Genomic DNA, 57,671 nt, shown 5'->3' with positions numbered 1-57,671 from the left:
TCGCTGGCGTAACGTTGGCGTACCGGGTGAAGCTGAGTTCAAAAATAAAGGTGTAGCATACTGCCCACACTGTGACGGTCCATTATTCACTGGAAAAGACGTAGCAGTTATCGGCGGAGGTAACTCTGGTATTGAAGCAGCTATCGACTTAGCAGGTATTGTTAAGCACGTAACTGTTCTTGAATTCATGCCAGAATTAAAAGCTGATGCTGTATTACAAGAGCGTCTTAACAGCTTACCAAACGTAACTGTTCTGAAAAACGTTCAAACGAAAGAAATTACTGGTACTGATAAAGTAAACGGTATTTCTTACATCGATCGTGAAACTGAAGAAGTTCATCACGTTGAATTACAAGGTGTATTCGTACAAATCGGTCTTGTGCCAAACACAGACTGGTTAGGCGAAACAGTTGAACGCGCTCGCGGTGAAATCGTAACAGACAAGCACGGCGCTACAAACGTACCAGGAGTGTTTGCTGCAGGTGACTGTACAAATAATCCGTACAAACAAATCATCATCTCTATGGGTTCAGGTGCAAACGCAGCTTTAGGTGCATTTGATTACTTAATTCGTAACTAATAAAAAAACAGGTGCCTTAGCACCTGTTTTTTTTACCTTAATGTATAAACTAAAAACCTCTCATTCCCATTCTTCTCATAAGCACCTGGCAATCTAACTTCTTTCTTCAGCTCAAACGCAGTCTGATTTTCTAAGAAGAAAATATAGTCCTCAGAAGGATAATATAAAATAATATCCACTTCTCTCCCCGTTTCTTCTACCGAAAGCAAAATGTTATTTACTACATTCATAAACACTTGTACAGAAAATGGATTAAAAAAATAAAACCTATTATCATGCGGATCAATCTCATATTCCTGCGCTAAACAACATTGGAACTGGATTTTCCCCTTACTGTTTCGTGTCTTTCGTGCATAACGATCTCGATTATCCATCGCTTCTTTATAAAACTCTTCATTCATTTCAATTCCAACTGCTGATGCACCACATTTATGATGCATATAAAAGTTTAATCTTCCTTTTCCGCACCCAAAGTCTACAATTCGGTCGCTACTTCGTATTTCATATTGATTCAGTAACTCATCTAATCCGCTATAGGGCGTCGGTTCATAGCGGTGATAATGCATAGACTTGTTAAACCCCTTTTGCTCACCGACTGTTTTTATATGTAAAACTGCATCGTAATATTGTTCGTTCATTCGTTTTCTCCTATTAAAAAATGGTACTTATTATTATACACCATGTACTGGAGATTCATTTTTAATCAAATTAATAGGTACGTGAAATTATATTAACGATTTTCTTAATATATCTATCGTAACTTCAAATATATCAACGATTTTTCAAATATATCGATTTACCGACAATCCACGACAAAAAAACAGGAGCTCTCTAGCCCCTGTCTTCTAACACTTTCAATACAGTTTGTTTCAATATTTCTACTCCATCCATAATACAACTATGATCAAACCTCATATACGGATGGTGTAATCCAGGTTGTAGGTCTGCTCCTAGTCCAAGCATGACAGCTTTTAAATGTGGTCTTTTCACTGTGTAATAATGGAAATCATCGCTTCCTGTCGTATAGAGAGGTCCCGTACATCTCTCTTCCCCATACACTTCGATAATACCTTTACGCATAAAGCGCTCTGCTTCTTCGGAAACCTCTGCTCCTGGTGCAAGATCCATCCATTCATATGAAGTTTTCGACCCCATCGATGCAGCTGATTCTATTACATGCTCAATCTTTTCCTTTAATTCTTCTAATAGTATATTACTCTCTGCTCTTACATCTAAACTGAAATGACCATTTCCCGGAATGATATTTAAATTATCGCCACCAGCTTGGCATCTCGTCATTTTTACTGAATAGGAACTTTGCGGTGGCAACCAAATATTTTTCAAACCGATATTAATCATGGAAATGACATCAATTGCATTCACACCTTGGTGTGGTCTCGCCCCGTGTGCATCCTCCCCATGAATCATCCCCTCTAAAAATCCAGCTGCTCCATGGCGAATAGATGAGGCTCCTTGTTTCAAAGATAGTTCTTCAATCGGTCTTAGATGGACACCAAATAAGAAATCAGCATCATCTACAGCACCTTTCTCCACCATCTTCAAAGCACCATTACCCTTCTCTTCTGCCGGCTGAAAAATAAACCTAACCGTACCACTTTTCCATCTCATATTTTTCAATTGTAAAATAACTCCCATTACAATGGTCATATGAGCATCATGACCACATGAATGGTTCGCTTTAAATTCTCCATCTACTTCTTGCCAAAGTGCATCCATATCAGCACGAATCGCAATAACTGGATTCCCGCCTCCAATCTCAGCAATTACACCTGGACAATCATCAAATGTTCTATATGAAATTCCTTCTTCTTTTAAAAAGTCAGTAATATACGCTGTCGTTTCATATTCTTTCCAACTTACTTCAGGGTTTTCGTGTAAATGCTGAAAAATCTCCGTTAAGCGCTCTTGTAGTTCTAATGTTTTCAACGTTCCAGTCTCCTTCCCAAATTATAAACCATCAGGTTAATTATACTTATGAAAAACAGATGTTTTTATGAACATATTGAATTTTAAGAAAAAAGTCAATTGTTTATTTTTAAATACGATCGACAACTCACTTCATAACGATAGAACATTCCTTATTTTCTGTTTTTATGTTGACGCTTACATAAACTTTTAGTTATCATAACCTAATAAACGTCTATTTTACGACAATTCTAAAAATACAAACAAACATACGTAACAAGGAGGAACTTTATGAAAAAAGAAATACCTTTTGGAATAGCGATTATCCCTATTATCATTACCGTTGCAGTTATGATGGTTACAATTGTTGTATTAAAACAAAGCCCTCACGTTCCACTTATTATCGGTACAACCGTTGCTTCTATTGTCGCTTGGCGTTACGGTTACAAATGGAATGATCTTGAAGAAGCAATGTATAAAGGGATTCGTCTTGCATTACCCGCTATCGTCATTATTATTCTTGTTGGCTTAACAATTGGTGCTTGGATTGGCGGTGGAATTGTCGCAACGATGATTTATTACGGTTTAAAACTTTTAACTCCATCACTATTTTTAGTTTCCATTACTGTCATTTGTTCTATCGTTGCATTAGCGATTGGTAGCTCTTGGTCTACAATGGGTACAATTGGTGTTGCTGGAATGGGAATTGGCCTAAGTATGGGAATTCCAGCTCCAATGGTTGCTGGTGCCATTATTTCAGGCTCTTATTTTGGCGATAAAATGTCACCGCTTTCAGATACAACTAACTTAGCCGCAGGATTAACAAATACAGATTTATTCGCACACATTCGTCATATGTTATTTACTACAGTTCCCGGTTTAATTATTACTCTTATCGTATACGCGGTCTTAGGAAGAAGCTTCGGCGCTAACAATATTGATGCGAAGAGCATCGATCAAACGTTACAAGTATTGCAACAAAACTTTGTTATCTCACCTTTCCTACTCATTATACCCGTAGCCGTTATGGTATTGGTCGCTAAAAAGGTTCCTGCCATACCAGCCATTCTCGTCGGTATTATTTTAGGATTCTTATCACAAGTCTTTATTCAAGGTGGTTCTGTCTCAGCATCTGTCGGTGCACTCCAAGCTGGATTTGTTATAGACACTGGAAACAAGCTAGTAGACGAACTATTTAACCGCGGTGGCTTAGATTCGATGATGAATACAGTCTCTATGACAATTGTCGCTATGACTTTCGGAGGAGTATTAGAACATACAGGTATTCTTCGCTCAATTGTAAATCAAATTTTAAAGTTAGCGAAATCAGCAAAAGGGCTTATCGCTTCTACTATCGCATCTTGTTTTGCAACAAACCTTACTTGCTCTGAACAATATATTTCAATTGTTGTCCCTTCAAGAATGTACGCAAATGCATACACAGAAAAAGGACTACATTCAAAAAACTTATCCAGAGCATTAGAAGATGGCGGAACATTAACTTCTGTCTTCGTTCCTTGGAATACGTGCGGTGTATTTATTCTCGCTACACTTGGCGTAGGTGCATTTGAATATGCTCCTTATGCTATTTTGAATTTCATCGTACCTATTATCTCAATCATTTATGGTATAACAGGTTTCACAATTGTAAAACTATCAGACATTGAAAAAGCAGAACTGCTAAAGAAACAAAAAGCTCAACTAGAAGCTTAAAAATAGCGGTAAATTCAGTTCATATAGTGCGCGAGGTCGCCCTTGTTGATAGGGCATTTCCTCGCCGCAAATATGAGCATACCCGTAATCAACTAATTTCTTTAACAACCTTTCTGTCGATCTTCGAGTCACTTGTAAGTACTCAGAAAGGTCAGCTGCTGTAAATTTCAATGACGGATGCGATTGACTAAATTGAATAATTTTTGACAAGTTGGCCGGACTAAGCTTCGTTTCCTTCGCTATTTTCATTAGTTCCGGATTATCATTTTTCAAACTTTGTACTCTCTGTTCTCTCGGGAATGGACCAAACAAATCTTTATCACTTGTTAGTATATAAAAACAACGATCTATTGGATTATTCTTTGCAAAACTTTGAGCAATTTTTGCATTTTGCTCCGCTTCTTTCACGGTTTTTCCATAACCAAATCCAATAGCTATCGTTCCTTCTACACTCGCAAACAAGTTATCTATCGCATTTGTTTTAATAATTGATTCGATATCACCACGAGTTGTATACAAAATGCATGTCATTTCATCCACTTGTTTAAATGAACCACGTAGTTCTTTTGAAATGACATCTAGTTTTTCAAGCAAACTCGTTCGTAATTCTAAGGACGAAATAATACAAGTACCAACAGTAGCTGAATAGCTTTTTGCTAACTCAGCTTTTATTTTTGCATCTTTTAGCCCATGTATAATGGATTGTGTTGGATCAATCATACGCTCTGAAGGAACACCCATTTTTTGAAGCTCGTCGTAAACAGCGTGAATACTAGTTAAAGCTAAATGAGCTTCTCCAGATTGATATTTAGCTACATGAAAATCGATAACTCTATTTATTTCATCTTTACTCCACAGCATATTTTCATAATCCAACACTTGCGGACTTTCTTTTATACCGATATCATGGAACACATTTGTAATAAACGAGCGGTCTACTAAATCGATGGAAATGTTATGTGGTTGAATACTTTGATGATACATGATAGAAAGAATGGAAGATGCGACAGTTGTCTCGTCTTGCTGTAAGTATGTACTTGGAATTCGTAATTGTTCTCTTACTTCTTTTGCCATATAATAAGGTAAAGCACCTGAGAAAAAGATGACATCACAAGGCTTTAGACACTTTAATAGTTCAGAAGATTCTGCCGGATGAAGGTAAATATAGGAATCAATTTCTATTCCTTCTAATTTTTGAGCAATAGGAAAAAGGTTATCCATAAACTCCTTTGAACCGACAACTGCAATTTTTATCATCATTTTCTCTAACTCCTTATCATTAATTAACGACTATTTAACGTCAACTATATCAAATGTATAAAACTATTGTAAAACAGGAAGGAGTTTCTATTCAATGAAAATTACAGCTATTCATCTTTACGCAATTCGTTTACCGCTTCGCAGTCCGTTTGTTATTAGTTATGGCTCTTATTCTGATATGCCCTCTATTATCGTCAAAATGGAAACAGATGAAGGTATTATCGGTTACGGTGAAGGCGTTGCTGATGATCACGTCACAGGTGAATCATGGGAAAGTACTTTCCATACTTTAAAACATACGCTAACCCCTGCTCTAATCGGGAAAAATCCAATGAATATCGAAAAAATACACGACATGATGGACAATACAATTTACGGTGTTCCAACAGCGAAAGCCGCAATTGATATTGCTTGTTTTGATATAATGGGCAAAAAACTAAATCAACCTGTATATCAATTAATTGGTGGGCGCTATCATGAAGAATTCCCTGTCACTCACGTTTTAAGTATTGCCGATCCTGAAGATATGGCTGAAGAAGCTGCTTCTATGATTCAAAAAGGTTACCAATCTTTCAAAATGAAAGTTGGTACGAATGTAAAAGAAGATGTGAAACGTATTGAAGCTGTACGAGAACGTGTAGGAAATGACATCGCTATTCGCATTGATGTAAACCAAGGCTGGAAAAATAGCGCGAACACATTAACAGCACTGCGTTCATTAGGACATTTAAACATTGACTGGATTGAACAACCTGTTATCGCGGACGATATTGATGCCATGGCTCATATTCGTTCTAAAACAGATCTCCCGCTTATGATTGATGAAGGACTAAAAAGTTCTCGTGAAATGCGCCAAATTATTAAATTAGAAGCTGCCGATAAAGTGAATATAAAACTAATGAAATGCGGCGGCATATATCCAGCTGTAAAGCTCGCTCATCAAGCTGAAATGGCCGGCATTGAATGCCAAGTGGGATCAATGGTCGAATCCTCTGTTGCCTCTTCCGCAGGATTCCATGTCGCTTTCTCAAAGAAAATCATTACGAGCGTAGAGCTAACAGGACCATTAAAATTCACGAAAGACATTGGAAACTTACATTACGATGTACCATTCATTCGCTTAAACGAAAAGCCGGGACTCGGCATTGAAATAAACGAAGATACACTACAAGAACTAACCGTCTTTCAAGACGTTGTACGCTAAAGGAGGACTATCATATGACGGTTCTATACGAAGGAACATTAAAACAAAATAACGAATCATTTCACGTTACATTACTATCACTAGAGCACATCGAACAAATTTTATCACTACAAAACATTGTAGTTGAAGCACTAGAAGATAAAAATCGTTTACAACCACTCTCACAAGAAGAATTTCAATACATTCTAAAAGGAAACGGCATGATGATCGGTGCTTTTATCGAAAACGAACTCATCGCATTTCGCGCTCTACTCGTCCCGCCTATCGATGATGAACATTTAGGGCTTGATATTGGTTTGCCAGAAAGTGAACTACACCGCGTCATCTATCAAGAAATCTCAAACGTTCATCCGAACTGCCGAGGAAATGGTATGCAAAAAATATTAGCAAACGTCATCATGGACGAATTGCAAAAAGAAGATAGCAAATATGATTATGTATGCTGCACCGTTGCTCCTTTTAACATCCCGAGTTTGAAGGATAAATTTGCGCAAGGGATGGAGATTGCTGTGTTGAAGGAAAAGTATGGTGGTAGTCTGCGGTATGTTTTTGTGAAGAAATTGCGCGGAGATAATGAAAGAGATTGGACGGATATTCAAAGTATTCTAATGAGTGATGCTAGTGGACAGCAGGCTTTGCTTTTGGAGGGGTATCGTGGGTATGAGATGGAGAAAACAGCAGATACTTTCATTGTGAAGTTTGGGCGATAATCTATATACTCGAAAAAAGGAGATGTCTGCTGTGACCTCTTCTCTTTTCGATTTGTTGAACAATCCTGTAGTAAATGAAATTATATCAACGATTTTTCGAATATATCTATCATAACTTACAATATATCAACGATTTTTCGAATATATCTATCAAAACTCACAATATATCAACGATTTTTAAAATATATCTATCAAAACTCACAATATATCAACGATTCAACAAGAAATATCGATTTACAGACAAAAATCGATATCCCTTCCTAAACCGTCATCTTCCAACTAGATAACGCTAACCAATTCTCCATTTCTTTATAATCAGGCATTATCTTCCCGACAAGACGCCAGAAAGATCGATCATGATTTAAATGAACCATATGACACATTTCATGAACAACTACATAGTCAATTACTCGCTGTGGTGCCATTGCTAGCTTCCAATTGAATGTTAGTTGTAAATTCGAATCGCAAGTACCCCAAGTACGACTACTATCTGTAATACGAATAGAACGTGGTTTTGTTTTGAAATTACTTTGATGCGCTTTAATACTCTTCTCTACTAAAGATTTACACTGCTTATAGTAAAATCGTTTTAAAGCTTGCTGTATTTTCTCATCCTTTAGCTCTTTTACATAAATATGTAACTTATCCCCTTCAAAAATCGCATTGTCTTGCTCAATGCTTGCATCTTGGGAAATCTGTATCGGATACGTATTCCCTAAATACAAAAAGCCCTCTCCTTGATCATAATCCTTTTCCTGTGGTCCATGCGCTCGCTCCGCCATTTCCTTACGAGTTGTCTGAATCCAATCCCACTTCTCCTCTAGCAACTGGACTAAGTATTCAACAGGTGTCCCTTTCGGAGCCTGCACTTCCACATTTCCATACGAATCTACAAAAAGACGCACGGACTTTTTCTTCTTATAAGTTATATGAAAATTAATTGTCTCACCTAAATATGTATGTACCATTTCATCACCTAGCGTATTATTTTACAAATAAAAAAGAGTAGGATACAAACGTCCTACTCTACCTATTATATCATTTACTGCTTTAACGAACTCATTATCCTCTATACTTTACACCTAATCCCTTAATGAAATTCCTTGCGTATCTATCGCCGCACTCTTTGTAATTTTTATGACCTTTTTTTCTTAATAGAGCGCCTAACTCTCCTTTTGTTACCGTAACGCCTACGCTATCTAATATATCAAGTACATCCTCACTCGTTAAAGATAGTGCGATTTTCATTTTCTTTAGAAGAAGGTTATTGGCACTCTCCTTACTCTGTACAGGTGCAGGCTGCCCTGGTTTCGGATCTTGCTTTCCTCTTTTTAAAGTAATAAATCCATTGAAAAATGCCTCTAACATCATCATATCGCATGTTTTTACGTACTCATCTTCGATTACATCCGCATCTTCAGCTTCATGCTGAGGAGCTCTCTTTATTTTTGTAAGCATATCAACTACGTCTTCTTTCGTTACTTCCATCCCGCCGAGTTTAAAGATTTCCACCATATCTATATCTCTTATATCTAAAGCGTATCGTACTCTTTTTAATATATCGTTGTTGCTCATTGCCATTGGGTTTCCTCCTGAAATGTTGATTATTTATTCAGCAGTTAAAGTTTATCCTATAACGTGCTTTAAATTATCATGTTTAAATCTAACCTTTTAGTTATTGTCCGCTAAATTAATACTTTAACATTTTAAAGATATGTTTTATAGTCTTACCCGAACTTTTCTCTATCATTGTATCTACAGAGCTCTTACGTGTTTTTTATATGCCTTTAAAAAGATTTCTCTCTTAACATTAACTAAAAGAAAAAAACAGTGCTTTGATTTCTCAAATACACTGTTCTTTTCCAGCTCTACGCTTATTTTCAACTCACTCATGTCATACACTACATATGAAATGATTTAACTGCTTAAAAGTTAAACCGTCTCACTATCCTGAGCAACACCAACACTATCCTCAAACTTATCCAACAAAGCACGCACCTCATTGGTCGATTTCGTACTCATCAATTGATTTCTCAATTCCGCAGCTCCTGGGAAGCCCTTCACATAAATTTTGAAGAAGCGGTGAAGTCCTGTGATTGAGCGTGGCAGTACTTCTGCATATTGATCTTGAAGATCAAGTTGTAGTCTTAAAAGATCTAGATGTTCTTTACTGCTATGCTCTCTTGGCTCTTTTTCAAAAGCAAATGGATTTTTGAAGATTCCTCGTCCGATCATTACGCCATCAATGCCGTATTTTTCAGCAAGTTCCAGTCCCATTTTACGATCAAGGATGTCTCCATTGATTGTTATTAACGTATTTGGTGCGATACGGTCACGTAATTTTTTAATTTCCGGAATTAGTTCCCAATGCGCATCTACTTGGCTCATTTCTTCTCTTGTGCGTAAATGAATAGAAAGGTTCGCAATATCTTGTTTGAAAATGTGCGTTAACCAATCTTCCCACTCGCTTAACTCTTTAAAGCCAAGTCTTGTTTTTACGCTGACAGGTAGTCCGCCCGCTTTTGCTGCTTGGATAAGTTCTGCTGCAACGTCTGGACGTAGAATAAGACCACTACCTTTTCCTCTTGATGCTACATTCGGTACAGGGCAGCCCATATTAATATCAATGCCTTTAAATCCTAACTCTGCCATACCAATACTCATTTGACGGAAATATTCAGGATTATCTCCCCAAATATGTGCCACCATTGGCTGTTCATCTTCTGTAAAAATTAAACGACCACGTACACTTTTCATACCTTCTGGATGACAATAGCTATCTGAGTTTGTGAACTCTGTAAAGAATACATCTGGACGACCAGCCTCACTTACTACGTGACGGAAAACAACGTCTGTCACATCTTCCATTGGTGCAAGTACGAAAAATGGTCGTGGTAATTCACGCCAAAAATTATCTATCATTTCAAATTCAAATCCTCTCACTATGAATACAATTTCAAAATCTCAATTTATAATTTGTGAAAATCAGCAATATTTATTTTAACTAAAATCGCTTATGAATGGTATTTTTGTAAACCAAAAAGCAGATGGTATAGATTTTCCTATATCAACTGCTTTCCTATTATACTAACTTAAGCCAAGTCACACACTCCACATGAGTCGTATGCGGGAACATATCAACAGGCTGTACTTCCTGTGTTTTATATCCGCCTTCTTCTAGTACTTTTAAGTCACGTGCTAATGTTGCTGGGTTACACGATACGTATACGACGCGGTTTGGCTTCATGTCGATGATTGTGTTTAGTAATGCTTCGTCACAGCCTTTACGCGGTGGATCTACGACCATTGTGTCGGCGATTACGCCTTCTTTGTACCATTTTGGAATGACTACTTCTGCTTCTCCTACGCCAAATTCAGCGTTTGTCATGTTGTTTAGTGCTGCGTTTCGGTTTGCGTCTTCGATTGCTTCTGGGACGATTTCAACGCCGTACACTTTTTTCGCTTTTTGCGCTAGGAATAACGAGATTGATCCGATTCCGCAATAGGCATCGATTACTGTTTCGTTACCATTTAATTTTGCGTATTCTAACGTTTTATCGTATAGCACTTTCGTTTGTTCTGGGTTTACTTGATAGAATGAACGTGCTGAAATCGCAAATTTAATGTCACCGATAAAGTCATAAATATATTCTGATCCGTACAGTACTGTCGTTTTATCTCCGAAAATTACGTTTGTACGCTTCGTATTTACGTTTTGAACGATTGATTTTACTTCTGGGAATTTCGCTGCAATTTCTTCAATGATTGCTTTTTTGTTCGGCAATTCTGCTGTACGTGTAATGAAGACAAGCATAATTTCCCCTGTTACTTGTCCGTAACGAGCCATTACGTGACGAAGTGTTCCTTTGTTACGCTCTTCGTTGTACGCAGTGATACCGTGCTTTTCACAAATACGTTTTACTTCTTGAATTAATGTATCGTTTTCTTCTGCCTGAATTAAGCATGATTCCATATTAATGATGTCATGCGTTCCTTGGCGATAAAAACCAGCTACAAGCCCACCTTCACGTTCTCCGATTGGTACTTGTGCTTTATTGCGGTATACCCACGGGTTCTTCATGCCAAGTACAGGATGAACAGGAACATCACCTAGTCCTCCGATACGCTGCATAACGTCACGTACTTGTTTTTCTTTCGCTTGTAATTGTCCTTCATAAGTTAAGTGCTGAAGCTGACAACCGCCGCACTGATTATATACTGGGCATTCAGCATCTTTACGATATGGACTTTCTGTATGAAGCTTCATTAAACGACCAAATGCAAAGTTTTTCTTCACTTTAATAATTTTAATTTGCGCTTCTTCACCTGGTAATCCGTTTTTAACGAAAATAGGATAGCCCTTTACTTTCGCAACACCGGCACCATCATGTGTTAAATCTTCAAATACTACATCTATAAACTCGTTTTTCTCAACTGGTGGCGTCATTTTAGTACTCATTTTCCGACCTCTCTTTTTCATAACACTGCGTTACATTTTATCATACTTATATGGTCTTTTTCTATTGGAAGAAAAAAAGCTATTGACGATACTTCTCTGTTAATGTTACGCTACTACTAATTTAATACGGACGATGTTACCTCATATATACTTGATAATATGGATCGAGAGTTTCTACCCGGCAACCTTAAATCGCTGGACTATGGGGAAAACTAATGAATATTAGCCTATGCGTAAAAAAGGACTCATATTGATTAGCTTTCTCTCATAGATGAAAGTGAATCCATATGGGTCTTTTTTTATTTTTATTTTTCTAAAAGGTCAGACATCTTACGTATGACATAAAACCTCGTTCTTTTATTTTTAGTAATATAACGAACGTTTTATGTACAAACTTTATACGAACTTCTGAAAGGGGCAACTACATGCAATATGTAATGAGCATTATCGGTATTCTTGCCGTGTTAGGTTTATGTTTTGCTTTGTCAAACAACAAAAGTAAAATCAACTTCCGTGCAATTGCAATTATGATTGGTTTCCAAATTTTAATCGGTTGGTTTATGTTTGCTACAAAGATTGGTCAACAAATCATTATTTTCATTAGTAAAGTTTTCAACAAACTAATTAAACTTGGTACGACAGGTGTCGATTTTCTCTTTAATGGAATTCACAGAGATTTTGTCTTTTTCTTAAACGTATTATTAATTATCGTATTTTTCTCAGCACTACTTTCAATCTTTAGTTATTTAGGTGTTTTACCATTCATCGTTCGTGTTGTCGGCGGTGCAATTTCAAAAATTACTGGTTTGCCGCGCGTTGAGTCATTCCACGCAGTAAACTCTGTATTCTTCGGTTCAAGTGAAGCGTTAATCGTCATTAAAAACGATTTACAGCATTTCAATAAAAATCGTATGTTTATCATTTGTTGTTCTGCGATGAGCTCCGTTTCTGCTTCTGTTACAGCATCATACGTAATGATGTTAGATGCAAAATACGTACTAGCAGCTCTTCCGCTAAACTTATTCTCAAGCTTAATCGTTTGTTCGTTATTAACACCAGTTGATACGAAAAAAGAAGATGAAGTGATTCAAAAATTTGATAGAACTCTATTCGGAGACAGCTTTATCGGCGCAATGATTAACGGTGCGCTTGATGGTTTAAAAGTAGCTGGTATCGTTGCCGCATTAATGATCGCCTTTATCGGTGTGATGGAAGTTGTAAACTACGTAATTAGTGCAGCTTCAGGCGCAATGGGACATGCTGTTACTTTACAACAAATCTTCGGTTACGTACTTTCTCCATTCGCATTCTTAATGGGTATTCCAACTCAAGATATTATCCCAGCTGGTGGTATTATGGGTACGAAGATTGTTTTAAACGAGTTTGTAGCAATCCTTGATTTAAAAGACACAGCTACAACATTAGCTCCACGTACAGTTGGAATCGTTACAGTATTCTTAATTAGCTTCGCAAGTATTAGCCAAATTGGTGCAATCGTTGGTACAATCCGTGCCCTTTCTGAAAAACAAGGAAGCGTTGTTTCTAAATTTGGTTGGAAAATGCTATTTGCATCAACACTTGCTTCTATTTTATCTGCAACAATCGCTGGATTGTTTATTTAATAAAAAATCACCTTACTTTAACGAGTAAGGTGATTTTTTTGATTCTTTATGAAATCGAGTGAAATTCAACTGCTTCTTCTGTATTGATAATCCTATCTTTATATATACCTTTTATTGAAATGTAAATGATAGATTTGTTTATGTTTTTTAACTTTCCTAATGAAAAATGATAAAGTAATCCATCGCTTTTTAAAGTCCACATCTTCCCACTCCATGGACCAGTAGCTTTTTGTTCATTCGACGCCTTTATTTCACCTTCATATTCGCATTCTCCTAAAGGAGTTTTAATTATATTCTTCTCTGTATCAATTCGAATATTTTTAATTAGCTTCAAATTTTCATCAGAGAGAATTTGAATTTCATGATCTTTCTGTTTAAAAAAGAGTTTTCCGTCTTTGGTATTTACATATTCTGCATTATTCATTTTATCTATCATAAAATCATATTCTTCTTTTGTAATACCTAAGTTTTGATGATAAGGAAACGTTTTTTTCGGTATAATTTCTTCTTCGGCATACTTCAAATACCAATCTAAATTATTTGTAATACTATCGCTCATTTTATTTCCTATTTTCTCTAATTTCTCTTTTATCTCATAAGGAAATTCTAGTGTCATAATATCCGCCGTCACTTCCGCATTCATAAGATGCGATGGAATATACTCTTCCACACTATTCGCTTTACTCACTTCACTTTGGCAACCAACTATAAATAGTGATATGAAAAAGATATATATTATTTTTTTATATTTCATTTCTATTCTCCACTCCATACATTATTCTTACTTAGTTTTATAGCGGTTTTTATTATAGTATAAAATCTTTATATTTTAATAAAATCCATATCTGTATGCAAAATTGCATATCAATAAGTCTTCTTCTTACTTTAAAATTAGCTTAAATTACTTTCCAAATTATACAAATAACAAGCTTAAAATGTTATAATTTTCAAAAAACATTGGAGGATATTATGAAAGCCCACGCAATTTTCGATTTCTTACATTTACTAGTCTTAACGCTGAAAAGCTATTATGTATGGGGAATGCCTATCTATGTCTTCATTATTCCTCTTATCTTTGTAGTTGGTTATATCATTATTAATTCTAATAAGAAACAAAAAAATACATCTATTCAAAGTCACTAATCTATTACCTTAATAGCCTCCTAAAAATCATATTCCCCTCATTTTCTTCAAATGATATGATGAACAAGGGTATATCCCCACCACTCTTATAGCGGTGGGGATTTTAATGTCAATATGCAACATACTACACAATAGAAGGTGATTTTCATGAAAAAATACGCAGCAATTGCTTTATGTACGTCTGCCATTCTAGCAGGCTGCAATACTAGCAATGTAAGCCAAGAACCTAAAAAAGAGAAAAAGGTTCAAGAAGTAGCTAAACAAAAAGAGACTGTACAAGAACAAGGTAAAATTTCTTATACTCCCATCACATACGAATCTACAGACACTACTATTCATATGACAGATATAAAAGATAATTTAACTGAAGTACAATATAAAATTTGGCGCACAGCTGATGGCAAGGAAAGTGCTAAATCTTTTTCTTCTAAAGAAAAAGAGAAGCAATTCACAATTCCTTTTGATATAAAGGAATTTGAAGGAAAACGCGGTGAGTTCCAAATTGAAGCAACAGGAATGAAAGAAGATGGGAAAACAATCCCGCTTACGAAATCTACTATTACTTTCGAACAAAAGGTTCCTGTTCTTATGTATCACGCAATTGATGATTATCATGGTCAAGGTATTAAAGACTTATTCGTACCACCAGCTAACTTTGAAGCACAAATGAAACATTTAAAGGACAATGGTTATACGCTGTTAACGTTTGAACGCTGGGGCGATATAAATAAAGTAAATAAGCCGATTTTCGTTACATTTGATGACGGTATGAAAAATAATATGAATGCATTTCGCGTTTTACAAAAGCTAAAAGATGATACTTTTAAACCGGCAGCAACAGAATATATGATTGTTGATAACGTTGATGTAGAAGGAGCATTGTCTACTTCTGAAATAAAAGAAATGGTTGATTCCGGCATTTTCTCGGTGCAATCTCATACTGCAACACATGCAGACTTACCGAAAATTACAAACTATGAGGAAGAGTTAAAAGGTTCAAAAGAAAAACTAGAAAAAATAACAGGTAAGCCTGTTATCGCGATTGCTTATCCATTCGGTCATGTAGATGATAAGGTTGTTACAGAAACGAAGAAGTATTATCAATTTGCGACGACGACAAAGCCTGGGCAATTCATTACGAAGGGTGAACCTGATGAATTGTTAAAGATGAAGCGCGTTCGTATACACCATACAACGACTATAGAGCAGTTTGCTTCTTCAATTAAGTAAATATAAGGGCTCAATACATTTTGAGCTCTCTTTTTACTTTATATTTATATATATTTTTAGAATTTTCTTGTATTATATATAGTAAGAAATCTTTCAAATTAAAGGAGATTATACATATGTCATTTGAACAAACGTTAGAGAAATATGCTGCTCTTGCAGTTAATGTTGGTGTTAATATTCAACCTGGACAAACTTTATCAATTAGTGCACCTCTTGAAGCTGTACAATTTGTACGCCTCGTTACAGAAAAAGCATATAAATCTGGTGCAAAACACGTATATGTAGATTGGAATGATGAGACGTTAACACGCTTAAAGTTCGATCTAGCTCCTGAAGAAGCTTTCGCTGAATTTCCATCTTGGAAAGCACATGCTCGTGAAGAATTAGCAAAAGAAGGCGCTGCATTTATGTCTATCTATGCAGAAAACCCTGATTTATTAAAAGGTGTAGAAGCATCGCGTATTGCAACAGCTCATAAAGTAGCTGGAGAAGCAATGAAAGTATACCGTGATTACGTACAAGCAGATAAAGTAAGTTGGTGTGTCATTTCTGTTCCTACGAAAGAATGGGCTGCGAAAGTATTCCCTGACGTAGCGCCAGAAGAACAAGAAGCAAAGTTATGGGATGCTATTTTCAAAGCTACTCGTGCTGATTTAGAAAATCCTGTAGAAGCATGGAAAGAACATGATGAAACATTACATACAAAAGTGGATTACTTAAACGAAAAGCATTATAAAGCTCTTCACTATACAGGTCCTGGAACAGATTTAACAATCGAACTTCCAGAAAAACATGTATGGGCTGGTGCTGGTAGCTTAAATGAAAAGAACGTACCATTTATGGCTAATATTCCAACTGAAGAAGTATTTACAATGCCACTTAAAACAGGTGTAAACGGCCAAGTTTCTAGTACAAAACCGTTAGTATTTGCAGGTAATATTATCGATAATTTCACGTTAACATTTGAAAACGGGCGTATCGTAGACTATAAAGCTGAAGCTGGTGAAGAAGCTTTAAAACATTTAGTAGAAACAGATGAAGGTTCTCACTTCTTAGGAGAAGTAGCTTTAGTACCTCATGACTCACCAATTTCAAACACAAATGTTTTATTCTACAATACACTATTTGACGAAAATGCATCTTGCCACCTTGCAATCGGAAATGCTTATGCATTTAACTTAGTTGGCGGAAAAACAATGTCTAAAGAAGAACTTGCTGAAAACGGCGCAAACGCTAGTATCACACACAACGACTTCATGATTGGATCAGCTGAGCTTGATATTGACGGTATTACTGCTGATGGCAGACATGAGCCTATCTTCCGTAAAGGTAACTGGGCGTTTTAAATTTATTACCATAAAGAAACACATTGGATAATCCAATGTGTTTCTTTATTTATTTGGTTTCAATTCAAATTTTATCGTTCTATTTTCATGCGTAAACTCCGGTCTATATGTAGCGATATACGTATTTTCTTTCGCTACGTCAAATAGCATGATATCTTGAATTTTTTCATCTGGTGCTAACTTTTTACTAATAAAGCTATCAGGGTTATTATATTCTTTAAATCTTGTACCTTTCTTATCGGTAATCTCAAATTCATAAAATGCAAAAGGTATTTCCTTTTTACTATTATTTTCCACTTTGAAAATAACCCCCAAAATCTCTTCTTTCTTTTTATCCTCATCATAATCCGGATATCCTAATTCAACTGAATCGATAGTTACTTGCAAACCATCTACGTCTACTGTCTCCCCTATTTTATACACTTTATCTTGAACATCTTCTTGTTTACTTTCATTACTATCTTTAGTCTCAGTGCAAGCACTTAAACTAAAAGCTATGCCAAAAATTAAAACAATTTGACTCACCTTTTTTAACATACTCTTTCCTCCACATAAGACAATATTTCATATGTATCATAACAAAACGCTTTACTCTTTCTTGTCATATTTTGTCGTATTAATTGCTAACTGCACAAATAGAAAAAAGCTATCTTCTACAAAAGATAGCTTTCATGATGCCGATGAAACCTTAAGCCCAATGACACCCAAAACAATAAAGAGAATACAAAATGCTTGGAATAAGCTAATATGCTCTTTAAAAAAGTACACACTAATGATTGTAATAAGTAACGTTCCAACGCCAGACCAAATGGCATAAGCAATACTTAAATGAATCTTTTTAACGACGATAGCAAACACGCTGAAACAAATTCCATAAAATACGAAAATAAGTACACTTGGAACGAGCTTTGTTAAACCATTTGATAGTTTCATCGCAATTGTTCCAGCCACTTCAAAAATAATTGTAACAAGTAATAATAGCCAATATACCATACTAGAATCTCCTTCTCTGTTACCTTATAGAGATTCTAGTATACTACTTATAGTCCTAATGAAATATATTTAATTTCTAAATATTCCTCGATGCCGAAATGGCCTCCTTCACGGCCGATACCACTTTCTTTAAATCCACCGAATGGTGCTTGTGCAACTGATGGAAGACCATCGTTTAGACCAATAATACCGTACTCTAGCGCTTCACTAATTTGGAATGCTTGGCTAATGTCTTTCGTGAAAATATACGCAGCTAAACCGTATGGTGTATTATTTGCACGTTCAATTACTTCATCAACTGTTTTAAATTTCGCAACTGGTGCCACTGGCCCAAATGTTTCTTCATTCATACAAAGCATCGTATCATTTGCCAACCCAATTACAGTCGGTTGAATGAAATGTCCCTCTAACTCTGCGACCTTTTGACCACCATATAAAACTGTTCCACCTTTTTGAATAGCATCTTCAATATGTTCTTGTACTTTTGAAACTGCATTCTCATCAATAAGTGGCCCGACAGTCGTTCCGTCACCGAAACCGTCTCCTACTTTCAACTGCCCTACTGCCTTTTGGAACTTCTCTACAAATACTTCGTATACTTCTTCTTGAACGAATACTCGGTTTGTACATATACACGTTTGTCCTGCATTACGGAATTTCGAACCAATCACCGCTTCTACTGCTTTATCTAAATCTGCATCATTCATTACGATAAACGGAGCGTGTCCCCCTAACTCAAGCGAAACTTTTTTCATCGTTTGCGCCGCACTAGCCATTAACTCTTTCCCGATTTCCGTTGACCCTGTAAAGGACACTTTTCGAACGCGACCATCTTCCATCCATGTATCAGCAATTGCTTTTGCACTACCTGTTACGATATTGATTACGCCCTTTGGAATATCTGCTTCATGGGCTAATTCAGCTAATTTCAATGCAGTTAATGGCGTTTGACTTGCTGGTTTCACAACGGCTGTACAGCCTGCTGCAAGCGCTGGGGCTACCTTTCTCGTAATCATAGCAGCTGGGAAGTTCCAAGGTGTAATAGCTGCCATAACGCCAACTGGTTGCTTCATAACTAAAATGCGCTTATTCGGATGAGAAGCAGGAATCATTTCACCGTATACGCGTTTCCCCTCTTCTGCATACCATTCAACAAAACTGTTTGCATAATTTACTTCACCAAGCGCTTCTGCAAACGGCTTTCCTTGTTCCTTCGTCATAATCGCTGCGATCTCTTCTTTATTTTCATCAATAAGCGTAAACCACTTTTTTAACTTCGTGGCACGATCTGCTGCCGTTAACTTAGACCACGTTTTAAAAGCTTCATGTGCAGCATCAACAGCTTGCTTTGCCTCTGTTACTCCGCCTTTTGGTACAGTTGCAAATATTTCCTTCGTCGCAGGATTATTTACTTCAATTTGTTCTTGTAGTGTAATCCACTCACCATTTATATACATCGCCTTTTTATCTATACTTACGAAAGTCGCCTTTTTATCCAATGTTTTCTTCCCCCTCTATGAACTTCTTAATTTTCCTAGTAGCAGCAGATTGACTAATTTGCAAAAACTCAGCCACTTTATAACTTGATCCATACGTTTTATACGCTTTAAGAATAATATTTCTCTCTACCTCTTCCAGCATTTTATAAAGGCTTTGCCCCGATTGTTCAACTGCAGCCTCTTGCATAGAGAGTGGCAAATCCTCTACCGTTACAACATCATCGACAGTAATAACAATTCTCTCAATTACATTCTCTATCTCTCTATTGTTTCCTTCCCACGGATATCCGACAAACATTTGTAATGTACCCGGTGCTAGTTTCACATCACGTCCGTACTTTTTATTAAAGTGCTGCAAGTAATGATAAATAAGCGGTAAAATATCTTCTGTTCTTTCCCTAAGCGGGGGAATTGCAATTGGAATGACATTCAGACGATAGTATAAATCTTTCCGAAATGTTCCTTGTTTCACCATCTCGCTTAAATCTCTATTTGTTGCCGCCACAATTCGAACATCTACTTTTTTTAATTCTCTTCCGCCTATAGGACGAAATGTTTTTTCTTGCAATACTTGCAAAAGCTTCGCTTGAATTTCAAGCGGCATTTCACCGATTTCATCTAAAAAAAGAGTTCCTTTATGCGCGGATTCTAATAGTCCCTTTTTCCCTTCACGATTCGCACCTGTAAAAGATCCACCTGAATATCCAAAAAGCTCCGATTCAATTAAATTAGTTGGTAATGCCGCACAATTAATTTCATAGAAACTTTCATGCTTACGGTGACTCACTTCATGTAAATAGCGTACTAATCGACTTTTTCCTACTCCAGTCTCGCCTAAAACGAGAACAGTACTATCCACTACAGATACTTTTTTGATTGTATCGACTATTTTTTGCATAGCTAGACTTTTAAAAATAAGTCCTTCATGCTCATATGTTTCTCTTAATTCTTTTTTATATGTTTTTAGCTGATTATCCATTTCCTCTACCTTTTGACGTAATTGATAGAGTTCAGTAAGGTCGCGAGAATAACTAATCACTCTTCTTAAATTTCCCTCATCATCAAAAACAGGCCTTGTACGAACGTGTAAATACTCTCCTGATTTTGTAGTTTGAACGAGTTCAATTGGCCTCTTTTTTCCAATCACTTCTAATGTCGCTGATGGATAAAAGATTCCATCCTTTTGTAGTTCTTTTACATGCTTACCAACTAACTCTTCTGCAGCTAGTTGGTAGTGCCTTTCACATGTACTATTTACACGTACAACGATCCCTTGCTCATCTGTAACAAAAATTTCGTCAAACGCATATTCAAATACATCTTTTAAATCCATTAACACTCGTTCCTTTTCTGCAACCATCCTAGCCACCCCTAACTTCAAATCCATCGATCCACTTCACTATCTTTATTATAAAGTGAATTTTCTGCATTTAATATAGAGTCAGCTAGAATGTTTGCTATTTATACTTCAGTTTTTAAACGCGAGCGATGTTCGTTTGCTCATAACAAGCTTGCAATGATTCTTCAATTATTGTTAAACCTTCTTCAAGTTGCTCATCTGTAATAACTAAAGGCATTAACACACGGATAACATTTCCATACGTTCCTGCTGATAATAAAAGTAACCCACGCTTATTTGCTTCTGCACATAGATTAGCCGTTAACGTTTTGTCAGGTGCTTTCGTCTTACGATCTTGAACGACCTCAAATGCACACATTGCTCCTAACCCACGCACATCACCGATGCAATGATATTTATTTTTCATCTCTTCGAATCGGTTCATTACGACTTTTCCTAATTCTATCGCTCTATCATTTAATTTCTCATTTTCTATTACATCGAGAACAGCTAATGCAGCTGCACATCCTAATGGACTTCCTGCATACGTTCCACCAAGTTCACCTGGTGCAGATTCATTCATAATTTCTTTACGTCCAATGACACCACTTATCGGTACACCAGCCCCTAATGATTTAGACACTGTAATTAAATCTGGAACGACATCATAGTGATCAATTGCAAAATATTTTCCTGTACGACTAAAGCCTGTTTGTATTTCATCCGCTACAAATAAGATGCCGTTCTCTGAACAAATGCGGCGTACTTCTTGAACAAATTTCTTACTTGGGACGATAAATCCACCTTCCCCTTGAACAGGTTCCATTACAACAGCTGCAATTGTTTCTGGTGCTACTTCCGATATGAAGAAGTTCTTAAACTCTTCAATAATAAAATCATCATACTGCTCTTCCGTTAATCCCTCTGGGCGACGATATTCGTATGGAAATGGCGCTTTATATACTTCTGGAGCAAAGGGACCAAACCCAAATTTATATGGCTTCACTTTACTTGTCATCGTCATTGTCATTAATGTACGACCGTGGAAACCTTTAGAAAATGCGATAATACCAGGTCTCTTCGTATATTTACGAGCGATTTTCACCGCGTTCTCAACTGCTTCTGCACCACTATTTAAAAATAGGACTTGCTTATCGAAACTTCCTGGTGCCAATGCCGCAAGCTTTTCTGCTAATTCAATATATGGCTCATACATCATGACATTAAATCCAGTATGAATGTATTGATCGACTTGTTTATGGAGCGCTTCTTTAACCGTTGGATGACAATGCCCTACGTTAATTGTCCCGATTGCTCCTGCAAAATCAATGTACTGATTGTCATCAACATCTGTTACAAGAGCACCATTTGCAGATTGTACAAACGTTGGGATGCCATTACTTACTCCTTTTGGTACTATATTTTGACGGCGTTCTAATAAAGATGCCGCTTTCGGTCCTGGAATTTGTTCATTTACTTTAGCAAATTTTTTTGTGTTCATTGCGTACCCCATCCTTTTCTTTACATTGTTTTCTCTTCTTATTGCAAAATATATGCCAACTTTCCTTTCTAGCATTTATCCTATATTCTTTGTATCCAGGCATAAAAAATAAGTCTATAAAGACTCATTAAGAGTCTTTATAGACTTATTTTCCTTACACATTAGACTTTTCTTTCTCCCAGAAAAACTCACCCGATTGAGAAATAAACTCTCCAACAGAATCTAACACTAAATCAGCAAGTGGTTCTAATGTTGGACGGTCTCCCGTACCAGATAGCACCCCAATTGCATAGCAATCACCACCATTTTTAGCTAAATGTAAATCAGTTGGCGTATCTCCAACAACCGCAACCTCACATGATTCTAAATTAAATTTCTCACAAAACACTTCTATAATCTTTTTATCTGGTTTTTGCGCAAGGAATGTATCCGAGGCTATAATATAATCAAAAAAGTTCTCCAACTTATATTGTTTTAAAAATAATTCTGTTGGTGCGAAATCATCCGCCGTGACAACCCCTAATATAAATCCTTTATCTTTTAATGCCTGTAACACTTTCGGTAAATCTGCTGTCATTTTCATATGCGAACGATGCTCATACATAAGGGAAAATAACTTCTCACTTACCCAATGATGCATCTCTTCTTCTCTAGCAGACTCAATATAATTACAAAGCCCCTTCGCTACATCAAGGCTTGTTCCAGCAGCTATTGCACTCCTCGGATTAACAAATGCTCCCTCTACACCAATCTCTTCTAATAAGGTCTGCCCTATTGTACTTGGTAAATGATATAAACTTATACATTCAGCTACAAGTTCTTCAGCTACTTTTATCCAAATTGAATGAAAATCCATTAATGTCCCATCTTTATCAAATAGTATTGCTTTTACCTTCTCCATAGCATCCTACCTCTCGTTTCTTATCTCCTCCAGTGTATCAATAAAATATGGATGTAAAATAAAAGAATTGTAAAAATACCATAAAAATCAAACTAACTCCCAATTTACAATTCATTTTAACAAAGTAAAAAAGGATGCCTTTACAAGGCATCCTCTTGATGTTCAGGAACAAATAGTTCTAAACAATGATATATATTTTCAAATTCCATCGGTGCATCTCCACCATACTCACCATCTAAATTAATCATTAGTTTATCTGGTGAATGTACTTTAATTCGGTTCGCTTGTGTATATAACACTTTTGGATTATTAATATGTTCACCACGTTGTGCTTGTGTTGCTGCTTTAATTAAATCAGCGATAGAACCTTTTTTCAGTACTAATAGGTCAAATAACCCATCGTTAATAGATGCATACGGTGCTACCTTTTCAAATCCACCTACTGAACGAGTATTCGTAATTAAAAACATCGTAATTTCTTCTTGTAGTAACTTTCCATCATACTCAATTTCAACATATGTCGGATGCAATGATGGTAACATCTCGATACCTTTTAGGTAATAAGCAAGTTGTCCTAATACTGTCTTTAACTTACTCGGTACTTCGTATGTTAATTCTGTAATACGACCGCCACCAGCGATGTTAATAAAATATGTATCGTTCGCTCTACCGAGGTCTAATGGCACTGTTTTTCCTTCGCAAATAATATCTGCTGCCTCTTCAATAGAACGAGGTACACCAATCGCACGTGCAAAGTCATTTGTCGTTCCAACTGGAATAATTCCAAATTTCGGGCGGAATTCATGTCCAACTAAACCGTTTACTACTTCATTTAATGTACCGTCGCCACCAGCGGCAATAACAACATCAAACTTACGATCCGCAGCTTGCCTCGCCGCCACAGTAGCGTCTCCAGGACCCGTTGTCGCATGACAAGATGTCTCATAGCCAGCTTGTTCTAATTTTTGTAATACTTCTGGTAAGCTCTTCTTAAATAGCTCACGCCCAGAAGTAGGATTATAAATAATTCTTGCTCGCTTCATCATTTATTAGCATAGGAAATTTCTTTATGCATCGAAAAAGAACATACCGAACTTCTATTCAGTATTCCCATGCCTACCTCCTCTCATCTTGCTATCCTTCTTTTATCCCGCTCAAACAGGCAGTAAGAACCCGATTCGTGTAGTCCATCAAAAGTAAATATTCATTTCAATGGTTTTGTTTTATTTGACCAAAAAATTTATCCCGCTATTTGTGGGCAGTAAATGCCCGATTGGTGTGGGCTAATAATCAGCTTTGGATGAACCTCCCACTGATTAAAGTTTCACTTTATTTCTATCCATTCTTCCATAAAAATTTACATATAACGAATAATAACTATCTATTATTTCATGAGATGAAAAAAAACCTCTATGTTTAGATTTATCATTATTCCCACCTTTTTGCAACTATCATACCATAGTTGCTATACAAACATTTTTCCACTTTTGACAGTTAATCAAACGTTTGTTTAAACGATTTTGTCTCATTTAAACAAACGTTTGATTAACCTAGAAAAACACCCATGTACGGGTGTTTTTCTGCTTAATCTTTAAAAGTCACTACTATTATCGCTTATTAATCTCTTCAAGTAAGATTTTGTTAACAAGCGGTGGATTTGCTTGTCCTTTTGTAGCTTTCATAATTTGACCAACTAAGAACCCAATTGCACGGTCTTTACCGTTTTTAAAGTCTTCGATAGATTGCCCATTATTATCAAGAATTTCTGTTACAACTTTACGAAGTGTACCCTCGTCAGAAATTTGAACAAGACCTTTCGCTTTAACGATTTCTTCTGGGTCTCCACCTTTTTCGATTAATTCATTAAATACTTTCTTCGCAATTTTAGAAGAAATTGTACCTTTTTCAATTAATTGAACCATTTTAGATAAACCAGCAGGCGTTAATGCAACGTCTTTTAATTCTTTTTGTTGTTTGTTTAAGTATGCAAGTACTTCACCCATTAACCAGTTCGATGTTAATTTCGCATCAGCACCGTCTGCAACAGTCGCTTCAAAGAAATCAGACATTTCTTTCGTTAATGTTAATACGTGTGCATCATAAGCTGGTAAGCCAATTTCTGCAACGTAGCGAGCTTTACGCGCATCTGGAAGTTCTGGAATAGAAGCTCGAACTGCTTCTTTCCACTCATCGTCGATGTAAAGTTCAACTAAGTCTGGCTCCGGGAAGTAACGGTAATCGTCAGATCCTTCTTTCACACGCATTAAGATTGTTTTCTTCGTTGCTTCATCATAACGACGTGTTTCTTGTTGGATGATACCACCAGATAACAGTTCTTTTTCTTGGCGCACTTGCTCGTGCTCAAGACCTTTTTGTACGTAAGTGAATGAGTTTAAGTTTTTCAGTTCCGCTTTTGTACCAAACTTCTCTTGTCCAACTGGACGAAGAGAAATGTTCGCATCACAACGCAGAGAACCTTCTTCCATCTTACAATCAGATACACCAGTATATTGAATGATTGATTTTAACTTCTCTAAGTATGCATATGCTTCTTCTGGCGTACGCATATCTGGCTCAGATACGATCTCGATTAAAGGCATACCTTGACGGTTGTAGTCTACTAATGAACCATCAGCTGTATGCGTTGATTTACCAGCATCTTCTTCTAAATGAAGACGTGTAATACCGATACGTTTCTTTTTACCGTCTACTTCGATTTCAATCCAACCATTTTCACCAATTGGCTTATCAAATTGAGAAATTTGGTAAGCTTTCGGATTATCTGGATAGAAATAGTTTTTACGGTCGAACTTCGTTTCCGTTGCGATCTCACAGTTTAATGCCATTGCAGCTTTCATTGCAAAGTTAACTGCTTCTTTATTTAAAGTAGGAAGTACCCCTGGGTATCCTAAGTCAATTACACTTGTTTGTGTATTTGGCTCCGCTCCGAATTCTGTTGGACTCGCAGAGAAAATTTTCGAATTTGTTTTTAACTCAACGTGAACCTCTAAACCAATAATTGTTTCTAAATTCATCTATGCTCGCCTCCTTACAGACTTGCTTTTTTTGTATGATAGTCTGTTGCTTGCTCAAACGCATGTGCAACGCGGTAAATTGTCGCTTCATCGAAGTGTTTACCAATGATTTGTAGACCAAGTGGCATGTTGTTAGCACCGAATCCACATGGAACTGAAATCGCTGGAACACCCGCTAAGTTTACTGGGATTGTTAAAATGTCATTTGCATACATTGTCATTGGGTCGTCAACTTTTTCTCCAACTTTAAATGCCGGAGTTGGTGTTGTTGGTCCAATAATAACATCATAGTTAGCAAATACATTTTCAAAGTCATTTTTAATTAATGTACGTACTTGTTGTGCTTTTTTGTAATATGCATCATAGTAACCAGAGCTAAGGGCAAATGTACCAAGCATAATACGACGTTTAACTTCATCACCGAAACCTTCACTACGTGTGTTTTTGTAAAGATCTAATAAGTTATTTACATTATCAGAACGAACACCGTAACGCACGCCATCAAAGCGTGAAAGGTTAGCAGATGCTTCAGAAGAAGATAATAAGTAATACGTTGCTAGAGCGTATTTAGAGTGCGGAAGAGATACTTCCTCCCAAGTTGCGCCCATACCTTCTAATACTTTTAAAGCAGCTAGTACTGACTCACGAGCTTCTTCGCCAACACCTTCGCCTAAGTATTCTTTCGGTACAGCAATGCGTAAACCTTTAACATCGCCTGTTAAACCAGCTAAATAGTTTCCAACTTCAACATTTGCAGAAGTTGCATCCATGCGGTCAATACCTGAAATAGCTTGTAATAAGTATGCATTGTCTTCTACTGTACGTGTAATCGGTCCGATTTGGTCAAGTGAAGATGCGAATGCTACTAATCCGTAACGAGATACGCGTCCGTAAGTTGGTTTTAAACCTACAACACCGCAATATGCAGCCGGCTGACGGATAGAACCACCCGTATCAGAACCTAGAGAGAATAGTACTTCTCCCGCTGCTACAGCTGCTGCAGAACCACCACTAGATCCGCCCGGAACGTAATCTAAGTTCCATGGGTTTTTCGTAGCGTAGAATCCTGAGTTTTCATTTGAAGAACCCATTGCAAACTCGTCCATGTTTAATTTACCGATTGTAATCGTGTCAGCAGCTTTTAGCTTTTGCACAACTGTCGCATCATAAATTGGATCGAAGTTTGCTAACATTTTACTCGCACAAGTTGTACGAAGACCGTTAGTTACAATGTTATCTTTTACACCAATTGGCATACCGAATAATAAACCATTATCTTCAGCGCCGATTTTTGCATCTAATTCTTTCGCTTTTGCGCGTGCATTTTCTTCATCTAATGTAAGAAAAGCTTTTACGTTATCTTCAACATCCGCAATACGTTTGTAAGATTCTTCTACTAAATCCGTAACGGAAATTTCTTTGTTGTTTAATTTCTTATGTAACTCTGATACTGAATGATCAAATAATGACATCGAAATTCCCCTCCTCTATTCTAATACTGCTGGAACACGGATTTGATTATCTTTGTGATCCGGTGCATTTTTTAATACTTCTTCGACTGGTAAACCTTTTTCTGGTACATCTTCACGCATAACATTTTTCATAGTTAATACATGAGTTGTTGGTTTTACATCTGTTGTATCTAATTCATTTAACTGTTCTGCAAATGTAACAATTGCATCTAGTTGTTTTTGAAATTTTTCAGCTTCTTGATCAGTAATTGCAAGACGTGCTAAATGTGCTACGTGCTTTACATTCTCAACGGAAATTCTTGACACGGCTAGGCCACCTCCATAATATATCGTTCAATCTACAATACTATTGATGATACCAAATTTTCAGTACTTCAAGCAAGTCAACACACGGCACTTACGCCATTTTTACATAAAAAAAGAAAGGCAAATGCCTTTCTTTACAATTTACTCTTTATCTAACGGTTTATTTTTCGGAAATCTCTCGTTATCTTCTTCATTATCACGAATTGTTTTTTGTAACACAAAACAAGACATCGTTAAAAATAGTGTTCCAATTAAATAGTATCCTTTTACACTAAGCGTTTCATCTAACGTATAAATCCCAATTAGCATACCTGAAAGCGCACAAACAAATGAAGTCCATGCTAAAAATGTGAACGCTTGCGTATTACGTCTTCTCATCGTTCTCCCCCTCGTTAGCTGTATACCCATTATAGATAAGTATATTTACCATTATGGATTTTTATGTAAATTCTAGTTTTATATTTATAAATCTATCATAAAAGAATACTATTTTAAAGGAAGTTTTCTGTCTAATCTGAAAAAAACAATCTAAACAATTGGTTTTTCAGATTACCTTACTGTTCGCTATCTACTTTCATTCATAAAAAAAGACCAGGAAAACTCCTGGTCCATTACTCTACTTAACAAACATTGGATTCTACGTTATACAAAATTGGAAGGTACAGAATTAGGGTTCGTTTGTTAAGTAGATTATATGTTGAACGAACTAACAGCGGAGGGGTTCCTTCTGTTAGTCCATTAAACCCAATCATTATTTTACGATTTTTTCAAGCTCCTCAAGTGAAAGGTCAACTGAAATTGAACCATCATTTGTTTCTTTCTTAATTGCATCTGTTACTTCTTTTGAATGATATAATTCAATTACTTTTTTCAGTGTTGGATCATCTTTATCTTTCGTACGAGCTGCGAAAATATTAATATAAGGCTTCGCATTTTCATTCTTTGGATCTTCTAAGAAAATAGGATCCTTCGCTGGATCTAATCCAGCTTGACCAGCAACACCGTTATTAATAACTGAAGCTGCTACATCTTTTAATACACGAGGTGTTTGCTGTGCGATAACCGGCGTGATTTTTAATTTCTTCGGATTTTCAGCAATGCCGCTTGGATCTCCAAATAAGCCAAAATCTTTTTTAAGCTTTAATAATCCAGCTGCATCAAGAAGTTTTAATGCACGTGCTTGGTTCGTTGGATCGTTTGGAATTGCAATTTCTGAACCATCTGGGATTTCATTTGCTTTCTTATATTTTTCAGAGTATAAACCCATTGGTGCAATTTGCGTTGTACCAACAGCTGTAATATCTAACTTATGCTCTTTTTTAAATTGCTCTAAGAAAGCAATATGCTGGAATGAGTTTAATTCAATATCTCCATCAGCTAACGCTTTATTTGGCGTTGTGTAATCAGAGAACTCAATCAGTTTAACTTTAATCCCTTCTTTTTCAGCTTTTTTCTTCAAAATTTCCCAAGCGTCTCCATCCGTTCCAGTTACACCGACGCGAACTACTTTTTCTTTCGCTCCTGCACCCGTGTCTCCACTTGAGCAGCCGCTTAATGCTGAGATTCCTACAATCGCTGATAATGCAAATGCTAAAATTTTCTTCATTTTCTTTTCCTCTCTTCCTTTTTATGATCTGCGTAACAAGACTTTCGCAAAGTAGTTTCCTAAATTTTGAGCTATCTGTACGAGAATAATAAGTAAAACAACCGTTACGAACATAACCGATGTATCAAAACGTTGATAACCATATGTCATTGCCAAGTCACCAAGACCGCCACCACCGACAAGCCCAGCAACTGCAGAAAATTCAATTAAACCAACTGTCATAAACGTGACACCTAAGATTAATGGTGCTAACGCTTCTGGTACAAGGATTTCAAAAACGATTCTAATTGGCGAGGCGCCCATTGCTTGCGCTGCTTCAATTACTCCTTTCGGAACGGAAACAAGATTTGTTTCAACCATTCTAGCAATACCAATTGATGCGACTAACGTCATCGGGAAAATTGCCGCTGCTGTTCCAATCGTCGTTCCAATAACGCTTCTTGTTAGTGGGCTTAAAGCTACTAAAAAGATAATGAATGGTACCGGACGAATTGTATTAATTATGATGTTAAGAATAGAAAAGACCCATTTATTTTCTAAAAAGTTTCCTTTTCTCGTTACATATAAAAGTAAACCTAGAGGTATACCCAGAATTGTAGCGAATATAAGTGTTACAATTACCATTAAGAGGGTATCTCCCGTCGCATCTAGTATGCGCGGCCAAAATATACTCCAATCAACTCGCATGAGCTTCTACCTCCTTCAGCTGCACTTGCAGTCTTAGATGTTGTAATGCTTTTTGAATTTCCCTCTGCTCACCTTGCAATTCTACAAGCAGATTTCCAAATAGCACATTTTGAAGTTCAATAATATTTCCGTACAGTACATTTACATCAACGTTATAGTTTTTTGCAATATATGATAGTACCGGCTGTCCTGTCTCCTCACCAGTAAATGTTAGACGATAAATTTGACCACCATTTTGAATTTTCGCTAGAACACTTTCTGGTAAATGATCATTAATAACAGAACGTACAAAGTTTTGAGTCGTCTTTGTTTTTGGTTGCGTGAAAACATCAAACAGTTTTCCTTCTTCAATAACTTTTCCCTTCTCCATTACAGCTACACGGTGACAAATTTCTTTCACAACATGCATTTCATGTGTAATAAGAAGAATTGTTAAATTGTATTCTCGATTTACTTTCTTTAATAAGTTTAGAATTTCTGTCGTCGTTTCTGGATCTAAGGCTGATGTTGCCTCATCACATATAAGAATATCTGGCGATGTCGCAAGTGCTCTAGCAATACCAACACGCTGCTTTTGTCCCCCTGATAGCTGTTCTGGATAATAGTTTGCTTTATCTTCTAACCCTACAAACCTCAGCAGTTCATTCACTCGTTCCTTTATCTCGTTCTTTGGCAATTTCGCTAACTTTAATGGATAAGCAATATTCCCAAACACTGTTCTTGAATTAAATAAATTAAAGCTTTGAAAAATCATTCCGATTCTTTGTCTTAGTTTGCGTAATTCTTTCGTCGATAATGATGTAATATCTTTATCATCTATTGAAATCGTTCCTGCCGTCGGTCTCTCTAACATATTTACTAAGCGTAATAATGTACTCTTTCCAGCTCCACTAAAACCGATAATGCCAAAAATTTCGCCTTTCTCAACTGATAATGTTACATCCTCCACCGCATGAACAAATTGCCCAGCTGATTCATACACTTTACTTACATTGTTAAAAGAAATCATTTTTCCCCCTCCTATATGCTGTAAAAACTTAAAGTAGAGCTTTCGAGGTAAAATAAAAAGTGCCCTCCTTCTTATCAACCATAAAGATAAGAAGGAGAGCACTTATATGTACTCGTTCACATCTTCTCATCTTCCAAGCCTTTATATGGCTTGCTGGAGTTAGCACGGTATTAAAAAACCCGTTGCTGAGGTATCGTAGGGCCAGTCCCTCCACCTCTCTGGATAAGAATGTATCGATTTAATTGTCGTTTAATTAATTCTCATTATAGAACTCAGAATAATAAGAGTCAATACATTTTTTAGAAAAATATTAATTATTCCTTTATTAAAATTTTCAGATGAATATTCATCTGAAAAATAGTAACTTTCAAGGTTATTTAAAATTCTTCTTCCTCATATTTTTAAACAGGAGAATCCTCTCTACAAATTGAATAAATTTATTTGAATATGAAACTCGGAGGAAGATAAATATATGAAAACAGCTCTTTTACTCGTCGATATTCAAAACGATTATTTTCCAAATGGAAAGATGGAATTGCGTAATCCAGTAGAAGCAAGCGAATATACTAATCAGTTATTACAACACTTTAGAACAAACAGCGAACCTATTTTTCATATCCAACACGTAGCTATAAAAGATGACGCTACTTTTTTCCTACCTAATACAGAAGGTGTACATATTCATGAAAGCGTACGTCCACTTAGAGAAGAAACAGTTATAGTCAAACATTATCCAAATAGCTTCCGAGAAACTAATCTTCTAGAGCAATTAAAACGTTTAAATATTGAACATGTCGTTGTATGCGGGATGATGACTCATATGTGTATCGATGCAACAGTAAGGGCTGCATTCGATTTTGGCTTTCAATGTACCGTTATACATGACGCTTGTGCTACAAAAGACCTTTCTTTTAAGAACGCTACTATACCAGCTGTTTATATTCACAATACAATTTTAGCTAGTTTAAATGGCGTATATGCAAATGTAATAAGCACGCAAGAATTTTTAGCTACATAAAAAAACACTCCTTTCAGTGAGCAAAACTGAAAGGAGTGTTCCTTGTCGAACCATAGATTTTCTTTCAAATTGTATTATACAGGAAATTCTCAAAATGAATACTAAAAAATATGACTAATAAGTCAACTTTTCTCATCATTTTATTTCTGTTCACATGTTTATCACGCTATTAATAGGTTTTAGCTCATTCCCTTCGAACGATGGTAATATATAGGATTTCAATTTTAAAAGGAGCTCTTCACATTCTGTGAAGAGCTCCTCTACTATTTCTTATAAAGTTTCAGAAGTAGTTTTTGCTTGCATGTGAAGTGCTAAGTAATCAGGTCCACCAGCTTTAGAGTCTGTACCAGACATGTTAAAGCCACCGAATGGTTGGTAACCTACGATTGCACCAGTACATCCACGGTTGAAGTATAAGTTACCAACGTGGAAGTCTTCGCGTGCTTTTTCAATATGGTCACGGTTGTTAGTAATAACAGCACCTGTTAAACCGTATTCCGTATTGTTTGCAATTGCAAGTGCATGATCGAAGTCTTTCGCTTTACAGAATGCTACTACTGGTCCGAAGATTTCTTCTTTCATTAAGCGAGCATCTTCTGCAACGTCAGCAACGATTGTTGGTTGGATGAACCAGCCTTTAGAATCGTCTCCTTCGCCACCTGCTAAGATTCTACCTTCTTCTTTACCAATTGCAACATAGCTCATTACTTTATCAAATGCAGCTTGGTCATTAACAGGACCCATGTTTGTACCTAATACTGCTGGGTTAGCAACTGTTAATTCTTTCGTTAATTCAACAGCACGATTTAATACGTGATCGTATACATCTTCATGGATTACTGCACGAGAACATGCAGAACATTTTTGTCCTGAGAATCCGAATGCTGATGCAACGATAGACTTAGCTGCTAATTCAAGATCTGCTTCTTTATCAACAACGATTGTATCTTTACCGCCCATTTCAGCGATAACACGTTTTAACCAAATTTGTCCTGGGTTTACTTTCGCTGCACGCTCATAGATACGGATACCTACATCACGAGATCCCGTGAAGCTTACGAAACGTGTACGAGGATGATCTACTAAGTAGTCACCAACTTCAGAACCGTTACCTGGAACGAAGTTTACTACGCCAGCTGGTAAGCCAGCTTCTTCTAATACTTCCATAAATTTCGCTGCTACTACAGGAGTTGTACTAGCTGGTTTTAGTAATACTGTGTTACCAGAAACTAAAGCAGCTGTTGTCATACCTGCCATAATTGCGAATGGGAAGTTCCAAGGAGAAATGATAACACCTACTCCTAATGGAATGTAAGAGAAACGATTATATTCAATTGGACGGCTTTCTACTGGAATACCGTCTTTTAATTTTAACATTTGACGACCATAATATTCCATAAAGTCGATTGCTTCTGCTGTATCAGCATCTGCCTCATTCCATGGCTTACCTGCTTCTTTTACAAGAATAGCAGAGAATTCATGTTTTCTGCGACGAACGATTGCTGCAGCACGGAATAAAATGTCTGCACGCATTTCTGGCTTTGATTTTCTCCAAGTTTGGAATGTTTCATCCGCTACTTGCATTGCTTTTTCAGCTAACTCACGGCTTGCTTTTGAAACACGACCAACAAGTTCCTCTTTATTTGCAGGGTTTACAGAAACAATTTTGTCTTCTGTAGTGATTTTTTCTCCCCCAATAATTAATGGATAGTCTTGTCCAAGATAAGATTCTACTTTCTTTAAACCTTCTTCAAACGCTAATTTGTTAGCCTCCACTGAAAAATCTGTAAATGGCTCATGTTTGTATGCTACTACCATTTTTTTTAGCCTCCCCTTAGAAAAACGTTTACATTTTACAACATTATTCTACACGATAATTTAGATTTATTCAAATATTCCTAGACTTATATTTTAAAAATTAATAAATTTTTAAAATATAATAAAAAAAAGAGATTCATACATGCGTATGAATCTACAAAATATGAGTATATTCCAAAACATTTTTCCCGATCAATAATATAGTAACTAATAAAAATAAAGTTCTTACATATCCAACACCTTTTTGAACCGCAAACTTCGATCCAAAATAAGCACCTAAGATCATTGATAATCCCATGATAATACCGTATTCAAAATGAATTATGTCTAAAAATAAAAAAGTAATTAAAGATACAATATTACTAACAAAGTTCAAAAGTTTTCCAGATGCTGCCGCTTGAATAAAATCCAAGCCAATTAATAAAAATGCAAAAATTAAAAACGACCCTGTCCCTGGTCCAAAAAATCCATCATAAAATCCTATCATTAAAATAGCAAAGAAAAATATTAATGTTTTTCTTTGCGTCATCTTCTTATAGGTAGACACACTTCCCCAATTCTTTTTTGCAATAATATAAATAGCAATAAATACCAACATTACAAGTACTAATGGGCGTAAAATATCCGATGGAATAAATTTTACTACTAAAGCGCCTGCAACAGCTCCAACAATAGTTAACGGGATTAACTTTCCTACAATTTTAAAATCAACTTTTCCTGATCGAATGAAATACATCGCACTCGTAAACGTCCCCATCGTTGCCGCTAATTTATTCGTTGCAATTGCCGAAGCTGGCGATAAGCCAACAAACATAAGCGCCGGAAGCGAAATTAACCCTCCTCCTCCAACAACCGAATCAATAAAAGCTGCTAAAAAACCGAATGCAATTAATAAAATAATGACTTGAAAACTTAATTCTTCCATGAGCTTTACCCCTTACCCCTATTATTTACAACATTTTAAATTATAACAAAATTGCATAAGAAAAAAAGCTGTTCCTTAGAGGAACAGCCTTCATATTTAATCTAAAATTTTCACAAGTGGTTCATCTTGTTTTGCTTCACGTATAATAATGGCTTCTGGGCGTTCTACAGATTTAATTGTTACTTGTACTTTCATATAATTCGGGAAGTATTCCATAACAAGCCCTGCCACATATTGTGTAAAACCAACTATTTCAGCTTTTCCATTAAATTGGACAGGAATATCAAGCTTCATTTCTCTTAATTCATCATCTCTATACATACCCGTACCAATAACAGCTGTATAGTCGCCTTGGAAATAATCGCTTAGTTTTGCCTTAAAGTTGGATACTCTTGCAAGATCTTCACGTTTATTATCTGTTTTCGCTTGCTCTGATGGGAACAAATAATATTTTTCATTAATTTGTTTCCAATCTTCAACCGTTTCACTACCTTTTTCAACATTTGCATAAGAAACAAAATTACCTGGCACAAGTGACGCCTTCGGAGCCTGACGATAAATTGCAAATGTGATCGGAAGGTTTTTTGTTTCAGGATCTTTTTGATGCATAAACTTCAAGACTTCTTGCGCCATTTTTTTCCCTTCAGCTAACATTTTTTCATTCGAGATTGTAGCTTCACGCGGGTAACCATGTTCTTCATTATAATAATGCACTGAATTCATTGCTAATCCAACTACAATGCCGCTACGCTCATCTTTGTCGCCGTTTTTCACATAATAATCATGCTCTAAAATATTGGAAATATATATTGGATTTTTTTTGTTTTTTTCTTCTAGTATTTCGGATCCTTCACCTAAAGCTGGATTTAATCCTATGTTTGGAAATTTAACTGCATCTTTTTTTAATGTATCTTCTAGTTCTTTCTGTTCAGCATTTGTACGCTTTCTTTTAACAAGCATTTGTACATATTGAGCCTCTAGAGTATCTCCGCCTTTAAAGAAATGATCTTTCGTACTAAATGATTCCTTCGCAATACGCATTAATCCTGTTTCAAATTCATCTATATCAAGACGATTATTTACTCCTTGCACGACTAAACCACGTGCCTTTCCACCATAAAATGGAATAGTCGTCTTATAATATTCATCCGACATAGCGTATTTTGGGACAACTGATTGTTCTTTTGCTTTCCCCGATTTCTCAGACACTTTTTCATCTTTGTCGGCACCTGCACTACACCCACTTACAAGTAGGCCAAGGCTTAATACCGCTAATGCTATTTTTTTCATGGTAAGTTTGCACCTCTTACTTATTTAGCTCTTGTAAGAACCTCTCTTCATTCCAAACCTCAACATTATGTTTCTCCGCTTGTGCTAATTTCGAACCAGCCGATTCACCTGCAACAACCAAATCTGTACTCTTACTAACACTTCCTGTTACTTTTCCACCTAATGCCTCAATCTTCTTCTTCGCTTCACTTCGTCCCATAACTTCTAGCTTACCTGTTAAAACAACCGTTTTTCCTGCGAAGTAAGATTCAACATTTTGTAAATCTGCAATTTTTATACCTTTGTATGTCATATTCACGCCATACTCTTTAAACTGCTGTAATAACTCTAATACATCTTCATTATCAAAATATGTCACAACAGATTGAGCCATTTTTTCGCCAATTTCATTAATTGCTTTTAGTTCTTCTTCTGTTGCTTTTACAAGCTCATCCATCGTTTCAAAGTGCTCTGCAAATGTACGTGCTGCTTTCGCTCCAACGTGTCGAATTCCAAGACCAAATAATAATCGCTCTAACGAGTTTTCTTTAGAATTTTCAATTGCTTGTATTAAGTTTGTTGCTGATTTTTCACCAAAACGTTCTAACTGTAATAACTGCTCTTTCGTTAATGCATATAAATCAGCAAATGTACGAATATAATCTGCATCAAAAAGTTGTGTAATGACACGTTCTCCAAGCCCATCAATATTCATTGCATTTCTTGAAACGAAATGAATTAATCCTTCGCGAATTTGAGCTGGACAAGTTGGATTTATACATCGAAGTGCTACTTCTTCTTCTAAACGAACAAGTTCACTCTCACATGCTGGGCAATGCGTTGGCATGCGGTATTCTTCTTCTTCACCAGTACGCTTATCAAAAATAACGTTCACAACTTCAGGAATAATATCTCCAGCCTTCTTCACAACAACGTAGTCACCAATTCGAATGTCTTTTTCACGAATTAAATCTTCGTTATGTAAAGAAGCACGACGAACGATCGTACCAGCAACTCTCACTGGCTCTAGCTCTGCAGTCGGTGTTACAACCCCTGTTCGGCCAACACTTAATTCAATGCCTGTTAATCTCGTTACAACTTCTTCAGCCGGGAATTTATAAGCAATCGCCCATCTTGGACTCTTCGCTGTAGTTCCTAGACTTTCTTGAAGAGCAACATCATCTACTTTTATAACGATTCCATCAATCTCATAATCAAGATGCGGACGTTTTTCTTGCCATTCTTCTACATAAGCTATAACCTCTTCGATTGTTTCACATGTACGGCGATTTGGATTTGTCTTAAATCCGAGTTCACCTAGGAAATCAAGCGATTCACTGTGCGATGGAATTGTTTTTTCTTCTACATTCGCAAGACCGTACACAAACATAGATAAGTTACGCTTCGCTGCAATTTTCGGATCAAGTTGACGTATTGAGCCTGCTGCCGCATTACGCGGATTCGCAAATACATCTTCTCCATTTTGCTCTTTTTCTTCATTTAGTTTAACAAATGAACGCTTCGGCATATAAGCTTCGCCTCGTGCTTCTAACGTTACTTCTTCATTTAAACGAAGTGGGATAGCTTTAATCGTTTTTAAATTTTGAGTAATATCTTCACCCGTTACACCATCACCACGTGTCGCCCCTTGAATGAAGCGTCCTTTTTCATAATGAAGCGAAACGGCAAGCCCGTCAATTTTTAATTCACATATATATCTTACATTCGCATCATCAATTCCTTGACGTACTCTTCTGTCGAAATCACGTAAATCTCCTTCGTTAAATGCATTTCCTAAACTTAACATTGGTGACTTATGTGTTACTTTTTCGAATATATCAAGAATAGTTCCCCCAACGCGAACGGAGGGAGAATCCTCACTCATAAACTCTGGGTTCTCTGCTTCTAATTTTATAAGCTCCTGCATATTACGGTCATATTCCGCATCAGAAACAGAAGGATTGTCTAATACGTGATATTGATAATTAAATGTATTTAACAAATCACGCAGTTCTTCTATACGTTTTTTTGCTATCTCTTTTGACATATCCTCATTCCTTTCTATTGTTTCGTCACAGGTGCAAATTTTGCTAACAAACGTTTAACACCAATCGGGCTTGGGAAGGCAATATCTAATTCTTTTGCATCACCTTCACCTTTTACACTTACAACTGTACCGATTCCCCATTTTTGGTGGGAAGCTTTATCGCCTACTGCCCAGCCAATTTGCTCACCGCCTGTCGTCTTAGCTGCAGGACGCGCGAAAGCTGAACGAGAGCGTGTTGTGGTTGTCATTTTACTGCTACTTGCTGTTCTGCCTTTTGCACCAAACGAATTTTCACGCTTCGGCGCTGTTTCATTTAATGATTCCACTAGTTCTGTCGGGATTTCTGTAATGAAGCGAGACGCAGCGTTCATACTTGTTCTACCAAATAAAGTACGCATTTGCGCATTAGATAAATATAGCTCTTCTTCTGCACGAGTAATACCTACATAAGCAAGACGACGTTCTTCTTGCATTTCATCCTCTTCCATAAGAGAACGAGTATGAGGGAATATCCCTTCCTCTAAACCAACAATAAAGACAACCGGGAACTCTAATCCTTTCGCTGAGTGCATCGTCATTAAGATAACTTCTTCACCAGCAGTTGGGTCTTCATCTACACGATCAATATCAGCAACAAGTGCTAAATCTGTTAAGAATGCAACAAGACTCTTATCTTCGCTTTGAGATTCAAATGTTTGCGTAACAGATAAGAACTCGTCTAAGTTTTCTAAACGACCTTCCGCTTCTAAAGAACGCTCATTTTTCAACATATCGCGATAGCCTGTTTTTTCAATAACTTCTTCTACTAATTCTGTAACAGATAAATACTCTTGCATATTTACCCAGTTGTGTAATAAACTTGCGAATTCTTTTACTGCCTTTGTAATTTTTGCACTTACTCCAACATGCTCAATCTCATCAAATACAGCAGTTAATGAAATTCCGTTTTGCACACCATAATTAATAATTTTATCAATAGAAGTCGCACCAATACCACGCTTTGGCATGTTAATAATACGTGCAAAACTAATTTCATCATCTGGATTACCGATTAAACGTAAGTACGCCAAAATATCTTTAATCTCTTTACGGTCGTAGAACTTCGTACCCCCGACAATTTTGTACGGGATGTTAGATTTAAGGAAAATCTCCTCGACCATACGAGACTGAGCATTCGTACGATATAGTACTGCAAAATCAGTGTATTTTCGTTTCCCCATTTGAAGATCGTCACGAATTTTTTTCGCAACAAAATATGCTTCGTCCTTTTCAGTTGCAGCACGATAATACGAAATTTTGCTCCCAACTTGATTGTCCGTCCATAATTTCTTCGGTTTACGATTCGTATTTTTTTCAATAACAGCATTCGCTGCATTTAAAATATTTTGTGACGAACGATAGTTTTGTTCTAACAAAATTACTTGTGCATTCTCATAATCTTTTTCGAATGACAAAATGTTAGAAATATCTGCACCACGCCAGCGATAAATAGACTGGTCAGAGTCACCTACAACGCAAAGATTTTTAAAACGCGCTGCCAAATGTTTAACAAGAAGATATTGCGCTTTATTCGTATCTTGATACTCATCAACGTGAATATATTGGAACTTACGCTGATAAAACTCCAATACTTCTGGAACACGTTCAAATAGCTGAATCGTCGTCATAATTAAATCATCAAAGTCTAATGAATTATTTTTCAAAAGACGTTTTTGATACTCTGTGTATACATCGCTCGTTAATTTTTCATATGGATCAGCCATTGTAATTTTTTTTGCATATTTATCCGCAGATAACAGTTCATTTTTCGCATTACTAATACCCGCTAAAATAGAGCGCGGCTCAAATTTCTTCGGATCAATATTGCGCTCTTTCATAATTTTTTTGACTACCGTTAACTGATCACCTGAATCTAAGATTGTAAAGTTACGATTAATGCCAATACGATCGATATCACGTCGTAAAATACGTACACACATAGAGTGGAACGTCGAAATCCAAATATCTTCTGCTTCTGGTCCCACAAGTGTATCAATACGCTCGCGCATTTCACGAGCTGCTTTATTTGTGAAGGTAATAGCTAATACATTCCATGGTGCTACACCTTTTTCACCAAGCAAATACGCAATACGGTGTGTTAACACACGTGTTTTACCACTACCTGCACCTGCCATTAATAGAAGTGGTCCATTCGTTGTTTGTACTGCTTTTTGTTGCTGTGGATTTAAACCGTTTAATAACTTATCTGTCATACTCATATACGCCTGCACCTACTCTCCTTTTACTGCTTTAACTGTTTTTAACGCCGATTTTATATCATCATAAATAATATTTCCAACAACTACTGTATCAGCATATTGTGCCATTTCTTTCGCCTGTTCTGCATTAGAAATACCGCCGCCATAGTATAACTTAGCTTGTTTCAATTCTGCTTTTACATTTTTAACAAGTTCAACTTCTCCATACGTACCGCTATATTCTAAATAAAATATCGGTAAATGTAATAACTTGTCTGCTAAACGAGCATATGCAATAACGTCATCTTCTGTTAAATCACATTTCGCATCTGTAAGCTGGGCTACTTTCGCTTCTGGATTTAAAACACAATACCCTTCCATAAAAATTTCGTCCCAGTCCATAATATCCCCAAATTCTTTCAATGCCTCATGATGAACACCTGTTACCCATTCTACTTTTCGGCTATTTAACACACTTGGGATGTAATAAAAATCAAATCCTGGTGTAATTGCTTCTACATCAGAGACCTCTAATACACAAGGAACAGCATATCTACGAATGCTAACTAGCATGTGTAATACGTTATCAATTGTAACCCCATCACTTCCGCCTACAATAACCGCATCAGTTCCAGACTCACAAATCATTTCTAAATGTTCATCGCTTAACTCCTTATTTGGATCAAGCTTAAATACATGTTTCCATCCGGAAATATCGTACATGAAAACACCCTTCCTTTTCTCTAGTTATATCTATAGTTCTGTTTAAAATAACAGTTAGTTTTCATCTTGTTTTTTAAATATTTTTCAAAAAGAATGATTTAATTTCATCTTCTTTTTATGCATTCTTTCATTATAACAAAAAAAGCTACTGACACACACGCCCATTCCAACATCTTTTTCAACGTCAAATGTTGGATTACATATCCCCAAAATCACACGGGATACTAATAAGAGAAGTAGTATTCACTATTTCAATTTTCATAAAAAGGAGTGTTTTTCTAATGAAGCAAAACATCGGGACAATAAACGCTCTAATTCGAATTACACTTGGGCTTGTCCTCTTCGGATGTAGTGCAACTAAACTTGTACGCAAGCCATGGTGCACTTGGTCTAACATTTTTCTATGGATTGGTGCAATGAAAGTTGCAGAGGGAATTGTTCGCTTCTGCCCTATTGTTGAAGCGTGGAAGTTTGGAAAATACATGAATATGGGTGCATTTAAAATGCCTAGCATGAATTTTACTGAAAAAGGACATGCTAAAGAAGAAGTGAATCAAACTTCCTCTCATGACAAGCCAAAGTCAAAAGGAAGTTATGACGCTTCTGACAAAGAGATTGAGTCAGCGATTGAAGAAATAATCCTGGCAAAACCGCTTTGAATCATTTGTCACGATGCAAGATGCTCTCAAAGGGACTTAGCTGCTGCAGTGAGCGGTTAAGTCTTCTTTATTTTACTATAAAAACAGAACGTATATTCCCTTTTTAAGCTTAAAATGTATATAAAAGATATCAATCAATAAAATTCAGAAAATTAGGTGCATACCTCTTGCTTAAAATGATATAAAAGTGATATCATTTTTATATCAGGAGGCGATCATATGAAAGAAAAACAAGTATTTTATGTAAATGGTTTTCTCGGTATTATTGGAATTTTGATTTTAGCGGCTATCGGTGTATTTTTCCTTGCACAAGAAATTTTTATAGGAGCAGCACTAACTATTGTATTAGCCGCAATTCTCGCTACGGGTATCGGGATTGTTCAACCAAATCAAGCGAAAGTTATTACGTTCTTTGGTAATTATTTAGGAACAATTCGTCAAAACGGTTTATTTTTAACGATTCCGTTCGCATTCCGTCAAACTGTATCTTTACGTGTTGAAAACTTTAATAGTAAGAAATTAAAAGTAAACGATGTTGAGGGAAATCCGATTGAAATTGCAGCTGTTATCGTATATAAAGTAGTTGATTCTGCAAAAGCAATGTTCGGTGTTGAACATTACGATCGATTTGTAGAAATTCAAAGCGAAACGGCAATCCGCCACGTCGCAACAAAATATCCATATGACAATTTCCAAGATGAAACTTGCATTACGTTACGCGGAAATACTGAAGAAATCTCTGAAGAATTAAAACGTGAGTTAGAGGCACGTCTTGAAATTGCTGGTGTAGAAGTATTGGAAACTCGTTTAACGCATTTAGCTTACGCAACAGAAATTGCCCATGCAATGCTACAACGTCAACAAGCAAAAGCAGTATTAGCTGCTAGAAAAGAAATTGTTGAAGGTGCTGTGAAGATGGCCAAAGATTCAATCCATATGTTAGATGAAGAAGGCGTACTGGAACTCGATGACGAGCGTAAAGCAAATATGGTAAACAACTTATTAGTTGCCATCGTTTCAGATAAAGGTGCGCAACCGGTTATTAATACAGGAAGCCTATACTAAAGGGTTGTAAATCATTATGGCTAAAAAGAAAAGCTTTCCATTACGTATTGATCCTGAATTACACGCAGTCATCGAAAAATGGGCGAATGATGAGTTTCGTAGCGTCAATGCACACATCGAGTATTTACTTCGAGAAATGGCAAAGCAAAAAGGAAAATTGAAAAAAGATAAAGATGCATAAAAAATCCCGCTGAGAAATCAGCGGGATTTTTACATATTAGCTTCTCGTCATCTCATGCCCAATTGCACGATATCCTATATCACTTCGGTAAAATAGACCATCACTCTCAATTTTGCCGATTTCTTTATACACCTTATCTTTCGCTGCTTGTAAACTGTCCGCCTTACAAGCAACAAATAGTACACGGCCGCCATTTGTTACAAAGTCACCATGCTTCATGGCTGTACCTGAATGGAAAACAATTACATCTTCCAGTGCATCTAATCCTTTAATAATGTCACCTTTTTTATATGCTTCCGGATATCCTTTCGAAGCAAGTACAACACCAATTACCGCTTCCTCTGACCACTGTAACGTTAATTCACTTTCATCTAATACCGCGTTACATACATCAACTAAATCATTTTCTAAGCGAGGTAATACTACTTCCGTTTCAGGATCACCAAAGCGTGCATTAAATTCAATTACCTTCGGGCCATCATTTGTTAAAATAAGTCCCGCATATAAAATTCCTGTAAACGAACGGTTTTCTGCAATCATTGCCTTGGCAGTTGGATGTAATACCATTTTTATTGCCTCTTGAACTGCTGATTCTGGAATTTGTGGTACTGGAGAATACGCACCCATTCCGCCTGTATTTGGACCTTTATCACCATCAAAAGCTCGTTTATGATCTTGCGCAATTCCCATCGGATGCACAGTTGTTCCATTTACAAATGCCATTAATGAAAATTCTTGTCCATCTAAAAACTCTTCAATAACGACCTTCTTGCTCGCTTCGCCAAACTTCACATATTGTAGCATCTCTTTCACAGCTTGTAATGCCTCTTCAAGCGTCATTGCTACCGTTACACCTTTACCAGCAGCTAGGCCGTCAGCTTTAATAACGATTGGCGCACCAACTTTTTGAATATACTGTACTGCTTCTTCATAGTCTGTAAAAGTTTCATATGCCGCAGTTGGAATATCATATTTTTTCATCAATTCTTTTGTGAAAGCCTTACTACCTTCAATAACAGCAGCCGCTTTATTTGGGCCAAACACACGAAGTCCCTCTTCTTTAAAGCGATCAACAATTCCATTCATAAGTGGAATTTCTGGTCCAACGAAAGTTAATTCAACCTTATTCTCTTTAGCAAATAAAACTAATGCATCAAAATCATTTTCATCAATATCAACTGGTGTTGCAACATCGCGCATACCTTCATTACCTGGTGCTACATACACCTTTTCTACTTTTTCAGATTGTGCAAACTTCCAAGCTAAAGCATGCTCACGCCCACCGCGGCCAATTACTAAAACATTCATATTTCATCCCCCAATAATTAAATAAGTACAAACTAGAAGCTATGCTCCTAGTTTGCTTTCTCATATCAATAAAAGTTTAAAAGGAGGATCAAGAGAACCGAGCTGGTCTAGGCGCATTTGCCAGGAGGACACGGAGTGTAGCTTTCCTACATGAGTACCGCACTGGCATTGCAACGACGACTTGCGAAGGTTATCTCGACCGGACCTTTTAAACATCCATATCAATAGAAGTTTAAAAAGGAGGATCAAGAGAACCGAGCAGGTCGAGGCGCATTTGACTGGAGGACACGGAATGTAGCTTTCCTACATGAGTACCGCACTGGCAATGCAACGACGACATGCGACAGTTATCTTGACCGGACCTTTTAAACATCCTCTACTAGTGTTTGAAATGACGTACGCCAGTGAACACCATCGTAATCCCATACTTATCCGCCACTTTAATAGAATCTTCGTCACGGATTGATCCGCCTGGTTGAATGATTGCTGTAATCCCTGCTCTTGCTGCTTCTTCTACTGTATCTGGCATTGGGAAGAAAGCATCAGATGCAAGTGCGCTACCTTGTGCTTTTTCACCAGCTTGTGTAATTGCGATTTTTGCAGAACCTACACGGTTCATCTGTCCCGCGCCTACACCAACTGTCATGTTATCATTCGCTAAAACAATTGCGTTTGATTTCACATGTTTTACAACTTTCCAAGCTAGTTTTAAATCTTTCCACTCTTGCTCTGATGGTTCACGTTTTGTCGGAATTGAAATTGTACTTTCATCTAATGATAACGTATCTTCCTCTTGAACGAGAAGACCACCTTGTACAGAAGTTAGTTTTTTGCTTGCACTTGTCGCTTTTTCAATATTTACAGTTAGTAGACGTAAGTTTTTCTTACTTTGCAATACTTCTAAAGCTTCTTTTGAGAAAGAAGGTGCAATAATGATTTCTAAGAAAATTTCGTGTAACTTTTCTGCTGTAGCTTTATCAATTTCACGATTTGCTGCAATAATTCCACCAAAGATTGATACTGGGTCTGCTTCATAAGCGCGTGTGTATGCTTCATGAATATCAGTACCCACTCCAACACCACATGGATTCATATGTTTTACTGCTACTACTGCTGGCTCTGTAAATTCTTTTACAATACTAAGTGCTGCATCTGCATCGTTAATATTGTTGTAAGATAATTCTTTACCGTGTAATTGTTCTGCGTATGCAACAGAAGAAGTTACAGCGAATGGTGCTTTATAGAAGGTTGCTTTTTGATGTGGATTTTCTCCATAGCGTAAATCTTGTTTTTTCTCAAATGTCACTGTTAATGTTTCTGGGCTTTCTTCACCCATTTGCTCTGTTAAGTAGTTAGAGATTAACGCATCATATGCCGCTGTATGACGGAATACTTTCGCTGCTAATTTACGTTTTGTTTCTTCTTTTACTTCACCGTTCTCATTCAGTTCTGCTAATACAACATCGTAATCTACTGGATCTACAATTACCGATACAAATTTATGATTTTTCGCAGCAGAGCGAATCATTGTTGGACCACCGATATCAATATTTTCAATTGCATCAGCAAATGTTACATCAGGCTTAGCGATTGTTTCTTTGAATGGGTATAAGTTCACAACAACAAAATCAATTGGCTGCATACCTAATTCATTCATTTGCGCTACATGCGTTTCATTATCGCGAACTGCTAATAGACCACCATGAATGTTTGGATGTAATGTTTTTACGCGGCCATCCATAATTTCTGGGAACCCAGTTACTTCAGAAATACCGATTACTTGTAAGCCATTTTCTTCTAGTAATTTTTTCGTACCACCTGTTGAGATAACTTCGATCCCTTGTTCTAGTAAACCTTTAACAAATTCTACTACTCCTGTTTTATCTGAAACACTTACTAATGCACGCTTTTTCATTTATCCTTCACCCCTGGTTGTATGTTAGTTAACAGTTGGTTCTTTCACAGATTGAACAATTTGATTCACTGTATTTACGTATAATTTATGTTCAACTTGTTGAATTTTCTTTTGTAAGCTTTCCCTCGTATCCCCTTCAGAAACAACCACTGCTTCTTGCGCAATAATTGGCCCTGTATCCATACCTGCATCTACATAATGAATCGTTACTCCAGTTACTTTCACACCTGCTTCTAACGCTTGACCAACAGCATCTTTCCCTGGAAAACTCGGTAATAGCGATGGATGAATATTAATAATCCTCCCGCCGTAAGCTTCTAGTAGAGTCGGTCCAATTAAACGCATATATCCAGCTAAAATAACATAATCAATTTCATACTCTTCTAGCTTCTTTAATATTTCTTTTTCAAATGCTTCTTTTGACTCATATGCTTTCGCTGAAAAAGCGAAACATGGAATATGATGATAATGTGCCCGTCCAACAGCACGTGCTTCTGGTTTATCACATACTAATAAACTAATATCTGCGTCTAATCTATTTTCTTCCACCGCATTGATGAGAGATTGAAAGTTAGAGCCGCTTCCAGAAGCAAAAACTGCTAATCTACTCATAGTGCTGTGCCCCCATTGAAGGTAACGCCAGTCCCTTGTACAGTACGTCCAATAATACGAGCTGTTTCTCCTTGCTCTTCAAGAAGACGAACAATATCTTTTGCCTCTTCTTCCTTCACTGCTACTACCATACCAATACCCATGTTAAAAATATTGAACATTTCTTTCTCTTCTAGTTTTCCCACTTCTTGAAGTAAACTGAAGATCGGTTGAATTTTCCAAGATCCTAATTCAATTTCTGCACCGATTCCTTCTGGTAACATACGTGGAATATTTTCAATGAATCCGCCACCTGTAATATGCGCCATACCGTATACTTCATATTTCTTCAATAGTTCTAAAATAGGTTTGACATAAATTTTCGTTGGTTTTAATAATTCTTCACCAAGAGGTAGTTCTAAGCGTCCGTAAATGCGATCTAAAGATAGTTCTCCATCTTCTAGTAATACTTTTCGTACTAAAGAATAACCATTACTATGAATACCGCTAGATGCTAAGCCAATTAATACTTGACCAGCTTCAATTTTTTCACCTGTTACAATTTTCTTTTTATCAACAATTCCAACTGTAAAACCAGCTAAATCATATTCTTCCGTAGAATACATTCCTGGCATTTCAGCTGTTTCTCCACCGATTAATGCACAACCAGCTTGGCGACAGCCCTCTGATATACCTTTGACGATGTTTTCAATTTTACTAGGTTCAGCTTTACCACAAGCAATATAATCAAGGAAGAAAAGCGGCTCTGCTCCTTGGACAACAATATCATTTACACACATTGCTACTGCATCAATACCAATTGTGTCATGTTTATCTGCCATAAAAGCGAGCATCAATTTCGTTCCCACGCCATCTGTTCCAGATACTAATACAGGTTCTTCTAATGCAAATTTTGATAGATCAAACATACCTCCAAAACCGCCTAAACCGCCTAGTACTTCTTTTCTCATAGTTGTTTGTACGTGTTTTTTCATGCGAGATACCGCTTCATATCCAGCTTCAATATCTACTCCTGCTTGCTTATATGCATTCGCCATCGTTATTTACACCTCGTCTTTTAATTTCTCCCCATCCAGGGCGGGCTATTTTAAGAAAGGAGCTAGCTTCTACATCAAAAGAAGTAGAAGCTTTTTTCACTTTTCTTATTTCATACTTTCTAAAAGCTCTTGCTCATAATCATAAAGAGCTGTTGGATAGTCCCCATTAAAATAAGCCATACATAGACCGCCATATTTCCCTTCATATGGACGCCCAATTGCATCTACTAATCCATCTTCGCTTAAAAATGTTAAAGAATCTGCTCCGATCATTTCACGGATTTCTTCTACTGTATTATTTGCTGCAATTAATTCTTTTCTCGTTTGAATATCAATGCCATAAAAACATGGATACTTAAGAGGTGGTGAAGCGATTCTTACGTGAACTTCTGTCGCTCCAGCTTCACGAAGCATACGAACAATTCGTTTACTTGTCGTTCCTCTTACGATAGAATCGTCAATCATAACAACTCGTTTCCCTTCCACTACACCTCTTACTGCTGAAAGCTTCATCTTAACCCCTTGCTCACGCAGTTCTTGAGAAGGCTGAATAAAAGTACGTCCAACGTAACGATTTTTAATTAATCCTAATTCATACGGAATGCCTGTTGCCTCCGCATAGCCAATCGCTGCTGAAATACTAGAGTCTGGTACACCAGTAACAACATCCGCTTCAATAGGAGCTTCCGCTGCTAAACGTTTTCCCATATTTTTACGCGCTGCATGAACGTTAACACCAGCAATATTAGAATCTGGTCGTGCAAAGTAAATGTATTCCATACTACAAATCGCATGTTCTACATCGTTTGTAAAACGATCTACGTGAATTCCTTCATCATTAATGATAAGTAATTCACCAGGTTCTACATCGCGAATGTATGTTGCACCTACTACATCAAAAGCACATGTTTCAGATGCTACAACGTAAGCATCCCCCATCTTTCCAATTGAAAGCGGACGGAATCCATTTGGATCTAACGCAACGATCATTTCATTTCCAGTTAGTAAAAGATACGCAAACGCACCTTTCACTTTATTCAGAGCCTCTTTTACACTTTCAATTAAAGAGTCTTTCGTACTACGTTTAATAAGATGTAAAAGTACTTCTGTGTCTGAACTTGTTTGAAAAATACTTCCCTCTGCCTCTAATTCACGGCGAAGCATTTTTGCATTAATTAAATTCCCGTTATGAGCTAGCGCCATACTATGATCAGAAAAACGGAACAACAATGGTTGAACGTTAGCAACTTCACTTCCACCAGCTGTTGCATATCGTACATGTCCGATTGCTGATTTTCCATTTAATCCTTCTAGCTCGCCTCTTGAAAACACTTCTGATATTAAACCTAACCCCTTGTGACCGACAATTTTCTCACCATTATTTACGACAATGCCTGCGCCTTCTTGTCCACGGTGCTGTAAACTGTGCAATCCGTAGTATGAAACTTGTGCTGCATTTTCATGCCCCCAAATTCCGAAAACGCCACATTCTTCGTTTAACCCCTTTATTTCAGCAAGCATGGGATTGCCCCTTTCCAAGCCTTTCTCATTTCATCTACATTTGCTGTAAGTAATACTTCATTTTCTTCATTATGAATTGTTACTTCATTTGTACTTGTTACTTCTCCAACTTGGATTGCTTCTACCGCTTTCTCAAACGCCTCTTTATTTTCACGTTTTACAGTAATCACGAAGCGAGACTGTGATTCAGCGAATAATGCTGCTGTTGCTTCTCCATCTAATTTCACAGTAGCACCTAAGCCTTTAGCACCAATTGCACTTTCTGAAATCGCAACTGCTAAACCACCCTCAGCAACATCATGTGCAGATTGAACAAGACCAGCTTGAATTGCTTCTAATACTTGTTTTTGGCGTTTTAATTCTACATCTAAATCGATACTTGGTGATTGCCCGAAGATTTTACCGTGAATCATTTTCTGTAATTCACTTCCGCCAAACTCAGCTTTCGTCTCACCGATTACATAAACTAAATCGCCAGCTTGCTTAAACTCTTGTGTTGTTACATGTTTTAAGTCATGTACAAGTCCGACCATCCCAACAGTTGGTGTTGGATATACAGCTTCGCCACTACGCTCGTTATACATCGATACGTTTCCGCCGATAACTGGTGTTTGTAATGTGCGACAAGCTTCACTCATACCGTCTACTGATTTCTCAATCTGCCAGAAAATCTCTGGTTTTTCTGGGTTACCGAAGTTTAAGCAATCTGTAATTGCAAGTGGCTCCCCGCCAGAACATACGATATTTCGCGCTGCCTCTGCTACTGCAATTTTACCGCCCATTTCTGGATCTAGATAAATGTAGCGAGAGTTACAATCTGTCGTCATTGCTAATCCTTTTTCTGTACCGCGTACACGTACAACTGCAGCATCTGAACCTGGTGTCACAACTGTACTTGTGCGAACTTGGTAATCGTATTGATCGTATACCCACTCTTTACTTGCAATTGTTGGTTGCTGTAATAGAGCGAATAACGCTTCTTTATAATTTTCTACTTTTGGCGTTTCCATTTTCATTGCTTGGAATTCAGCAAAGTATGCTGCTTCTTTTGATGGCTTATGATAAATTGGTGCTTCTTCTGCTAAAGCATCTGCTGGAACTTCAGCTACCTTTTCACCTTTATGGAATAAACGAAGCATTTTATCTTCTGTTACTTTCCCCATCGTAACTGCTGCAAGACCATACTTCTCAAATAAATCTACTATTTCTTGTTCTCTACCTTTTTTCACAACAATTAACATACGCTCTTGTGATTCAGATAGCATCATTTCATATGGTGTCATTCCTGTTTCACGCTGTGGTACATCATCTAAGTACATTTCAATACCCATTCCTGCTTTACTTGCCATTTCTGCAGAAGATGATGTTAAACCAGCCGCACCCATATCTTGAATTCCAACAAGTGCATCAGATTGAATTAATTCTAAACACGCTTCAATAAGAAGTTTCTCCATAAATGGATCCCCTACTTGAACCGCTGGACGTTTCGCTTCTGAACTTTCAGATAGTTCTTCCGACGCGAATGTTGCACCGTGAATACCGTCACGACCAGTTGATGCTCCTACGTACATTACTGTGTTACCAGCACCGTGCGCTTGCCCTTTTTTAATGTCTTCGTGGTTAATCAAACCTACGCACATTGCATTTACAAGTGGATTTCCTTCGTAACATGGATCAAATTGTACTTCGCCACCAACAGTCGGAATACCGATGCAGTTACCGTATCCTGCAATTCCTGCTACTACTTCTTCGAATAAATATTTCACACGTGGTGACTGTAATTCACCGAAACGAAGTGAGTTTAATAGAGCTACCGGACGTGCTCCCATAGAGAATACGTCACGAATAATACCACCAACACCTGTTGCAGCTCCTTGATATGGTTCAATAGCTGAAGGATGGTTATGACTTTCCATTTTAAATACAACTGCTTGATTATCACCTATATCTACAATTCCAGCACCTTCTCCAGGTCCTTGCAGAACACGCTCACCTGTCGTTGGAAACTTACGAAGAACTGGTTTTGAATTTTTATAACTACAATGTTCAGACCACATTACAGAGAATAATCCTGTTTCTGTATAATTTGGCAGACGACCTAAAATCCTTTCAACCATGGCAAACTCTTCGTCTGTTAGCCCCATTTCCGCATATATACGCTCTTCTTTAATTTGTGTTGGATTTGGTTCAAGCATTAACGACATATGTTTCCCTCCACTGTTTTAAGATAGATTGAAAGACTTTTAACCCTTCAGCACCGCCAAGTAATTCATCTACAGCACGCTCTGGATGTGGCATCATACCAAGTACATTTCCTTTTTCGTTTACAATACCAGCAATATCTGAAACGCTACCGTTAGGATTTTCTACGTAACGGAATGCGATTTGATTATTCTCTTCTAATTGTTTAAGAGTCTCTTCGTCACAATAGTAATTCCCCTCACCATGAGCGATTGGAATATTGATTATTTCATTTTTTTCATATTGTGATGTAAACATCGTTTCATTATTTTCAACACGCAACTGAACAGTGCGACACATAAATTTTAAGTTTTCGTTTCTCATTAACGCTCCTGGTAGTAATCCTGATTCAACAAGAATCTGGAATCCATTACATACACCTAAAATCGGCTTTCCTTGCTCAGCAGCTTTTTGCACTGCTTTCATTGCATTAGCAAAGCGAGAAATAGCACCGCAGCGTAAGTAGTCACCATAAGAAAATCCACCTGGTAGTAGAATTGCATCATATTCATCTAAATTCTCTGTATCGTGCCAAACGTAATCTACTTCTTCGCCAAGCTCATCTTTAATTGCATGGAACATATCGACATCACAGTTCGAACCCGGAAATACTATTACGGCAAATTTCACTGTGCGACAACCTCCTCAACTTCATAACGGAAGTCTTCCATTACAACGTTCGCTAATAGTTTTTCACACATTTCTTTTACCTTGCTATCTAAATCAGATACAGATTTATCAATTGTTAGTTCCATGTACTTTCCGATTCGAACGTCTTGTACTTCTGTAAATGAAAGACTATGAAGTGCTCCTTTTACTGCTGTTCCTTGTGGATCTAATACGCTTTCTCTTAATGTTACATATACCTTAACTTTATACATGTGAAATTCCCCCTAAACGTTTTAAAATCTCTTCATAAGCTTCTGTTAAATTTCCAAGATCACGACGGAATACGTCTTTATCAAACTTTTCATTGCTCGTTTCATCCCATAAACGGCAAGTATCTGGTGAAATTTCATCCGCTAAAATGATTTCTCCTTCTTCCGTTACACCAAACTCTAATTTGAAATCTACTAATCTTACACGACAGCTTGCGAAATGATCAATCAACACTTGATTGATTTGTAGAGCCATATCTCGTAATACACTTACTTGCTCTGGCGATGCAACGTTTAATACACGAATATGATCTTCCGTTACAAGCGGATCTCCTAAATCATCATCTTTGAAGTAAAATTCTACGATTGGTTCTGCAAGTACAGTTCCCTCTTCCATTCCTAATCGTTTTGAAAGACTTCCTGCAATTACATTTCTTGTGACAACTTCTAAAGGAATAATACTCACTTTTTTAACAAGTTGTTCTGTTTCAGATAACTTCTCAACAAAATGTGTTTTAATTCCCACTTCTTGTAACTTTCTGAACAATAAAGTTGTAATTTCATTGTTCAAACGACCTTTTCCTGTAATCGTCTCTTTTTTCTCCCCATTGAAAGCAGTCGCACTATCTTTGTACTCTACCCAAACCATATCTGCTGATTCTGTACGATAAATTCTTTTTGCCTTACCTTCATACAGCAATTCTAGCTTTTGCATTTCGCAAGCCCCCTGTAGTTTGAAAAATGTGAATAATGTTTTTATAAATAATGGCACAGAATGACTCTATTCTGTGCCATATGAAATTTTACGCTTCGTTTAATCCAAGGCGTTCAAAGATTGTATCAACGTGTTGCATGTGATGCTCATAGTTGAAGCATTCATTAATTTCTTCTTGTGTTAACTTGCTTGTAATACGCTCATCAGCTTCTACAAGCTCTTTAAATTGTACTTGTGTTTCCCAAGCTTCCATCGCTTTAGGCTGTACGATATCATAAGCTTCTTCACGTACCATACCTTTGTCGATTAGTGTAAGCATTACGCGCTGAGAATAAATTAAGCCGTATGTTCTTGTCATATTGCGTTTCATATTCTCTGGGTATACAGTTAAGTTTTTAACGATATTACCAAAGCGATTTAACATGTAATTTAACGCGATTGTAGCATCTGGTAAAATTACGCGTTCTGCTGAAGAGTGAGAAATATCACGCTCATGCCATAATGGAACATTCTCATAAGCTGTCATCATATAACCGCGGATAACACGAGCTAAACCAGTCATATTTTCAGATCCAATTGGATTACGCTTATGCGGCATTGCAGAAGAACCTTTTTGACCTTTTGCGAAAGCTTCTTCAACTTCACGTGTTTCACTCTTTTGTAAACCACGAATCTCAACTGCCATCTTTTCGATAGATGTTGCGATTAGTGCAAGTGTTGACATGTAATGAGCATGGCGATCACGTTGCAATGTTTGTGTTGAAATTGGTGCTGCTTCTAATCCTAAGTTTTCACAAACATACTTTTCTACGAATGGATCGATATTTGCATATGTACCAACCGCACCAGATAATTTACCAACGCGAACTGTATCAGCTGCTTGCTTGAAACGCTCTACGTTACGTTTCATTTCTTCATACCAAAGACCAAGTTTTAAACCAAATGTTGTTGGTTCTGCATGAACACCGTGTGTTCTTCCCATCATGATTGTGTATTTATGCTCTTTCGCTTTGTTAGCTAAAATGCTTACAAAGTTCTCTAAGTCTTTTAATATGATTTCATTCGCTTGTTTTAAGATGTAAGATAATGCTGTATCTACTACGTCTGTAGATGTTAAACCGTAATGAACCCATTTACGTTCTTCGCCTAATGTCGGCGTTTCTGATACAGCACGAGTGAATGCAACTACGTCATGACGTGTTTCTTTTTCAATTTCATAAATACGATCAATATCAAATGATGCATGTTCACGAATTTTTTTAACATCTTCTTTTGGAATGTCGCCAAGCTCAGCCCATGCTTCACAAGCTAAAATCTCAACTTCTAACCACGCTTTAAATTTGTTCTCTTCCGTCCAAATCGCACCCATTTCAGGGCGTGTATAACGACTAATCATCTTTTTCCCTCCAACAGTTGTTCTTGATGGTCCCAAATATGCAAACTCTTCGCTTTTTCTAGAGCAACTTCAATATTATCATTTAAAATATTAACATGCCCCATTTTTCGCTGTGCTTTTGCTTCTTCTTTTCCATACAAGTGTAAATAGCACCCGGTTAGTCTATTCACTTGTCTTAGGACCCCTTCTATATGTTCGCCTAAAATGTTTACCATGACAACTGGTTTTAACAAATTTGTTTCTCCTAGAGGTAAATTACAGATTGCTCGAATATGTTGACCAAATTGGCTCGTTTCACATGCATCCTGTGTGTAGTGTCCTGAATTGTGAGGTCTTGGTGCTAATTCATTAATGTAAATCTCACCATTAGCTGTAGCAAACATCTCTACAGCTAGTGTTCCCACAAGTTTTAATTCATCCGCAAGTACCTTTGCATAAGCAATTGCTTTTTGAGAAAGCTCTTCTGTAATACGAGCTGGAACGATAGATTCATGCAAAATGTTATTTACATGAATATTTTCCGCTACTGGAAACACTTTCGTTTCACCACTTACACTACGAATCACAATAACAGATACTTCTTTTTCAAAAGGCACCCATTTCTCTAAAATACACTCTGCTTTATCCACAAGATTTCTTGCTGTCTCAACATCAGCCTCACTTCTTAAAACAACTTGCCCTTTCCCATCATATCCACCTGTCGTCGTTTTTAAGACGGAAGGGAATGATAACTCAGCAATTGCTTCTGTAAGCTGATCTTGATTTTGAACTAATCTATACGTTGCTACTGGTAACCCAGCCTTCTCAATTCCATTCTTTTCTGTAAAACGATTTTGCGTTTTATTTAACAACTGACTACCTTGTGGCAAGTAAGCATGTTTTTCAAGCCATTGTAAACATCTATAATCAATATTCTCAAATTCATATGTGACAACATCACTTATCTCTGCTAAATGCTGAATTGCCTTTAAATCGTCATACGGTGCAACGATTTCAATATCAGCAACTTGTGCACATGGTGAATGCTTTGTAGGATCTAAAACAGCAATTTTATATCCCATCTCCTTGGCTGCCAATGCCATCATTCTTCCTAGCTGGCCGCCTCCAATAATGCCGATTGTTTTTCCAGGTAAAATGATTCTCGTCATACTAGCTCACTACCTTCGCGCACATCTTTTTCAATCGATTCTCGTCTCAATTCTAATGCATCATGTATATCATCATGGAATGATCCAAGTATTTGTGCAGCAAGTAATCCAGCATTCGTTGAACCGGCTTTACCAATTGCAACAGTTGCAACTGGAACCCCCCCTGGCATTTGGACGATGGATAATAATGAATCTAAGCCGTTTAATGCTTTTGATTGAACTGGAACTCCAATTACAGGAAGATTTGTCTTCGCTGCAACCATTCCTGGTAAATGTGCTGCTCCACCAGCTCCAGCAATAATAACCTTCAATCCACGTTCACGAGCCGTCTCTGCATATTCAAACATATAATCCGGAGTCCGATGAGCGGATACAACCTTTTTCTCATACGGTATATTTAATTCATCTAAAATGTCACAAGCATATTTCATTGTTTCCCAGTCTGACGTACTTCCCATTATGACTCCAACTAGTGATTTCATATTAGAATCCCCCCGATTCAAATAAAAAAAGCCTGAAATAGAACAGTTTCTCTTTTACTATGAGAGAAAGCGCTCTACTCAGGCATACGTATCCCTTGTGAATAGAAAAATACCGAGTGACTTTCCCTCATAGTCTAACGAATAACGGTCGTTAGGTAGAGACTTGCAGGCCATATCCCCGCGATTATATGAGGTCTTATATTATTGTTTCTATGGCTATATTAACAATATTTCATAAACGATGTCAATAAATAATCGAATGTTTTTTTATTAGTAGTCAATAACGTTCGTGTTTTAGTTATATTCAAAAGAAGAATTGCAACTATATGCAAGAAGAAAAGGGAATTAGAATATATATTTCTAGAGATCTATTTACTTATAATCGTTTATATAGTACTTCAGTATGTTTTAAATCAAAATATGTACACTCTTGTATTCTACACATCAATAGAACTTTTATTATAACGATTTAATTTCTAAGGAGGATAAACATGAAAGAAAGAACTACGCTATTATCCTATTTATTTTTTCTATCGCAGTAATTGTTGTAATTATTGAATACTTATTTATAGCATCTCATTATTTAAAATATATACTTATGATAGAAATAATGTGTCCTATTTTAAAAGTCTCTATTTCATTCTTTTTTCGTCTTTAGCGTTATTAAATTTATGGATTATAACATTCGGTAAATAAAAATAAACACAAAAAAACCTAAGTCGAAACGACTTAGGTTTTTGCTTGGCGACGTCCTACTCTCACAGGGACAAGGTCCCAACTACCATCGGCGCTAGAGAGCTTAACTTCCGTGTTCGGTATGGGAACGGGTGTGACCTCTCTGCCATCATCACCAAACTATGAAGGCATATTCCTTCAAAACTAGATAACATTTGCTACATATTATATGGTTAAGTCCTCGATCTATTAGTATTCGT

The 57,671-nt window shown here is 36.9% G+C and carries 51 protein-coding genes, 1 rRNA gene, 2 pseudogenes and 3 riboswitches (1 of these 57 cut by a window edge); of the genes and pseudogenes, 13 read left to right on the top strand and 41 right to left on the bottom strand.

The features are described from left to right. Positions 1-580 carry the 3' portion of an alkyl hydroperoxide reductase subunit F gene (gene ahpF, locus DOS87_RS02060; RefSeq protein WP_098578498.1) on the top strand. The gene continues 947 nt to the left of window position 1, outside the view, so the window shows 580 of its 1,527 coding nt (coding positions 948-1,527); its start codon lies off the left edge, out of view; its stop codon occupies positions 578-580. A 32-nt stretch (positions 581-612) separates the two neighbouring features. Here the strand turns inward: ahpF and DOS87_RS02055 are convergent, their stop codons facing one another. Beyond that, entirely contained in the window at positions 613-1,218 is a 606-nt protein-coding gene (locus DOS87_RS02055; protein WP_001005634.1) for an SAM-dependent methyltransferase, read from the bottom strand. A 193-nt stretch (positions 1,219-1,411) separates the two neighbouring features. Further along, positions 1,412-2,527, bottom strand: coding sequence for a M20 peptidase aminoacylase family protein (locus DOS87_RS02050; RefSeq protein ID WP_000853510.1), 1,116 nt, complete (start codon positions 2,525-2,527; stop codon positions 1,412-1,414). Between the two features lie 270 nt (positions 2,528-2,797). Here DOS87_RS02050 and nhaC point away from each other — a divergent pair, with 270 nt between their 5' ends. After that, positions 2,798-4,219 carry a Na+/H+ antiporter NhaC gene (nhaC, locus tag DOS87_RS02045; RefSeq protein WP_000711513.1) on the top strand — a complete coding sequence of 474 codons (1,422 nt, stop codon included), beginning with the start codon at positions 2,798-2,800 and terminating at the stop codon, positions 4,217-4,219. Here the strand turns inward: nhaC and DOS87_RS02040 are convergent. Then, complete coding sequence (locus DOS87_RS02040; RefSeq protein ID WP_098506765.1) at positions 4,208-5,479, bottom strand: transcriptional regulator; 1,272 nt, start codon at positions 5,477-5,479, stop codon at positions 4,208-4,210. The genes nhaC and DOS87_RS02040 overlap by 12 nt on opposite strands. Positions 5,480-5,573: 94 nt before the next feature. Here DOS87_RS02040 and DOS87_RS02035 point away from each other — a divergent pair, with 94 nt between their 5' ends. Beyond that, positions 5,574-6,683, top strand: coding sequence for a mandelate racemase/muconate lactonizing enzyme family protein (locus tag DOS87_RS02035; RefSeq protein ID WP_000704500.1), 1,110 nt, complete (start codon positions 5,574-5,576; stop codon positions 6,681-6,683). Positions 6,684-6,697: 14 nt separating this feature from the next. Continuing rightward, the gene (locus tag DOS87_RS02030) at positions 6,698-7,393 is read left to right on the top strand and encodes a hypothetical protein (protein ID WP_000217542.1); all 696 of its coding nucleotides are present in this window, start codon (positions 6,698-6,700) and stop codon (positions 7,391-7,393) included. Positions 7,394-7,653: 260 nt separating this feature from the next. Here the strand turns inward: DOS87_RS02030 and DOS87_RS02025 are convergent, their stop codons facing one another. The 4 genes from DOS87_RS02025 to rlmD all read right to left on the bottom strand — a co-directional run bounded on the left by DOS87_RS02025 (position 7,654) and on the right by rlmD (position 11,852). Then, complete coding sequence (locus DOS87_RS02025; protein ID WP_000233754.1) at positions 7,654-8,361, bottom strand: M48 family metallopeptidase; 708 nt, start codon at positions 8,359-8,361, stop codon at positions 7,654-7,656. A 94-nt stretch (positions 8,362-8,455) separates the two neighbouring features. Continuing rightward, positions 8,456-8,974 carry a YehS family protein gene (locus tag DOS87_RS02020; protein WP_001251723.1) on the bottom strand — a complete coding sequence of 173 codons (519 nt, stop codon included), beginning with the start codon at positions 8,972-8,974 and terminating at the stop codon, positions 8,456-8,458. Between the two features lie 351 nt (positions 8,975-9,325). Continuing rightward, complete coding sequence (locus DOS87_RS02015; RefSeq protein ID WP_000566714.1) at positions 9,326-10,315, bottom strand: tRNA dihydrouridine synthase; 990 nt, start codon at positions 10,313-10,315, stop codon at positions 9,326-9,328. Positions 10,316-10,475: 160 nt separating this feature from the next. Next, positions 10,476-11,852, bottom strand: coding sequence for a 23S rRNA (uracil(1939)-C(5))-methyltransferase RlmD (gene rlmD / locus DOS87_RS02010; protein WP_098578171.1), 1,377 nt, complete (start codon positions 11,850-11,852; stop codon positions 10,476-10,478). A gap of 121 nt (positions 11,853-11,973) precedes the next feature. Beyond that, positions 11,974-12,075: riboswitch (purine riboswitch) on the top strand. A gap of 202 nt (positions 12,076-12,277) precedes the next feature. Here rlmD and DOS87_RS02005 point away from each other — a divergent pair. Further along, a complete protein-coding gene (locus DOS87_RS02005; protein WP_001200491.1) occupies positions 12,278-13,474 on the top strand; it encodes a NupC/NupG family nucleoside CNT transporter in 1,197 nt (398 codons plus the stop codon). Between the two features lie 46 nt (positions 13,475-13,520). On the opposite strand, the gene DOS87_RS02000 is transcribed toward DOS87_RS02005, so the two are convergent. Then, a complete protein-coding gene (locus DOS87_RS02000) occupies positions 13,521-14,228 on the bottom strand; it encodes a hypothetical protein (RefSeq protein ID WP_000875598.1) in 708 nt (235 codons plus the stop codon). Between the two features lie 215 nt (positions 14,229-14,443). Between DOS87_RS02000 and DOS87_RS01995 the strand changes: the two genes are divergently transcribed. From DOS87_RS01995 to DOS87_RS01985, 3 genes are all read left to right on the top strand, one after another. Next, a complete protein-coding gene (locus DOS87_RS01995) occupies positions 14,444-14,617 on the top strand; it encodes a hypothetical protein (protein ID WP_000643592.1) in 174 nt (57 codons plus the stop codon). A 147-nt stretch (positions 14,618-14,764) separates the two neighbouring features. Next, positions 14,765-15,847, top strand: coding sequence for a polysaccharide deacetylase family protein (locus DOS87_RS01990; RefSeq protein WP_208730199.1), 1,083 nt, complete (start codon positions 14,765-14,767; stop codon positions 15,845-15,847). A gap of 116 nt (positions 15,848-15,963) precedes the next feature. Further along, positions 15,964-17,193: an aminopeptidase gene (locus DOS87_RS01985; protein WP_000007349.1), complete on the top strand. Its 1,230-nt coding sequence runs from the start codon at positions 15,964-15,966 to the stop codon at positions 17,191-17,193. Between the two features lie 45 nt (positions 17,194-17,238). On the opposite strand, the gene DOS87_RS01980 is transcribed toward DOS87_RS01985, so the two are convergent. The 14 genes from DOS87_RS01980 to DOS87_RS01915 form a co-directional block, all read right to left on the bottom strand. After that, entirely contained in the window at positions 17,239-17,730 is a 492-nt protein-coding gene (locus DOS87_RS01980) for a DUF4352 domain-containing protein (RefSeq protein ID WP_000915102.1), read from the bottom strand. A 132-nt stretch (positions 17,731-17,862) separates the two neighbouring features. Next, positions 17,863-18,186, bottom strand: coding sequence for a DMT family transporter (locus DOS87_RS01975; protein ID WP_000263262.1), 324 nt, complete (start codon positions 18,184-18,186; stop codon positions 17,863-17,865). 47 nt (positions 18,187-18,233) lie between these two features. After that, a complete protein-coding gene (gene gabD, locus DOS87_RS01970; RefSeq protein ID WP_000358137.1) occupies positions 18,234-19,685 on the bottom strand; it encodes an NADP-dependent succinate-semialdehyde dehydrogenase in 1,452 nt (483 codons plus the stop codon). Further along, entirely contained in the window at positions 19,678-21,045 is a 1,368-nt protein-coding gene (locus tag DOS87_RS01965) for a sigma-54 interaction domain-containing protein (protein ID WP_098577956.1), read from the bottom strand. Before DOS87_RS01965 ends, gabD begins: the two co-directional genes overlap by 8 nt. Before the next feature lie 115 nt (positions 21,046-21,160). Further along, a complete protein-coding gene (gene gabT, locus DOS87_RS01960) occupies positions 21,161-22,525 on the bottom strand; it encodes a 4-aminobutyrate--2-oxoglutarate transaminase (RefSeq protein ID WP_001093004.1) in 1,365 nt (454 codons plus the stop codon). Between the two features lie 154 nt (positions 22,526-22,679). Then, positions 22,680-23,426: an HAD family hydrolase gene (locus DOS87_RS01955; protein WP_000416657.1), complete on the bottom strand. Its 747-nt coding sequence runs from the start codon at positions 23,424-23,426 to the stop codon at positions 22,680-22,682. Positions 23,427-23,566: 140 nt separating this feature from the next. Continuing rightward, entirely contained in the window at positions 23,567-24,472 is a 906-nt protein-coding gene (locus tag DOS87_RS01950; RefSeq protein ID WP_000977679.1) for a diacylglycerol kinase, read from the bottom strand. A 561-nt stretch (positions 24,473-25,033) separates the two neighbouring features. Beyond that, positions 25,034-26,461, bottom strand: a complete 1,428-nt coding sequence (gene gatB, locus DOS87_RS01945; RefSeq protein ID WP_001047684.1) for an Asp-tRNA(Asn)/Glu-tRNA(Gln) amidotransferase subunit GatB — start codon at positions 26,459-26,461, stop codon at positions 25,034-25,036. Between the two features lie 14 nt (positions 26,462-26,475). Further along, positions 26,476-27,933, bottom strand: coding sequence for an Asp-tRNA(Asn)/Glu-tRNA(Gln) amidotransferase subunit GatA (gene gatA / locus DOS87_RS01940; RefSeq protein WP_000051441.1), 1,458 nt, complete (start codon positions 27,931-27,933; stop codon positions 26,476-26,478). A 15-nt stretch (positions 27,934-27,948) separates the two neighbouring features. Then, positions 27,949-28,239: an Asp-tRNA(Asn)/Glu-tRNA(Gln) amidotransferase subunit GatC gene (gene gatC / locus DOS87_RS01935; protein WP_000086999.1), complete on the bottom strand. Its 291-nt coding sequence runs from the start codon at positions 28,237-28,239 to the stop codon at positions 27,949-27,951. A 141-nt stretch (positions 28,240-28,380) separates the two neighbouring features. Further along, positions 28,381-28,617, bottom strand: a complete 237-nt coding sequence (locus DOS87_RS01930) for a YiaA/YiaB family inner membrane protein (protein WP_001254393.1) — start codon at positions 28,615-28,617, stop codon at positions 28,381-28,383. Between the two features lie 373 nt (positions 28,618-28,990). Then, a complete protein-coding gene (locus DOS87_RS01925; protein ID WP_000721588.1) occupies positions 28,991-29,845 on the bottom strand; it encodes a MetQ/NlpA family ABC transporter substrate-binding protein in 855 nt (284 codons plus the stop codon). 21 nt (positions 29,846-29,866) lie between these two features. Then, the gene (locus DOS87_RS01920) at positions 29,867-30,532 is read right to left on the bottom strand and encodes a methionine ABC transporter permease (protein ID WP_001261865.1); all 666 of its coding nucleotides are present in this window, start codon (positions 30,530-30,532) and stop codon (positions 29,867-29,869) included. Beyond that, entirely contained in the window at positions 30,522-31,541 is a 1,020-nt protein-coding gene (locus tag DOS87_RS01915) for a methionine ABC transporter ATP-binding protein (RefSeq protein ID WP_000622964.1), read from the bottom strand. Before DOS87_RS01915 ends, DOS87_RS01920 begins: the two co-directional genes overlap by 11 nt. Before the next feature lie 123 nt (positions 31,542-31,664). After that, positions 31,665-31,770: riboswitch (SAM riboswitch) on the bottom strand. A 243-nt stretch (positions 31,771-32,013) separates the two neighbouring features. Between DOS87_RS01915 and DOS87_RS01910 the strand changes: the two are divergent. Further along, positions 32,014-32,579: pseudogene (locus DOS87_RS01910) on the top strand (cysteine hydrolase family protein). 250 nt (positions 32,580-32,829) lie between these two features. On the opposite strand, the gene pruA reads toward DOS87_RS01910, so the two are convergent. The 6 genes from pruA to DOS87_RS01880 all read right to left on the bottom strand — a co-directional run bounded on the left by pruA (position 32,830) and on the right by DOS87_RS01880 (position 41,578). Beyond that, the gene (gene pruA, locus DOS87_RS01905; protein WP_000259555.1) at positions 32,830-34,377 is read right to left on the bottom strand and encodes an L-glutamate gamma-semialdehyde dehydrogenase; all 1,548 of its coding nucleotides are present in this window, start codon (positions 34,375-34,377) and stop codon (positions 32,830-32,832) included. A 154-nt stretch (positions 34,378-34,531) separates the two neighbouring features. Then, positions 34,532-35,302: a TSUP family transporter gene (locus DOS87_RS01900; protein ID WP_000391975.1), complete on the bottom strand. Its 771-nt coding sequence runs from the start codon at positions 35,300-35,302 to the stop codon at positions 34,532-34,534. Positions 35,303-35,398: 96 nt separating this feature from the next. Then, a complete protein-coding gene (locus DOS87_RS01895; RefSeq protein ID WP_000717037.1) occupies positions 35,399-36,592 on the bottom strand; it encodes a CamS family sex pheromone protein in 1,194 nt (397 codons plus the stop codon). A 16-nt stretch (positions 36,593-36,608) separates the two neighbouring features. Continuing rightward, entirely contained in the window at positions 36,609-38,618 is a 2,010-nt protein-coding gene (gene ligA / locus DOS87_RS01890; protein WP_000031434.1) for an NAD-dependent DNA ligase LigA, read from the bottom strand. 14 nt (positions 38,619-38,632) lie between these two features. Next, a complete protein-coding gene (gene pcrA, locus DOS87_RS01885; protein ID WP_002162946.1) occupies positions 38,633-40,876 on the bottom strand; it encodes a DNA helicase PcrA in 2,244 nt (747 codons plus the stop codon). 12 nt (positions 40,877-40,888) lie between these two features. After that, positions 40,889-41,578 (bottom strand): heptaprenylglyceryl phosphate synthase, encoded by a 690-nt coding sequence (locus DOS87_RS01880; protein WP_000272084.1) that lies wholly within the window; start codon positions 41,576-41,578, stop codon positions 40,889-40,891. A 281-nt stretch (positions 41,579-41,859) separates the two neighbouring features. Here DOS87_RS01880 and DOS87_RS01875 point away from each other — a divergent pair, with 281 nt between their 5' ends. The 3 genes from DOS87_RS01875 (at position 41,860) to DOS87_RS01865 (ending at position 43,483) form a co-directional block, all read left to right on the top strand. Beyond that, positions 41,860-42,237: a YgaP family membrane protein gene (locus tag DOS87_RS01875; protein ID WP_000812342.1), complete on the top strand. Its 378-nt coding sequence runs from the start codon at positions 41,860-41,862 to the stop codon at positions 42,235-42,237. Between the two features lie 219 nt (positions 42,238-42,456). Continuing rightward, positions 42,457-43,302 carry an SPFH domain-containing protein gene (locus tag DOS87_RS01870; RefSeq protein ID WP_000660674.1) on the top strand — a complete coding sequence of 282 codons (846 nt, stop codon included), beginning with the start codon at positions 42,457-42,459 and terminating at the stop codon, positions 43,300-43,302. Between the two features lie 16 nt (positions 43,303-43,318). Beyond that, entirely contained in the window at positions 43,319-43,483 is a 165-nt protein-coding gene (locus DOS87_RS01865) for a type II toxin-antitoxin system antitoxin (protein ID WP_001085171.1), read from the top strand. 36 nt (positions 43,484-43,519) lie between these two features. Here the strand turns inward: DOS87_RS01865 and purD are convergent, their stop codons facing one another. The 12 genes from purD to purE form a co-directional block, all read right to left on the bottom strand. Beyond that, entirely contained in the window at positions 43,520-44,791 is a 1,272-nt protein-coding gene (purD, locus tag DOS87_RS01860; protein ID WP_001101959.1) for a phosphoribosylamine--glycine ligase, read from the bottom strand. A 379-nt stretch (positions 44,792-45,170) separates the two neighbouring features. Then, positions 45,171-46,706, bottom strand: coding sequence for a bifunctional phosphoribosylaminoimidazolecarboxamide formyltransferase/IMP cyclohydrolase (gene purH / locus DOS87_RS01855; RefSeq protein WP_000745432.1), 1,536 nt, complete (start codon positions 46,704-46,706; stop codon positions 45,171-45,173). Between the two features lie 24 nt (positions 46,707-46,730). Next, on the bottom strand, positions 46,731-47,318 hold the full coding sequence (purN, locus tag DOS87_RS01850; protein ID WP_000088568.1) for a phosphoribosylglycinamide formyltransferase: 588 nt from the start codon (positions 47,316-47,318) through the stop codon (positions 46,731-46,733). Then, entirely contained in the window at positions 47,315-48,355 is a 1,041-nt protein-coding gene (gene purM, locus DOS87_RS01845) for a phosphoribosylformylglycinamidine cyclo-ligase (RefSeq protein ID WP_001262447.1), read from the bottom strand. Before purM ends, purN begins: the two co-directional genes overlap by 4 nt. Before the next feature lie 105 nt (positions 48,356-48,460). Continuing rightward, entirely contained in the window at positions 48,461-49,876 is a 1,416-nt protein-coding gene (purF, locus tag DOS87_RS01840) for an amidophosphoribosyltransferase (RefSeq protein WP_000879026.1), read from the bottom strand. Next, positions 49,861-52,080, bottom strand: coding sequence for a phosphoribosylformylglycinamidine synthase II (gene purL / locus DOS87_RS01835; protein ID WP_000055594.1), 2,220 nt, complete (start codon positions 52,078-52,080; stop codon positions 49,861-49,863). Before purL ends, purF begins: the two co-directional genes overlap by 16 nt. Further along, on the bottom strand, positions 52,064-52,747 hold the full coding sequence (gene purQ, locus DOS87_RS01830; protein ID WP_000666782.1) for a phosphoribosylformylglycinamidine synthase subunit PurQ: 684 nt from the start codon (positions 52,745-52,747) through the stop codon (positions 52,064-52,066). The genes purL and purQ overlap by 17 nt, the downstream gene beginning before the upstream one ends. Beyond that, the gene (gene purS, locus DOS87_RS01825; protein WP_000278823.1) at positions 52,744-52,998 is read right to left on the bottom strand and encodes a phosphoribosylformylglycinamidine synthase subunit PurS; all 255 of its coding nucleotides are present in this window, start codon (positions 52,996-52,998) and stop codon (positions 52,744-52,746) included. The genes purQ and purS overlap by 4 nt, the downstream gene beginning before the upstream one ends. Beyond that, positions 52,991-53,710, bottom strand: a complete 720-nt coding sequence (gene purC, locus DOS87_RS01820) for a phosphoribosylaminoimidazolesuccinocarboxamide synthase (RefSeq protein WP_001170545.1) — start codon at positions 53,708-53,710, stop codon at positions 52,991-52,993. Before purC ends, purS begins: the two co-directional genes overlap by 8 nt. 88 nt (positions 53,711-53,798) lie before the next feature. Next, a complete protein-coding gene (gene purB, locus DOS87_RS01815) occupies positions 53,799-55,106 on the bottom strand; it encodes an adenylosuccinate lyase (protein ID WP_000625687.1) in 1,308 nt (435 codons plus the stop codon). Next, complete coding sequence (purK, locus tag DOS87_RS01810; protein ID WP_000196768.1) at positions 55,103-56,254, bottom strand: 5-(carboxyamino)imidazole ribonucleotide synthase; 1,152 nt, start codon at positions 56,252-56,254, stop codon at positions 55,103-55,105. The genes purB and purK overlap by 4 nt, the downstream gene beginning before the upstream one ends. Continuing rightward, on the bottom strand, positions 56,251-56,736 hold the full coding sequence (purE, locus tag DOS87_RS01805) for a 5-(carboxyamino)imidazole ribonucleotide mutase (RefSeq protein WP_000839369.1): 486 nt from the start codon (positions 56,734-56,736) through the stop codon (positions 56,251-56,253). The genes purK and purE overlap by 4 nt, the downstream gene beginning before the upstream one ends. A gap of 110 nt (positions 56,737-56,846) precedes the next feature. Further along, a riboswitch (purine riboswitch) is annotated at positions 56,847-56,948 on the bottom strand. Positions 56,949-57,227: 279 nt separating this feature from the next. On the opposite strand from purE, the pseudogene DOS87_RS29970 reads away from it, so the two are divergent. Continuing rightward, positions 57,228-57,432: pseudogene (locus DOS87_RS29970) on the top strand (hypothetical protein). 43 nt (positions 57,433-57,475) lie between these two features. Here the strand turns inward: DOS87_RS29970 and rrf are convergent. Continuing rightward, positions 57,476-57,591: ribosomal RNA gene (rrf, locus tag DOS87_RS01800) — 5S ribosomal RNA — on the bottom strand. Positions 57,592-57,671: the final 80 nt, after the last annotated feature.

It is taken from the genome of Bacillus sp. CR71 (assembly GCF_003429245.1).
In the GTDB taxonomy this organism is placed as follows: Bacteria; Bacillota; Bacilli; order Bacillales; family Bacillaceae_G; genus Bacillus_A; species Bacillus_A thuringiensis_S.
Note: the sequence above shows the minus strand (reverse complement) of the source record. Positions and strands in the feature narration are given on the sequence as shown.

Excerpts from the sequence above, each read along its gene's own strand:
- DOS87_RS02035 (WP_000704500.1), top strand. The coding sequence starts at position 5,574 with ATGAAAATTACAGCTATTCATCTTTACGCAATTCGTTTACCGCTTCGC.
- DOS87_RS01990 (WP_208730199.1), top strand. The coding sequence starts at position 14,765 with ATGAAAAAATACGCAGCAATTGCTTTATGTACGTCTGCCATTCTAGCA.
- purB (WP_000625687.1), bottom strand. The coding sequence starts at position 55,106 with ATGATTAGTCGTTATACACGCCCTGAAATGGGTGCGATTTGGACGGAA.
- pruA (WP_000259555.1), bottom strand. The coding sequence starts at position 34,377 with ATGGTAGTAGCATACAAACATGAGCCATTTACAGATTTTTCAGTGGAG.
- DOS87_RS01965 (WP_098577956.1), bottom strand. The coding sequence starts at position 21,045 with ATGGTTGCAGAAAAGGAACGAGTGTTAATGGATTTAAAAGATGTATTT.
- DOS87_RS02040 (WP_098506765.1), bottom strand. The coding sequence starts at position 5,479 with ATGATGATAAAAATTGCAGTTGTCGGTTCAAAGGAGTTTATGGATAAC.
- purK (WP_000196768.1), bottom strand. The coding sequence starts at position 56,254 with ATGACGAGAATCATTTTACCTGGAAAAACAATCGGCATTATTGGAGGC.
- DOS87_RS01955 (WP_000416657.1), bottom strand. The coding sequence starts at position 23,426 with ATGGAGAAGGTAAAAGCAATACTATTTGATAAAGATGGGACATTAATG.
- DOS87_RS02025 (WP_000233754.1), bottom strand. The coding sequence starts at position 8,361 with ATGGTACATACATATTTAGGTGAGACAATTAATTTTCATATAACTTAT.
- gatB (WP_001047684.1), bottom strand. The coding sequence starts at position 26,461 with ATGAATTTAGAAACAATTATTGGTTTAGAGGTTCACGTTGAGTTAAAA.
- purH (WP_000745432.1), bottom strand. The coding sequence starts at position 46,706 with ATGAAAAAGCGTGCATTAGTAAGTGTTTCAGATAAAACAGGAGTAGTA.
- DOS87_RS01870 (WP_000660674.1), top strand. The coding sequence starts at position 42,457 with ATGAAAGAAAAACAAGTATTTTATGTAAATGGTTTTCTCGGTATTATT.
- purE (WP_000839369.1), bottom strand. The coding sequence starts at position 56,736 with ATGAAATCACTAGTTGGAGTCATAATGGGAAGTACGTCAGACTGGGAA.
- gabT (WP_001093004.1), bottom strand. The coding sequence starts at position 22,525 with ATGAACACAAAAAAATTTGCTAAAGTAAATGAACAAATTCCAGGACCG.
- purC (WP_001170545.1), bottom strand. The coding sequence starts at position 53,710 with ATGCAAAAGCTAGAATTGCTGTATGAAGGTAAGGCAAAAAGAATTTAT.
- DOS87_RS02000 (WP_000875598.1), bottom strand. The coding sequence starts at position 14,228 with ATGAAATATAAAAAAATAATATATATCTTTTTCATATCACTATTTATA.
- rlmD (WP_098578171.1), bottom strand. The coding sequence starts at position 11,852 with ATGAGTACTAAAATGACGCCACCAGTTGAGAAAAACGAGTTTATAGAT.
- DOS87_RS01915 (WP_000622964.1), bottom strand. The coding sequence starts at position 31,541 with ATGATTTCTTTTAACAATGTAAGTAAAGTGTATGAATCAGCTGGGCAA.
- purL (WP_000055594.1), bottom strand. The coding sequence starts at position 52,080 with ATGTCGTTAATGCTTGAACCAAATCCAACACAAATTAAAGAAGAGCGT.
- DOS87_RS01875 (WP_000812342.1), top strand. The coding sequence starts at position 41,860 with ATGAAGCAAAACATCGGGACAATAAACGCTCTAATTCGAATTACACTT.
- DOS87_RS01865 (WP_001085171.1), top strand. The coding sequence starts at position 43,319 with ATGGCTAAAAAGAAAAGCTTTCCATTACGTATTGATCCTGAATTACAC.
- DOS87_RS01920 (WP_001261865.1), bottom strand. The coding sequence starts at position 30,532 with ATGCGAGTTGATTGGAGTATATTTTGGCCGCGCATACTAGATGCGACG.
- DOS87_RS01900 (WP_000391975.1), bottom strand. The coding sequence starts at position 35,302 with ATGGAAGAATTAAGTTTTCAAGTCATTATTTTATTAATTGCATTCGGT.
- DOS87_RS01880 (WP_000272084.1), bottom strand. The coding sequence starts at position 41,578 with ATGTACGATATTTCCGGATGGAAACATGTATTTAAGCTTGATCCAAAT.
- pcrA (WP_002162946.1), bottom strand. The coding sequence starts at position 40,876 with ATGAGTATGACAGATAAGTTATTAAACGGTTTAAATCCACAGCAACAA.
- DOS87_RS01995 (WP_000643592.1), top strand. The coding sequence starts at position 14,444 with ATGAAAGCCCACGCAATTTTCGATTTCTTACATTTACTAGTCTTAACG.
- purF (WP_000879026.1), bottom strand. The coding sequence starts at position 49,876 with ATGCTTGCTGAAATAAAGGGGTTAAACGAAGAATGTGGCGTTTTCGGA.
- DOS87_RS02005 (WP_001200491.1), top strand. The coding sequence starts at position 12,278 with ATGCAATATGTAATGAGCATTATCGGTATTCTTGCCGTGTTAGGTTTA.
- nhaC (WP_000711513.1), top strand. The coding sequence starts at position 2,798 with ATGAAAAAAGAAATACCTTTTGGAATAGCGATTATCCCTATTATCATT.
- purN (WP_000088568.1), bottom strand. The coding sequence starts at position 47,318 with ATGAGTAGATTAGCAGTTTTTGCTTCTGGAAGCGGCTCTAACTTTCAA.
- DOS87_RS01975 (WP_000263262.1), bottom strand. The coding sequence starts at position 18,186 with ATGGTATATTGGCTATTATTACTTGTTACAATTATTTTTGAAGTGGCT.
- DOS87_RS02020 (WP_001251723.1), bottom strand. The coding sequence starts at position 8,974 with ATGGCAATGAGCAACAACGATATATTAAAAAGAGTACGATACGCTTTA.
- DOS87_RS01895 (WP_000717037.1), bottom strand. The coding sequence starts at position 36,592 with ATGAAAAAAATAGCATTAGCGGTATTAAGCCTTGGCCTACTTGTAAGT.
- DOS87_RS01930 (WP_001254393.1), bottom strand. The coding sequence starts at position 28,617 with ATGAGAAGACGTAATACGCAAGCGTTCACATTTTTAGCATGGACTTCA.
- DOS87_RS01980 (WP_000915102.1), bottom strand. The coding sequence starts at position 17,730 with ATGTTAAAAAAGGTGAGTCAAATTGTTTTAATTTTTGGCATAGCTTTT.
- purM (WP_001262447.1), bottom strand. The coding sequence starts at position 48,355 with ATGGCGAATGCATATAAGCAAGCAGGAGTAGATATTGAAGCTGGATAT.
- purD (WP_001101959.1), bottom strand. The coding sequence starts at position 44,791 with ATGAATGTTTTAGTAATTGGCCGCGGTGGGCGTGAGCATGCTTTAGCT.
- DOS87_RS02055 (WP_001005634.1), bottom strand. The coding sequence starts at position 1,218 with ATGAACGAACAATATTACGATGCAGTTTTACATATAAAAACAGTCGGT.
- gatA (WP_000051441.1), bottom strand. The coding sequence starts at position 27,933 with ATGTCATTATTTGATCATTCAGTATCAGAGTTACATAAGAAATTAAAC.
- DOS87_RS01985 (WP_000007349.1), top strand. The coding sequence starts at position 15,964 with ATGTCATTTGAACAAACGTTAGAGAAATATGCTGCTCTTGCAGTTAAT.
- DOS87_RS02015 (WP_000566714.1), bottom strand. The coding sequence starts at position 10,315 with ATGATAGATAATTTTTGGCGTGAATTACCACGACCATTTTTCGTACTT.
- ligA (WP_000031434.1), bottom strand. The coding sequence starts at position 38,618 with ATGTCAAAAGAGATAGCAAAAAAACGTATAGAAGAACTGCGTGATTTG.
- DOS87_RS01925 (WP_000721588.1), bottom strand. The coding sequence starts at position 29,845 with ATGAAGAAAATTTTAGCATTTGCATTATCAGCGATTGTAGGAATCTCA.
- DOS87_RS01950 (WP_000977679.1), bottom strand. The coding sequence starts at position 24,472 with ATGATGAAGCGAGCAAGAATTATTTATAATCCTACTTCTGGGCGTGAG.
- DOS87_RS02030 (WP_000217542.1), top strand. The coding sequence starts at position 6,698 with ATGACGGTTCTATACGAAGGAACATTAAAACAAAATAACGAATCATTT.
- purS (WP_000278823.1), bottom strand. The coding sequence starts at position 52,998 with ATGTATAAAGTTAAGGTATATGTAACATTAAGAGAAAGCGTATTAGAT.